This window comes from Pseudomonas sp. Z1-14, from assembly GCF_051132005.1.
Lineage (GTDB): Bacteria > Pseudomonadota > Gammaproteobacteria > Pseudomonadales > Pseudomonadaceae > Aquipseudomonas.
The window spans coordinates 6,205,946-6,262,181 of sequence record NZ_CP071646.1 but is presented as its reverse complement, the minus strand read 5'-3'; the positions used below and the strand labels follow the sequence as shown (position 1 = coordinate 6,262,181).

53 protein-coding genes and 1 pseudogene (1 of these 54 only partly in view) are annotated in these 56,236 nt (G+C 59.4%); 28 read left to right on the top strand and 26 right to left on the bottom strand.

Annotation, left to right across the window (positions count from 1 at the left end):
* Positions 1–351: 351 nt before the first annotated feature.
* The 3 genes from J3P89_RS28605 to J3P89_RS28595 all read right to left on the bottom strand — a co-directional run bounded on the left by J3P89_RS28605 (position 352) and on the right by J3P89_RS28595 (position 1,351).
* A complete protein-coding gene (locus J3P89_RS28605; protein WP_434570764.1) occupies positions 352–816 on the bottom strand; it encodes an inhibitor of vertebrate lysozyme family protein in 465 nt (154 codons plus the stop codon).
* 2 nt (positions 817–818) lie between these two features.
* Entirely contained in the window at positions 819–983 is a 165-nt protein-coding gene (locus J3P89_RS28600) for a DUF1328 domain-containing protein (RefSeq protein ID WP_003177151.1), read from the bottom strand.
* An 80-nt stretch (positions 984–1,063) separates the two neighbouring features.
* Complete coding sequence (locus J3P89_RS28595; protein ID WP_434696364.1) at positions 1,064–1,351, bottom strand: hypothetical protein; 288 nt, start codon at positions 1,349–1,351, stop codon at positions 1,064–1,066.
* A 436-nt stretch (positions 1,352–1,787) separates the two neighbouring features.
* On the opposite strand from J3P89_RS28595, the gene algB reads away from it, so the two are divergent.
* A complete protein-coding gene (gene algB / locus J3P89_RS28590; protein WP_434626944.1) occupies positions 1,788–3,134 on the top strand; it encodes a sigma-54-dependent response regulator transcription factor AlgB in 1,347 nt (448 codons plus the stop codon).
* 10 nt (positions 3,135–3,144) lie between these two features.
* Positions 3,145–4,935, top strand: coding sequence for an ATP-binding protein (locus tag J3P89_RS28585; RefSeq protein WP_434696362.1), 1,791 nt, complete (start codon positions 3,145–3,147; stop codon positions 4,933–4,935).
* A 7-nt stretch (positions 4,936–4,942) separates the two neighbouring features.
* Here the strand turns inward: J3P89_RS28585 and J3P89_RS28580 are convergent, their stop codons facing one another.
* From J3P89_RS28580 to J3P89_RS28550, 7 genes are all read right to left on the bottom strand, one after another.
* Positions 4,943–6,556, bottom strand: coding sequence for an EAL domain-containing protein (locus J3P89_RS28580; protein WP_434698072.1), 1,614 nt, complete (start codon positions 6,554–6,556; stop codon positions 4,943–4,945).
* Between the two features lie 75 nt (positions 6,557–6,631).
* Complete coding sequence (locus J3P89_RS28575; protein WP_434696361.1) at positions 6,632–7,411, bottom strand: N-acetylmuramoyl-L-alanine amidase; 780 nt, start codon at positions 7,409–7,411, stop codon at positions 6,632–6,634.
* Between the two features lie 97 nt (positions 7,412–7,508).
* Positions 7,509–9,563, bottom strand: a complete 2,055-nt coding sequence (locus tag J3P89_RS28570) for a diguanylate cyclase (protein ID WP_434696360.1) — start codon at positions 9,561–9,563, stop codon at positions 7,509–7,511.
* Positions 9,560–10,438 (bottom strand): endonuclease/exonuclease/phosphatase family protein, encoded by an 879-nt coding sequence (locus J3P89_RS28565; RefSeq protein ID WP_434696359.1) that lies wholly within the window; start codon positions 10,436–10,438, stop codon positions 9,560–9,562. Before J3P89_RS28565 ends, J3P89_RS28570 begins: the two co-directional genes overlap by 4 nt.
* Before the next feature lie 14 nt (positions 10,439–10,452).
* The gene (locus tag J3P89_RS28560) at positions 10,453–11,094 is read right to left on the bottom strand and encodes a thiol:disulfide interchange protein DsbA/DsbL (RefSeq protein ID WP_434570751.1); all 642 of its coding nucleotides are present in this window, start codon (positions 11,092–11,094) and stop codon (positions 10,453–10,455) included.
* A gap of 186 nt (positions 11,095–11,280) precedes the next feature.
* Positions 11,281–11,892 (bottom strand): c-type cytochrome, encoded by a 612-nt coding sequence (locus J3P89_RS28555; RefSeq protein WP_305497775.1) that lies wholly within the window; start codon positions 11,890–11,892, stop codon positions 11,281–11,283.
* 45 nt (positions 11,893–11,937) lie between these two features.
* The gene (locus tag J3P89_RS28550) at positions 11,938–12,228 is read right to left on the bottom strand and encodes a c-type cytochrome (protein WP_030138991.1); all 291 of its coding nucleotides are present in this window, start codon (positions 12,226–12,228) and stop codon (positions 11,938–11,940) included.
* A 191-nt stretch (positions 12,229–12,419) separates the two neighbouring features.
* On the opposite strand from J3P89_RS28550, the gene yihA reads away from it, so the two are divergent.
* On the top strand, positions 12,420–13,061 hold the full coding sequence (gene yihA, locus J3P89_RS28545) for a ribosome biogenesis GTP-binding protein YihA/YsxC (RefSeq protein ID WP_025211089.1): 642 nt from the start codon (positions 12,420–12,422) through the stop codon (positions 13,059–13,061).
* Between the two features lie 434 nt (positions 13,062–13,495).
* Here the strand turns inward: yihA and polA are convergent, their stop codons facing one another.
* Positions 13,496–16,264, bottom strand: a complete 2,769-nt coding sequence (gene polA / locus J3P89_RS28540; RefSeq protein ID WP_434696358.1) for a DNA polymerase I — start codon at positions 16,262–16,264, stop codon at positions 13,496–13,498.
* 74 nt (positions 16,265–16,338) lie between these two features.
* On the opposite strand from polA, the gene J3P89_RS28535 reads away from it, so the two are divergent.
* Both J3P89_RS28535 and J3P89_RS28530 read left to right on the top strand, forming a co-directional pair.
* Entirely contained in the window at positions 16,339–16,626 is a 288-nt protein-coding gene (locus J3P89_RS28535) for a DUF2782 domain-containing protein (protein WP_122567709.1), read from the top strand.
* Between the two features lie 59 nt (positions 16,627–16,685).
* Entirely contained in the window at positions 16,686–17,636 is a 951-nt protein-coding gene (locus J3P89_RS28530) for a homoserine kinase (RefSeq protein WP_434626929.1), read from the top strand.
* A 127-nt stretch (positions 17,637–17,763) separates the two neighbouring features.
* On the opposite strand, the gene J3P89_RS28525 is transcribed toward J3P89_RS28530, so the two are convergent.
* A complete protein-coding gene (locus tag J3P89_RS28525; RefSeq protein WP_434696357.1) occupies positions 17,764–18,690 on the bottom strand; it encodes a zinc ABC transporter substrate-binding protein in 927 nt (308 codons plus the stop codon).
* Between the two features lie 66 nt (positions 18,691–18,756).
* On the opposite strand from J3P89_RS28525, the gene zur reads away from it, so the two are divergent.
* From zur to J3P89_RS28505, 4 genes are read left to right on the top strand one after another with little or no spacing between them, the layout of a single operon-like run.
* Positions 18,757–19,239, top strand: a complete 483-nt coding sequence (zur, locus tag J3P89_RS28520) for a zinc uptake transcriptional repressor Zur (RefSeq protein WP_053126886.1) — start codon at positions 18,757–18,759, stop codon at positions 19,237–19,239.
* A complete protein-coding gene (gene znuC / locus J3P89_RS28515) occupies positions 19,239–20,021 on the top strand; it encodes a zinc ABC transporter ATP-binding protein ZnuC (RefSeq protein ID WP_434673165.1) in 783 nt (260 codons plus the stop codon). The genes zur and znuC overlap by 1 nt, the downstream gene beginning before the upstream one ends.
* Entirely contained in the window at positions 20,014–20,802 is a 789-nt protein-coding gene (znuB, locus tag J3P89_RS28510) for a zinc ABC transporter permease subunit ZnuB (RefSeq protein ID WP_249876777.1), read from the top strand. The genes znuC and znuB overlap by 8 nt, the downstream gene beginning before the upstream one ends.
* 37 nt (positions 20,803–20,839) lie before the next feature.
* A complete protein-coding gene (locus tag J3P89_RS28505; protein ID WP_434696356.1) occupies positions 20,840–21,553 on the top strand; it encodes a PA5502 family lipoprotein in 714 nt (237 codons plus the stop codon).
* Positions 21,554–21,657: 104 nt separating this feature from the next.
* Here J3P89_RS28505 and katE read toward each other — a convergent pair whose 3' ends face one another.
* Positions 21,658–23,793, bottom strand: coding sequence for a catalase HPII (gene katE / locus J3P89_RS28500; RefSeq protein ID WP_434696355.1), 2,136 nt, complete (start codon positions 23,791–23,793; stop codon positions 21,658–21,660).
* A gap of 266 nt (positions 23,794–24,059) precedes the next feature.
* Between katE and J3P89_RS28495 the strand changes: the two genes are divergently transcribed.
* The 3 genes from J3P89_RS28495 (at position 24,060) to J3P89_RS28485 (ending at position 26,581) form a co-directional block, all read left to right on the top strand.
* On the top strand, positions 24,060–25,067 hold the full coding sequence (locus tag J3P89_RS28495) for a methionine ABC transporter ATP-binding protein (protein ID WP_434570734.1): 1,008 nt from the start codon (positions 24,060–24,062) through the stop codon (positions 25,065–25,067).
* Positions 25,067–25,729: a methionine ABC transporter permease gene (locus J3P89_RS28490; RefSeq protein ID WP_434654541.1), complete on the top strand. Its 663-nt coding sequence runs from the start codon at positions 25,067–25,069 to the stop codon at positions 25,727–25,729. Before J3P89_RS28495 ends, J3P89_RS28490 begins: the two co-directional genes overlap by 1 nt.
* A gap of 78 nt (positions 25,730–25,807) precedes the next feature.
* The gene (locus J3P89_RS28485; protein ID WP_434696354.1) at positions 25,808–26,581 is read left to right on the top strand and encodes a MetQ/NlpA family ABC transporter substrate-binding protein; all 774 of its coding nucleotides are present in this window, start codon (positions 25,808–25,810) and stop codon (positions 26,579–26,581) included.
* A gap of 105 nt (positions 26,582–26,686) precedes the next feature.
* Here J3P89_RS28485 and J3P89_RS28480 read toward each other — a convergent pair whose 3' ends face one another.
* Together J3P89_RS28480 and J3P89_RS28475 are read right to left on the bottom strand one after the other, a co-directional pair.
* A complete protein-coding gene (locus J3P89_RS28480) occupies positions 26,687–27,070 on the bottom strand; it encodes a hypothetical protein (RefSeq protein WP_434696353.1) in 384 nt (127 codons plus the stop codon).
* A 130-nt stretch (positions 27,071–27,200) separates the two neighbouring features.
* Positions 27,201–27,302 (bottom strand): annotated as a pseudogene (locus J3P89_RS28475) (DUF6124 family protein); the annotation flags it as partial.
* Positions 27,303–27,575: 273 nt separating this feature from the next.
* On the opposite strand from J3P89_RS28475, the gene J3P89_RS28470 reads away from it, so the two are divergent.
* A complete protein-coding gene (locus J3P89_RS28470; RefSeq protein ID WP_305497763.1) occupies positions 27,576–27,950 on the top strand; it encodes a lysozyme inhibitor LprI family protein in 375 nt (124 codons plus the stop codon).
* Positions 27,951–28,085: 135 nt separating this feature from the next.
* On the opposite strand, the gene J3P89_RS28465 is transcribed toward J3P89_RS28470, so the two are convergent.
* Positions 28,086–28,373, bottom strand: coding sequence for a DUF6124 family protein (locus tag J3P89_RS28465; protein ID WP_434696352.1), 288 nt, complete (start codon positions 28,371–28,373; stop codon positions 28,086–28,088).
* Positions 28,374–29,033: 660 nt separating this feature from the next.
* On the opposite strand from J3P89_RS28465, the gene J3P89_RS28460 reads away from it, so the two are divergent.
* Positions 29,034–30,158 (top strand): diguanylate cyclase, encoded by a 1,125-nt coding sequence (locus tag J3P89_RS28460; RefSeq protein WP_434696351.1) that lies wholly within the window; start codon positions 29,034–29,036, stop codon positions 30,156–30,158.
* A 269-nt stretch (positions 30,159–30,427) separates the two neighbouring features.
* Here the strand turns inward: J3P89_RS28460 and J3P89_RS28455 are convergent, their stop codons facing one another.
* Entirely contained in the window at positions 30,428–30,802 is a 375-nt protein-coding gene (locus tag J3P89_RS28455; RefSeq protein ID WP_434696350.1) for a hypothetical protein, read from the bottom strand.
* A gap of 675 nt (positions 30,803–31,477) precedes the next feature.
* On the opposite strand from J3P89_RS28455, the gene J3P89_RS28450 reads away from it, so the two are divergent.
* Both J3P89_RS28450 and J3P89_RS28445 read left to right on the top strand, forming a co-directional pair.
* Positions 31,478–31,897: an organic hydroperoxide resistance protein gene (locus J3P89_RS28450; RefSeq protein ID WP_434559736.1), complete on the top strand. Its 420-nt coding sequence runs from the start codon at positions 31,478–31,480 to the stop codon at positions 31,895–31,897.
* 33 nt (positions 31,898–31,930) lie between these two features.
* The gene (locus J3P89_RS28445) at positions 31,931–32,254 is read left to right on the top strand and encodes a hypothetical protein (RefSeq protein ID WP_434570720.1); all 324 of its coding nucleotides are present in this window, start codon (positions 31,931–31,933) and stop codon (positions 32,252–32,254) included.
* A gap of 191 nt (positions 32,255–32,445) precedes the next feature.
* Here the strand turns inward: J3P89_RS28445 and J3P89_RS28440 are convergent, their stop codons facing one another.
* Positions 32,446–33,234: an SDR family NAD(P)-dependent oxidoreductase gene (locus J3P89_RS28440; protein ID WP_434673174.1), complete on the bottom strand. Its 789-nt coding sequence runs from the start codon at positions 33,232–33,234 to the stop codon at positions 32,446–32,448.
* A 203-nt stretch (positions 33,235–33,437) separates the two neighbouring features.
* Here J3P89_RS28440 and J3P89_RS28435 point away from each other — a divergent pair, with 203 nt between their 5' ends.
* Positions 33,438–34,073 (top strand): hypothetical protein, encoded by a 636-nt coding sequence (locus tag J3P89_RS28435; RefSeq protein WP_434696349.1) that lies wholly within the window; start codon positions 33,438–33,440, stop codon positions 34,071–34,073.
* A gap of 41 nt (positions 34,074–34,114) precedes the next feature.
* On the opposite strand, the gene J3P89_RS28430 is transcribed toward J3P89_RS28435, so the two are convergent.
* The 3 genes from J3P89_RS28430 to J3P89_RS28420 all read right to left on the bottom strand — a co-directional run bounded on the left by J3P89_RS28430 (position 34,115) and on the right by J3P89_RS28420 (position 36,389).
* The gene (locus J3P89_RS28430; protein ID WP_434696348.1) at positions 34,115–34,660 is read right to left on the bottom strand and encodes a hypothetical protein; all 546 of its coding nucleotides are present in this window, start codon (positions 34,658–34,660) and stop codon (positions 34,115–34,117) included.
* Positions 34,661–34,900: 240 nt separating this feature from the next.
* Complete coding sequence (locus tag J3P89_RS28425) at positions 34,901–35,788, bottom strand: lysophospholipid acyltransferase (protein WP_198796133.1); 888 nt, start codon at positions 35,786–35,788, stop codon at positions 34,901–34,903.
* Positions 35,789–35,831: 43 nt separating this feature from the next.
* Entirely contained in the window at positions 35,832–36,389 is a 558-nt protein-coding gene (locus J3P89_RS28420) for a DNA-3-methyladenine glycosylase I (protein WP_434696347.1), read from the bottom strand.
* Positions 36,390–36,470: 81 nt separating this feature from the next.
* Between J3P89_RS28420 and glyQ the strand changes: the two genes are divergently transcribed.
* The 4 genes from glyQ (at position 36,471) to J3P89_RS28400 (ending at position 40,872) form a co-directional block, all read left to right on the top strand.
* On the top strand, positions 36,471–37,424 hold the full coding sequence (glyQ, locus tag J3P89_RS28415) for a glycine--tRNA ligase subunit alpha (protein WP_022641565.1): 954 nt from the start codon (positions 36,471–36,473) through the stop codon (positions 37,422–37,424).
* Complete coding sequence (gene glyS, locus J3P89_RS28410; RefSeq protein WP_434696346.1) at positions 37,421–39,475, top strand: glycine--tRNA ligase subunit beta; 2,055 nt, start codon at positions 37,421–37,423, stop codon at positions 39,473–39,475. Before glyQ ends, glyS begins: the two co-directional genes overlap by 4 nt.
* Positions 39,476–39,478: 3 nt before the next feature.
* Positions 39,479–40,012, top strand: coding sequence for a D-glycero-beta-D-manno-heptose 1,7-bisphosphate 7-phosphatase (gene gmhB / locus J3P89_RS28405; protein WP_434696345.1), 534 nt, complete (start codon positions 39,479–39,481; stop codon positions 40,010–40,012).
* 80 nt (positions 40,013–40,092) lie between these two features.
* Positions 40,093–40,872, top strand: a complete 780-nt coding sequence (locus J3P89_RS28400) for a lysophospholipid acyltransferase family protein (RefSeq protein WP_434696344.1) — start codon at positions 40,093–40,095, stop codon at positions 40,870–40,872.
* 167 nt (positions 40,873–41,039) lie between these two features.
* Here J3P89_RS28400 and J3P89_RS28395 read toward each other — a convergent pair whose 3' ends face one another.
* Positions 41,040–42,557, bottom strand: a complete 1,518-nt coding sequence (locus J3P89_RS28395; RefSeq protein ID WP_434698071.1) for an ATP-binding protein — start codon at positions 42,555–42,557, stop codon at positions 41,040–41,042.
* 233 nt (positions 42,558–42,790) lie between these two features.
* Between J3P89_RS28395 and J3P89_RS28390 the strand changes: the two genes are divergently transcribed.
* Positions 42,791–43,525, top strand: coding sequence for a response regulator transcription factor (locus J3P89_RS28390; RefSeq protein ID WP_434626899.1), 735 nt, complete (start codon positions 42,791–42,793; stop codon positions 43,523–43,525).
* A 59-nt stretch (positions 43,526–43,584) separates the two neighbouring features.
* Here J3P89_RS28390 and gyrB read toward each other — a convergent pair whose 3' ends face one another.
* From gyrB to dnaA, 4 genes are read right to left on the bottom strand one after another with little or no spacing between them, the layout of a single operon-like run.
* Positions 43,585–46,002, bottom strand: a complete 2,418-nt coding sequence (gene gyrB, locus J3P89_RS28385) for a DNA topoisomerase (ATP-hydrolyzing) subunit B (protein ID WP_305497752.1) — start codon at positions 46,000–46,002, stop codon at positions 43,585–43,587.
* A gap of 5 nt (positions 46,003–46,007) precedes the next feature.
* Positions 46,008–47,111, bottom strand: coding sequence for a DNA replication/repair protein RecF (recF, locus tag J3P89_RS28380; RefSeq protein ID WP_305497751.1), 1,104 nt, complete (start codon positions 47,109–47,111; stop codon positions 46,008–46,010).
* Positions 47,112–47,125: 14 nt separating this feature from the next.
* Positions 47,126–48,229, bottom strand: coding sequence for a DNA polymerase III subunit beta (gene dnaN / locus J3P89_RS28375; protein WP_007903001.1), 1,104 nt, complete (start codon positions 48,227–48,229; stop codon positions 47,126–47,128).
* Between the two features lie 39 nt (positions 48,230–48,268).
* Entirely contained in the window at positions 48,269–49,795 is a 1,527-nt protein-coding gene (dnaA, locus tag J3P89_RS28370) for a chromosomal replication initiator protein DnaA (RefSeq protein WP_434696343.1), read from the bottom strand.
* 567 nt (positions 49,796–50,362) lie between these two features.
* Here dnaA and rpmH point away from each other — a divergent pair.
* From rpmH to mnmG, 6 genes are all read left to right on the top strand, one after another.
* Positions 50,363–50,497 carry a 50S ribosomal protein L34 gene (gene rpmH, locus J3P89_RS28365; RefSeq protein WP_003213577.1) on the top strand — a complete coding sequence of 45 codons (135 nt, stop codon included), beginning with the start codon at positions 50,363–50,365 and terminating at the stop codon, positions 50,495–50,497.
* A gap of 16 nt (positions 50,498–50,513) precedes the next feature.
* Positions 50,514–50,915: a ribonuclease P protein component gene (gene rnpA / locus J3P89_RS28360; protein WP_305501422.1), complete on the top strand. Its 402-nt coding sequence runs from the start codon at positions 50,514–50,516 to the stop codon at positions 50,913–50,915.
* A complete protein-coding gene (gene yidD / locus J3P89_RS28355; protein WP_010465488.1) occupies positions 50,908–51,153 on the top strand; it encodes a membrane protein insertion efficiency factor YidD in 246 nt (81 codons plus the stop codon). The genes rnpA and yidD overlap by 8 nt, the downstream gene beginning before the upstream one ends.
* Positions 51,154–51,155: 2 nt before the next feature.
* Positions 51,156–52,838 carry a membrane protein insertase YidC gene (gene yidC, locus J3P89_RS28350; protein ID WP_434602341.1) on the top strand — a complete coding sequence of 561 codons (1,683 nt, stop codon included), beginning with the start codon at positions 51,156–51,158 and terminating at the stop codon, positions 52,836–52,838.
* A gap of 79 nt (positions 52,839–52,917) precedes the next feature.
* Complete coding sequence (gene mnmE / locus J3P89_RS28345; RefSeq protein WP_434696342.1) at positions 52,918–54,288, top strand: tRNA uridine-5-carboxymethylaminomethyl(34) synthesis GTPase MnmE; 1,371 nt, start codon at positions 52,918–52,920, stop codon at positions 54,286–54,288.
* A 533-nt stretch (positions 54,289–54,821) separates the two neighbouring features.
* A protein-coding gene (gene mnmG, locus J3P89_RS28340; RefSeq protein WP_434696341.1) for a tRNA uridine-5-carboxymethylaminomethyl(34) synthesis enzyme MnmG crosses the window boundary here: on the top strand, positions 54,822–56,236 show its 5' portion. 484 nt of this gene lie beyond the right edge of the window; the window shows 1,415 of its 1,899 coding nt (coding positions 1–1,415); its start codon is at positions 54,822–54,824; its stop codon lies beyond the right edge, outside the window.

The window sequence follows — 56,236 nt, the reverse complement described above, 5'->3', positions numbered from 1 at the left end:
TTGATCATGAAAACGCCATGGGCGCTCTCCGATATACGGTCAGGCATCAATGGAGAAAGGAATTTGGCGAGGCAATACGCCGCAACACATGCGACGACTCTAGCGGGAAGGGAGCAACCGCTCTAGCACAACGGTTAGCAGCTCAAGCTCTCCGCAAGTTCGCTAAAGCCAAGATGGCTTTGCGAACTTGCGTCGCAGCTTTTTACCTGACCCGGCCCTTTCGCAGGCACCCCTTGTGCCCGTAGGTCACTCCGACCTTCAATGGTCAGAACGTCCCAGCCCCCTGGTCATGCGACGGCCCTCCTCGGGCCTCGCAGAAAGAAAGACATGGCTGTCTTCCTTGTTTTCAAGTCAGTACCAATTCGGATCTTTCTTGAGCTGTTCCATCAACATTTCCTGCATACCTTCGTCGGGGTTGCCGAGAAAGCGGTAGTCCGCATGGCGGGTTGGCGACTTGTCGGCCGGCAGTCCGGCGGGGACCTCTACCAACAATGCGTAGGCCTCGTCCTTGTCGAAGCTGAAAGCAACGAACAGGCGCTTGCTGCGGCAGGTATCCTGGGTTTCGCACAAGGGGCCGACCAGATATTTATCGCCGTCCTCCTCGACCGCGTTCATCTGCTCGGAAGCACCGGTCAGGTTCATGACCCACTCCGGCAGACGCTCCTCCTTTTTGACCACTTGCTGCCAGGTCTCACGGTACTGCGGATCTGCCTGAAGCACTTGGTTGACCCGCATCTGTCCATCATTGGCAGCCATTGCCATGGCGCTGCCGCCCAGAAGCAGGGCGGCGGCCAGTCCTTTTAATGACCGATTCATGGTCAGCCTCGGCCGCGACGGCCAAAGAAGAACGAAGCGATGAACATGACCAGGAACACGACAAAGAGAATCTTGGCGATGCCCGTGGCGGTGCCCGCGATACCACCGAAGCCCAGTACGGCAGCAATGATGGCAATGATCAGGAAGGTAATTGCCCAGCTCAACATGATGATTCTCCTTACACTTTTTTATTTAGTTAGGGTCTGGCGGTAATGGTTCCGACACAACGGACAGCCGGTTCGGCGGGTCAGAAGACCCAGCGTTCTTCACGGGGCATCTCGTTGGCGGTCTGCGCCTGGTCAACTTCCATCATGCGCATCGAAGCGGCTGCATCGGCGAGGTTGCTGACGGAAGTGAAATGGGTCTGGGGAGCTCGTTGAACCGATACCAGCGGCGCTTCCGGCTGTTGGCTTTCGTGCCAGAGCATTAATTGCTGACCAGCCAAGAGAGTAATCAACAGGGCGACGACAGCCCAAAGGCCCTGCTGGATATGCAGGGGGCTGATGCGAAATTGGGCGGCACATTGACGATTCATCCTGGAATTCCTCCCCACCCTAGCGGTGATCTGGTTGAGGCGCTCAAACGCCACGTTGACTAGGACATTGCAGCCGCCGTGCCAGAAATAAAGTGCGCATTAAAACGTTTAAAATCAACATGTTATGAACAGAATAAAAACTAGCCGGGGCGCATCCTGCACGATGGCCCAGCCAAGTGTCGTGCGTTCTGCACGACTCCCCACAGAAGAGGCGTAAGATTCTTTTTGAATTGAAAGTCGGAAATGGATGTCGGAATGAGCGAGCCGAAACGTATGAAGCCCGGAGGCGGGGGAAAATCGCTTTAAAATCAGTTTGTTGTGAACCGATGGTCCACAGACGTACGCTCGATGGGTAATATTCAGTCAGAATCGACCATGCAACTTGCCCGATTTTTCTGACACTAATCATCATCATTCTTTAAGGAGCGTAGGAAAAATGGAATCCGCCACTGAGCATCAAGGCCGCATTCTGCTGGTAGACGACGAGTCCGCCATCCTGCGTACCTTCCGTTATTGCCTGGAAGACGAAGGCTATACCGTCGCTACCGCCAACAGCGCAGCCCAGGCCGATGCCCTGCTGCAGCGCCAGGTGTTCGACCTGTGTTTTCTGGATCTGCGCCTGGGTGAGGACAATGGCCTCGATGTGTTGGCGCAGATGCGCATCCAGGCGCCATGGATGCGCGTCGTCATCGTTACCGCGCATTCCGCGGTGGACACCGCCGTCGACGCGATTCAGGCCGGTGCCGCCGATTATCTGGTCAAGCCGTGCAGCCCTGACCAACTGCGCCTGGCAACGGCCAAGCAGTTGGAAGTGCGCCAGCTGTCCGCCCGGCTCGAAGCCCTCGAAGGCGAGGTGCGCAAGCCCAAGGATGGGCTTGACTCCCACAGCCCAGCAATGAAAGTGGTGCTGGAAACCGCCCGCCAGGTCGCCAGCACTGACGCCAACATTCTTATTCTTGGCGAGTCCGGCACTGGTAAAGGCGAGTTGGCGCGAGCCATTCATGGCTGGAGCAAACGCGCGAAAAAATCCTGCGTCACCATCAACTGCCCATCGCTGACCACTGAGCTGATGGAGAGCGAACTGTTCGGCCACAGCCGTGGCGCATTTACCGGCGCCAGCGAAAGTACCCTGGGGCGCGTCAACCAGGCCGATGGCGGGACGCTGTTTCTCGACGAGATCGGCGACTTTCCCCTCGCACTGCAGCCCAAGTTGCTGCGCTTCATTCAGGACAAGGAATACGAGCGAGTGGGTGACCCGGTCACTCGCCGTGCCGATGTGCGGATTCTCGCGGCGACCAACCTCAACCTCGAGGACATGGTGCGCGACGGGCGTTTTCGCGAGGACCTGCTGTATCGCCTAAACGTGATTACCCTGCACCTGCCGCCATTGCGCGAGCGGGCCGAAGATATCCTGACCCTTGCCGATCGCTTCCTGGCGCGCTTCGTCAAGGAATACGCACGCCCGGCCCGGGGTTTCAGCGATGAGGCCCGCGAAGCGCTGCTGGGCTATCGCTGGCCCGGCAACATCCGCGAACTGCGCAACGTGGTCGAGCGCGCCAGCATCATCTGCCCACAGGAAAAAGTCGAGATCAGCCATTTGGGCATGGCCGAACAACCGGTCAACAACGCCCCGCGGATCGGCGCGGCGCTGAGCCTCGACGAGTTGGAGAAAGCCCACATAGGCGCAGTGCTGGCCACCGCCGACACGCTGGACCAGGCGGCAAAGACCCTGGGTATCGACGCCTCCACGTTGTATCGCAAACGCAAGCAATACAACTTATGAGCGCCATCTAATGAAACTGGCGATGAAGCTGCGCACACGGCTGTTTCTCAGTATATCGGCACTGATTACCGTGGCGTTGCTGGGGCTGCTGCTCGGCCTGGTCAGCGTCATGCAGATGGCCAATACCCAGGAACAATCGGTGCGTGACAACTTCTTCTTGCTGGACCTGGGCCTCAAGCTGCGCCAGACACTCGGTGATCAATTAATGATCATGCTGGAGGAAAAGCCCGACCTGACAGTGCTGGAACAATCCAAACGGCAGTATTTCGAGTTGTTGGATGAAGGCATTGCCCATGAGGAGCAACTGGCTGAATCGACCACCAGCTTCAGTCGCGCGAAAGCCGACTACCTCAGTTTCCTCGAGGCCTTCGAGGCCTCTCGTCGGCAACCGACACAACTGACTGGCATCCAGGACCTGACGCAAAAATTCAACGTGCTGCGCGGAGGGTTGATCGAAGGCTACCGTCATGCCCTGAACAAGATCAGCGAAACCCAGGACCGCGCCCGCGCCCGGGCGTTGCTGATTTCCGGCCTGCTGGGGTTGGTGGGATTGGCTGTGCTGATCATCGGTTTCATTACCGCCCACGGCATCGCCCGACGTTTCGGTGCGCCGATCGAAGCCCTGGCCGCGGCGGCGGATGATATCGGCCAAGGCAATTTCGAAGTGACCTTGCCGGTTTCCTCGGCGGCTGAACTGAACCTGCTGACGCGTCGCTTCGGCATCATGGCCCAGGCATTACGGGAACATCAGGCCACCAATGTGGACGAATTGCTTGCCGGCCAGCAGCGCCTGCAAGCGGTCCTCGACAGCATCGACGACGGCTTGCTGATGATCGACCGCCAGGGCCGCCTGGAACACCTCAACCCGGTGGCCCAGCGTCAACTGGGCTGGGACGAGGAGCGCCTGGGCCAGGGTTTGGGCGAGGCCCTTGGACGCGTCGAGCTGGATGAAGAGCTGCAACTGGTACTGCGCGGTGGCACCCAGGAGCGCGCACCGGACGACTTGAGCATCGAAGTGGATGGAGAGTCCCGGGTGCTGACTTACAGCCTCACGCCCGTCATCCATACCCAGGGCCAGATTCTCGGCGCGGTGATGATCCTGCACGATGTCACTGAACAACGCGCCTTCGAACGGGTACGCAGCGAGTTTGTCTTGCGTGCGTCCCACGAGTTGCGCACACCGGTGACAGGCATGCACATGGCGTTCGGGCTACTGCAGGAACGCATGCACTTTCCCGAAGATTCACGCGAGGCGGACCTGCTCAACACCGTCAACGAAGAAATGCAGCGGCTGATGCAGCTGATCAACGACCTGCTGAATTTTTCTCGCTACCAGAATGGCCTGCAAAAGCTCACCCTGGCGCCTTGCTCCATCGAAGACCTGCTGGAAACGGCCAGGATGCGCTTTGCCAAGCAGGCGCAAGAGAAGGGCATCGAGCTGCTCGTGGAGATCCAGGGCCCCTTGCCGCGCCTGCACGCCGATGCCGCGCAACTGGACCGGGTCCTGGACAATCTGATCGACAACGCGATGCGCCACACCAACGGCGACGGCCAGATCCGCCTGCAGGCCCGGCGCCACGGCGAGCGGGTGATCATCAGCGTCGAAGATAATGGCGAGGGCATTGCCTACGGCCAGCAAGGACGCATCTTCGAACCCTTCGTCCAGGTCGGGCGCAAAAAGGGCGGCGCCGGCCTCGGTCTGGCGCTGTGCAAGGAAATCGTCCAGCTCCATGGCGGACGCATGGGCGTTTATTCGAGGCCAGGGCAGGGCACTCAGTTCTACATGGCCCTGACCGTCTGAGGAGCCATCAGGCTTCGTCGTCCAGGCGCCGTCCAAGCAGGCGCCGCCCGCGTGTAATCAATTCGATAAGCTGCACCGCGCTGAGCGCATGGGCGAACAACCAGCCCTGGCCGAACTTCACGCCTTCACTGCTCAGGTAGGACGCCTGGGCCTCATGCTCGATGCCTTCGGCGATCACCTTGAGTTCCAGGGCGTGGGCCATGCGGATGATGTGCGGGGCCACGCCACTGCTGGCGGCATCATGACCCAGCGCATCGATGAAGGCCTTGTCGATTTTCAGGCAATCAACCGGCAGCGTTTGCAGATAGGCGAGGCTGCAATAGCCGGTGCCAAAGTCATCGATCAGCACCTGATGCCCGACATCGCGCAGCGATTGCAAATTATCCCTCGCAACCAGTACATCAACCAGCCCGCGCTCGGTCACTTCAAAGGCTATCTGGCGCGCCGACACCCGATGCAGCGCCAACAAGCGGGCAATCACCTCGCCGATGCGCGGCACCATCACGTCACACGCCGCCAGGTTCACCGAGATATACAGGTGCGGGTTGGCCCGCAATAGCTGGCCCAACTGGTCGAACAGCCGCTGCAGGACGAAATCGGTGATCTGGCGTATCTGCCCGGTATTTTCCGCCATCGGGATGAACAGGTCCGGACTGGTCAGCGTGCCGTCCGGCCGCCGCCAGCGCAGCAGCGCTTCGGCACCGACGCAGTTGCGGCTGTGCAGATCGAAGATCGGCTGGTACAAGACCTGCAATTCACCCCGCCGGATAGCCCCGTGCAACTCGGCATCCATGGACTGGCGCTGGCGCACCAGCAGGAAGACCTGGAAGCCGATCCCCAGCCCCAGCATCAGGCTGATGGGCAACATCCACCAGGCATTGGCCGGAATGCGCAGACCGTTGCGCGGTGCAATGAGCACCAATTGGTACTCCGGATTGTCGGTCGGCATCCGATAGATCAGCCGAGTCTGGGTCACTTGCAGAGACTGTTGGCTTTTCAGTGGCCAAGGCTCTGTCGGAGGCCAACGCTGCGCACTGCCCAGCACCGGAATCGCCCGCTCGCCATGGTCCAGGACCACCAGCAGGCTGCTGCCGGGCGGCAGGTCGACCACATCGGTCAGGTGCCCGCGGGACGTGGCGACACGGAAATTGCCGCGCCCCAACATCAACGCCGCGCGATTTTCGTCGGGCTCGGTGGTGGTGTTGAGCCAGTAGCTGTAGGCCGGGCCGCGCAGATCGGGCGGACGAACCAACGACATACCGCTCTGACGCGGTCGATTCGAGCAGACACCGTTGGCATCGAGATAAGCCGCCTCATAGACAAAGCGGTAGCTGAAGCTCACCTGCTGCAACGTGGCGATCATGTCGTCGTTGCAGCCGCGCAGCGGTTGCGCCTGCAAATCGTCGAGACTCTCGCGCAACTGCCCGAAAAGCTGTTCCAGCCGCTGCAGGAAACGCTCGCCCTGGGCATTCATCTGCTCGCTTTCACGCTGCTGGATCTGCTGCATCACTACAAACAGGCTCCCGGCCAACAGCAGCACCGTACTCAGGGCAGCCGCCATCATCGCCAGAAAAATAGGGCGATGGAGCCAACTCTGCAGGGTTTCGCGTGCAGCCGTCATCATCGGTAATCCGAAAGTTACCAATGAGTTATAGCTGCTGTTTTGGATTCGGCCCGATCAGTCGGACGAGCGTCATTATTTTGTCTGGTTAAGCACCTGCAAAATTGCCGCACTTTGGGCGTCCGGCGCGCCGTCGAAACGGCTTGGCCGGTAGCGCATCTGGAAGGCGGCCAATACCTGATGGGTGGCGACGTCCCACTCACCGGTCCGTGGCGTCGGGTAGCCAAGGCGGGCCAGTTCCGCCTGGAACCAGCTGGCGCTGGGCAGTTGTCCCGCATAAGCCGTCTGCTGACGCGCGACAGCCCCTTCGTCCGGCCAGACACCCAGGCCCGCTTGCGCCAGGCGTTTCCAGGGAAACAGCGGCCCGGGATCCAGCTTACGCATGGGGGCAATGTCGCTGTGGCCAATAATATTGACCGGGTTGATCCCGTTACGGCGGGTGATGTCCTTGAGCAGGACAATCAACGATTGCACCTGGGCTTCGCTGTAGGGGTACCAGCGCCGTCCTTCAGGCGTGTCGACATAGCCCTGATTGACGATTTCGATGCCGATGGAGCTGGAGTTGAGCCAGGTGCGGCCCTGCCATTCGCTTTCCCCGGCATGCCAGGCGCGCCGGCTTTCATCCACCAGTTGGTAGATGGTGGCGTCCTTATCGTCGCCGATCAGGTAATGGGCGCTGACTTCGCCATGGGTCAGCAGGGCCAGGGAGCGCTCCAGGGAGGCGGAGGTGTAATGAACCACCACAAACTGGATGCGGCTGTCGTGGTTGACGGAAGGATGGCTGGTATCGAGCCGAGGGCCGCTGGCGCATCCGGCCAGGGCAATCAACGAAAGAATGATCGGGAAAAATTTCATGGCGAGGACATGCCCGAAGAAAATAATGCAACAGTGTAACGTATCGCCCAGTAATGATCCGACCGGTAATTGGATATTACAAAAAGGAAGTTGCGCCTTAGCCCAACTCCACGCGGTTGCGTCCCGCGCTTTTAGCCCGATATAGCGCCTGATCGGCTCTTTTCAACACCAGATCGCTGTGCTCGCCCGGCTTGAACGCCGTCATGCCCATGGATACCGTGACCGTGACCGGCTCGCCCTTGAAGTGGAACGGACAGGCTTCGATGGCGGCGCGCAAGGCCTCGGCCAGCTTGGCGCCTGCGGCCAGCGACGTGTCGGGCACCAGCAGGACAAACTCCTCACCACCAAAACGGGCGATGAAATCACTGCCGCGCACGCGCTTGCGCAGTACCGAGGCAATCAGCTTGAGCACTCGGTCACCGGCCAGATGACCGTAGTTGTCGTTGATCCGCTTGAAATGATCGAGGTCGAGCATGGCGATCAACAGACTGTTGCCGTGCCGCTGCCACTGCTCGACCTCATGTTCGAGACGCTCGGTCCAGGCGGCGCGGTTAGGCAGCCCGGTGAGCGGATCGATGAGCGCTTTTTGCCGTTGCTCTTCCAGATTCTCCCGGACAATCAGGGCGTCCTGTTCCATCAGTGCAACGCGCTCGGCGAGGCTCTTCAGACGGGCTGAAACTTCCTTCTCACGCTGGTCACGCTGCTTCTGATGCTGATCCATCGTGCCGATCAGGCCTTCGAGATGATTCTCCAATACCTGCTTGAGGCCTTCCAGGTCGTCGGCTTGCTGCACGCTGCTCTGCAAGCCATCCACCTGCTCGCGAATCTGGTTGTTCATTTCCCTGGAGGCGGACAGGTTATCGGCGTGGTCCTCACTGGCGGCCTGCAACGTGCTCTGGAAAGATTCCAGTCGATCGTTGAGTCGCTGCAGATACGCTTCGAATTCATGCTGGCCACTGTCAGTGATCGCCAGCATGAGGACCGCCAGATCGTCGAGGATCGGCAGTAACTCGTACCAGTTCAAGCCGTTTCGCAGGCGCTCGCGCATGGCCTCGGCTTGCGGGCGGTGGCGCTCGGGCAGCGTCAGGTCGCCCAGCAGGCCGAGCAAGGTGTCTTCGATATGCCTGGCGACCGAACTGTAGGAAGGTTCCGGGGAGTCGGGCAGGGCGTAGTGGGTCTCATCGGGATCAGCGGATGCCTCAGGCGCCACAGGTTCGGCGGGTTCCGCAGGGGCGATCGGTGCCTCGTCGAGCGGCGGTTCACCCGGCGTCAGTTCGTCGGGATTGTCCAGCGCCGGTACCGGTTCGGCGGGCTCAGGGTCGATCGGTGCCGGCTCGGCGGTCGGCTGGGCAACAGAGGCAACCAATGCTGGCACGGACGCCGGGGCAGGCTCGTCGACCTGAGTATGGGACTCAACCGGCGCTGGCGGCGCATCTGGTGTGGGGGGGTGCTCGACCAGCGGTTCAGGTTCAGGTTCAAGTTCAAGTTCAAGTTCAGGTGCAGGTGCAGGTGCAGGTGCGGCGGAGGGCGCTTCGGCGGTCGGCTCGGTAGGAGCCGAAATAACCGCCTTCGGCTCAGGCGTAGCGCCGGGTTGGGCAGGCTCGGGCGACGGTAGCGGCTCTTCATGGCCATGACCGCCGAACAATCGTTGCAGCAGGCCCGGACGGCTCGGCTCGTCGGGCGCGTCCAGCGCACCCAGCGCCTTGCCCTGCAGGCTGCTCAGCTCGCTGAGCAGCAACGGGATTTCCCGGGCCTGGCCAACCCGGGTCTCCAGTTGCTTGGAAAACTTCTTCAGGGGCCGGCTGACGTCCTTCGGCAGCGGCAGCTTCTGCAGCTGGGCGACCAGGGCGGTCAGCGCGGCGCTCATCTGTTCTACCCGGGTCTCGCGGCGCTGCTCGGAATCGAGTACGGCTTTTTCCAGGCGCGGCAGCAGGGCGGCGAGGGCGGCGTCCATGTCATCGGTGCGCACCACTTCGCGCATCTCTTTCATGCACTGGTCTACCGCGCGATCGGTGCCTTCGGCGGCCAGGGTGCTGCGCACCAGGCCACGACGCAGCAGGTCGAGCCGGGCGTCCCAGCGACGCTCGAGCTTTTCCTGTTGCTCGATGCTCTTGAGGTATTTCTCTCTCCAGCGTTCGGCGTCGTCGCTCATTCATCGGATCCGCGAGGGGCAGGACTCAGCGCGGGAAATGCATCGGCCGTGAGCGAACCCGGCAAACGTATTTCGACCGCGACCGGCAGGTGATCGGAAATGGGCTGGGCCAACACTTCGAACCGTTCGAGGGCCAAGGTAGGGCTCAGCAGGATATGGTCCAGGCAGCGCTGGGGGCGCCAGCTGGGAAAAGTGGCTTCCAGTTGCGGGGCGAGCAGGCCAAGGTCGCGCAGCGGTGAGGTCTGCAACAGGTCATTGGCATGGGTATTCATGTCGCCCATCAGGATCTGATGCTTGTAGCCGCCAATCAACTCACGAATGTAGGCCAGTTGCATGGTTCGGGTCCGAGCCCCGAGAGCCAGGTGCATCATCACCACTACCAGCGCCTCCGGACCTTCGCCGAAACGCGCCAGGATCGCTCCGCGCCCCTTGGGGCCCGGCAACGGGTGATCCTCGATCGTCCAAGGCCGCAGACGACTCAGCACGCCATTGCTGTGCTGGCCGAGACGACCGAGGTTGCGATTGAGTTGCTGGTACCAATAAGGAAACGCGCCCAGTTGGGCGAGGTGTTCGACCTGATTGACGTAGCCGGAGCGCAGGCTGCCGCCGTCGGCTTCCTGCAATGCGACCAGGTCGAAATCCTTCAGCAGGTCGCCGATCTTCTGCAGGTTGCCGGCTCGCCCGGTGTGGGGCAGCAGGTGTTGCCAGCCCCGGGTCAGATAGTGCCGGTAGCGCTCGGTGCTGATGCCCACTTGGATGTTGAAGCTGAGCAACCGCAGGCGATTGTCGGCGGGCAGGCCCGTGGACGTGACGTGATGCTCGTTGACCCGCGGTTCATGCAGGCCAACGATGCGTTCGGTACTCCAGCGGGCCATGGACGTGGCCGCGCTTAGTTGGCAGCAGCCTTGGTGGCCGCCCGCTCTTTGGCGATCAGCTGGTCGGCCAGTTGCAGCGCTTCGTTCGCGCCGCCAGCGGAGCCGATGTCAAAGCGGTATTTGCCGTTGACGACCATGGTCGGTACGCCGGTGATTTCGTATTTTTTTGCCAACTCGCGGGCCTTGGTGATTTGGCCCTTGATGGCGAAGGAATTGAAGGTTGCCAGGAACTTGTCCTTGTCGACGCCTTGGGTGGCGAGGAACTCGGCCATTTCCTCAGGATCGGTCAGGCGCTTCTTTTCTTTCTGGATGGCATTAAACACCGCTGCGTGAACCTGATGCTCAACGCCCATGGATTCGAGCGTCAGGAACATCTGGCCGTGGGCGTCCCATGGGCCGCCAAACATGGCCGGGATGCGCACGAAATTCACGTCCGAAGGAAGCTTTTCAACCCATGGGTTGATGACCGGCTCAAAGGCATAGCAATGCGGGCAACCGTACCAGAACAGCTCCACGACCTCGATCTTGCCAGGCACCGCCACCGGAACGGGGTTGGTCAATTCGACATAAGGGGCAGCGGGCTTTTCAGCCGCTTGGGCAGTCACGCCGAACAGGCTGGCGGCGACGAGCGCGGCGCTGATGATCAGATTACGCATGCTTTACTCCTGGACAATGAGGTGGCCTCGCGGGGCGTGTTTTTCAGACAGGCCGCCACGGGTTCAGTTTCGCTAGTGTAACGGCAGCGGCCACAAAAAAGGGCGGCCAAAGCCACCCTTTTGATGTTTGCACCGACGGATTAATCGGGCGTTAACGTTGCAAGAGGTTTCCCCCTTGCAGCCGCCTCAATGCAGGCCCTGGATGTAGCTCGAGACTGCCGCGATATCTTCGTCGCTCAGCTTGCGGGCGATGGTGCGCATGGTCATCGCGTCGCCGTCGTTGGCACGACCGCCTTCTTCCTTGCGGAAATCGGTCAACTGCTTGGTGATGTACTGGGCGTGCTGGCCACCCAGATGCGGGAAGCCGGCGGCGGCGTTGCCCTTGCCGTCAGGCGAATGGCAGCCCGTGCAGGCTGGCAACCCCTTGGCCAGGTTGCCGCCACGGAACAGCGCCTCCCCCCGTGCCACGAGTTTTGGATCAGCGGCGCCGACGCTGCCTTTCTGGCTGGCGAAGTAGGCCGCGATGTCCGCCAGGTCTTGATCGCTCAGGTTGTTCAGCAGGCCGGTCATTTCCAGCACGACACGCTTGCCGTCCTTGATTTCCTTCAACTGCTTGACCAGGTAACGCTCACCCTGGCCGGCCAGTTTCGGAAAGTTGGGCGCCATGCTGTTGCCATCCGGACCGTGGCAGGCTCCGCACACGGCGGCTTTCGCCTGGCCTGCGGCAGCATCGCCTGCGGCGTGGGCTACACCGGATATCCCCAAGGTCAACAGCAGACTCACGATCAGTTTGTTCATCAGCTAATCCAACTACGGCTAAGGGTTAAGAGTTATGGACCGGGCTTACTCGCTCATCCACTGGATGATGGCTTGGTAATCCTCGGCACTGCAGTCCATGCACAAACCACGCGGCGGCATCGCCTTGAAACCCTGGGTCACGTGTTGCACCAGCGTCCCCATGCCTTTCGCCAACCTCGGCGTCCAGGCTTCGCGGTCACCCTTGCGGGGCGCCGTGGGTAGTTGGCCGGAATGACAGGCACCACAAACACGGTTGTACACAGCTTCCGGATCCTGTGTAGCCTGAGCGCTGTAAAGCGGCATCAAGACACCGGCAGCTAGCAGCCATTTCGTCATAAAACGACCTTTTCAGGGTTGAGAGCGAGCTGCGTTCTAGTGCGCAATTTCGGTCGGTCGCTCCCGTGAACTTCATCCTACGCTGGGACAAAGCGCACACAAAATCTGCGGCATTATATACTGGCGTCACTGAAACGGAAACGACACAGCTTGCCGCGTCCATTCCCGACGCCGCCCACATCGGAAATCCCATGCAACTGAAAAACCCCATCCTTGGCCTGTGCCAACAGTCCACCTTCATGCTCAGCGCCGCCAAAGTCGATCAATGCCCTGACGACGAAGGCTTCGAAGTGGCCTTTGCCGGGCGTTCCAATGCCGGTAAATCCAGCGCGCTGAACACCCTGACCCATGCCAGCCTGGCACGCACCTCGAAAACCCCGGGCCGCACGCAGCTCTTGAACTTCTTCAAGCTAGACGATGAACGCCGTTTGGTCGACCTGCCCGGTTATGGCTACGCAAAAGTGCCGATCCCGCTCAAGCAACATTGGCAGCGTCACCTGGAAGCCTACCTGGGCAGCCGCGAGAGTTTGAAAGGTCTGATCCTGATGATGGACATCCGCCATCCAATGACCGACTTCGACCTGCTGATGCTCGATTGGGCCGTTGCCAGCGGCATGCCGATGCACATCCTGTTGACCAAGGCCGACAAGCTCACCTACGGGGCAGCGAAAAACACCCTGCTCAAAGTGCAGTCGGAAATTCGCAAGGGCTGGGGCGACACGATCACCATCCAGCTGTTCTCCGCGCCCAAGCGCATGGGCCTTGAAGAGGCCTACACGGTGTTGGCGGACTGGATGGAATTGGCGGACAAGGGCAGCGAAGCGGCCGAGTAAGCCAAATCGCAGGCAAAAAAAACCCCGGACTTCGTATGGGGAGGGGGAAGTTCGGGGTCCAAGTTCCGGACCGCTAGGGCGGGGTCCAGATATCTGCCAACACTTAACACAACATAGGAGCATTGAAGGGCTTCACCAGCCATTCAGAATCTCTGAGTAGCAATTCACGGGTTTAGTTCAGATTATTTTTGGTAATAAGCCTAGGAATTTTCAGAGCTAACCCTGCCGTACCTGGAGTTTCGCTCATTCAATGTGGAATGGGTTGGCTGGGCTGACACCGACTCCCCGTGGCGAGGGAGCTTGCTCCCGCTGGCCTGCGCAGCAGGCCCCTGCATTGCTTCGGGCAGACCGAATCGGCCGGTTTGCGGCTGCTGCGCAGCCGAGCGGGAGCAAGCTCCCTCGCCACGAGAGCCCTAAGCCTCAGGACGTGGGAATCAGTGCGCCTCGTCCCAGTTATTGCCCACGCCCACCTCCACCAGCAGCGGCACGTCCAACGTGGCGGCAGCGCTCATGTGCTGGCGGATTTGCGCGCTCACCTGGTCGACCAGGTCCTCACGAACCTCCAGCACCAATTCGTCGTGCACCTGCAGGATGACTTTCGCATCGAGCCCTGACGTCGCCAGCCAGCCATCGACGGCCACCATGGCTTTCTTGATGATGTCGGCGGCCGTACCCTGCATCGGCGCGTTGATCGCGGTGCGCTCGGCGCCTTTGCGCAGGGCAGGGTTTTTCGCATTGATGTCCGGCAGGTACAATCGGCGCCCAAAAATGGTCTCGACGAAGCCTTGCTCGGCGGCCTGGGCGCGGGTGCGCTCCATGTATTCCAGTACCCCCGGGTAACGCGCGAAGTAGCGGTCGATGTAAGCCTGGGACTGCTTGCGATCGACGCCGATCTGCTTGGCGAGGCCGAACGCGCTCATGCCATAGATCAAGCCGAAGTTGATCGCCTTGGCGCTACGGCGCTGGTCATGGCTGACGGCGTCCAGCTCGACCCCGAAGACCTCCGCTGCGGTGGCGCGGTGCACGTCCAGGTCGTTGCGAAACGCATGGAGCAGCCCTGCGTCCTTGGCCAGGTGGGCCATGATCCGCAGTTCGATCTGCGAGTAGTCCGCCGCCAGCAGCTTGTAGCCTTTCGGCGCGACGAATGCCTGGCGAATCCGCCGCCCTTCGGCGGTACGGATCGGGATGTTCTGCAGGTTCGGGTCAATGGACGAAAGACGTCCGGTGGCGGCCACAGCCTGTTGATAAGACGTATGAATGCGCCCGGTGCGGCTGTTGATCTGCTCCGGCAGGCGATCGGTGTAAGTGCTCTTGAGCTTGCTCAGCGAGCGGTACTGCATCAGCACCTTGGGCAGCGGATAATCCTGCTCGGCCAGTTCGGCGAGCACCGCTTCGGCAGTCGACGCCTGGCCCTTGGCGGTTTTGCTGAGCACCGGCAAACCGAGTTTTTCGTAAAGGATCACGCCCAGTTGCTTCGGTGAGCCGAGGTTGAATTCCTCACCGGCGATGGCAAATGCCTCACGCTCCAGTGCCACCAGCTTCTCGCCCAGCTCGACACTCTGGACGCCCAGCAGGTTGGCATCGACCAACGCCCCCTGGCGCTCGATACGCGCCAGGACCGGCATCAACGGCATTTCGATCTCGTTGAGCACCTTGCCCAGGCTTGGCGTGACGGCGAGTTTTTCCTGCAAGGCCTGGTGCAGGCGGAACGTCACGTCAGCATCCTCAGCGGCGTATGGGCCGGCAAGTTCGAGGGAGATCTGATCGAAACTCAGCTGCTTGACGCCTTTGCCGGCAATGTCCTGGATATCGGTCTTGCTTTGCCCAAGGTATTTCAGCGCCAGGCTGTCCATGTCGTGACGAGTCGCCGTGGAATCGAGCACATAGGATTCAAGCATGGTGTCGAAAGCGATGCCCTGCACCAGGATGCCGTTGTTCTGATCACCATCGATAGCGCAATTGGCCAGGATGTTGATTTCAAATTTGGCATGCTGGCCGACCTTGAGCTTGTCCGGGTTTTCCAGCAATGGCTTGAGCGCCTTGAGCACGGTGTCGCGGTCCAGTTGCTCCGGCACGCCCATGTAGGAATGCGTCAGCGGCAGGTAAGCCGCTTCAAACGGCGCAACCGCGAAGGACAACCCCACCAGTTGCGAGTGTTGGGCGTCGCCACCGTTGGTTTGCGTGACCAGGGAAAACAGCGGCGCCTTTTCAAGCTTGGCCAGCCAGGCGTCGAAGCTCGCCTGGTCGAGGATAAGGTCATACCGCTTCTCGACGCCCGCCGCCGGCTCATCAGCGATTTCAACGATTTCCTGCCCGGCACGTTTGGCGTCGCGCTGGTTTTCTTCGAACCAGCTCTTGAATTCCAGCAGGGTGTACAGCTCGGCGAGCTTCTCATGATCCGGCTCGCCCATCTGCAGGTCGTCAAGACCGATATCCAGGGGAACGTCGGTCTTGATGGTCGCCAACTCGTAGGAAAGAAACGCCATTTCCTTATGTTCTTCCAGCTTGGCGGCCAAGGTCTTGGCACCGCGAATCGGCAGCGTGGCAACGATGTCCAGTTGCGCATAGAGCTCGGTCAGGCCACCGTTGACGCCCACCAGCAGGCCGGATGCGGTCTTCGGCCCGATGCCCGGGACGCCGGGGATGTTGTCGGACGAATCGCCCATCAACGCCAGATAATCGATGATCTGCTCCGGAGCGACGCCAAACTTCTCCTTCACGCCAGCCACGTCCAGTGAGCTACCGGTCATCGTGTTGACCAAGGTAATGTGCCCATCGACCAGCTGCGCCATGTCCTTGTCGCCGGTGGAAATCACCACCGGGCGGTCGGCCGCGGCGCTGCTGCGGGCCAGGGTGCCGATCACGTCGTCGGCTTCGACGTTGTCCACGCACAACAAGGGGAAGCCCAGGGCCTTTACGCTGGCGTGCAGCGGCTCGATCTGCACGCGCATGTCGTCGGGCATGCTCGGGCGATTGGCCTTGTATTCGGCGTACAACGCATCGCGAAACGTCCCACCCTTCGCGTCGAAGACCACCGCGAACGGGCTGTCCGGATACTGCTTGCGCAGGCTCTTGAGCATGTTCAGCACGCCCTTTACCGCACCGGTCGGCAGGCCTTTGGACGTGGTCAGCGGTGGCAGCGCGTGAAAGGCGCGGTACAGATAAGAAGAACCGTCCACCAGGACGAGGGGGGCTTGGCTCATGAGCAGGATCAACCTTTTCGGCGGGTCCGGGGCTAGAATAGCGGGACCGTTGACGACAAAGGGACAAGGTTATCATGCGTACACTAAATCGCCTGTTACTGGCTGGCTTGTTTGCATTCACACCGTTGGCCGTCATGGCGGCGGATGACGCTCCTTCGGCGGACCCGGATGTCACCATCCGCACCGAAGGCGACAGAACCATTCAGGAATATCGGCAAAACGGCTTCCTGTACGCGATCAAGGTCACGCCCAAGAACGGCAAGCCTTATTTCCTGGTACGCGCCGACGGCACTGATGCAAATTTCATTCGTTCGGACCAGCCGGATATGCTGATCCCTTCGTGGAAAATTTTTGAGTGGTGATACCGCTCGCGACTTCAACCGGCGCCCGCTGAAGGGCGCCCGTACTGGCAGTTCTAACCATGTCTGTGTTCACGCCCCTGGCTCGGCCCGAGCTGGAAACCTTTCTCGCCCCTTACGGGCTCGGCCGCCTGCTTGATTTCCAGGGGATCGCCGCCGGCAGCGAAAACACCAATTTTTTCATCAGCCTGGAACAGGGCGAGTTCGTCCTGACGCTGGTCGAGCGCGGCCCGGTGCAGGAGATGCCGTTCTTCATCGAACTGCTGGACGTGCTGCACGGCGCCAATTTACCGGTGCCTTACGCCTTGCGCACCACCGAGGGGGTCGCACTGAGGGAACTGGCCGGCAAACCGGCGCTGCTGCAACCGCGCCTGGCCGGCAAGCACGTCAAGCAGGCCAACGCCCAGCATTGCGCCCAGGTCGGTGAATTGCTTGCGCACCTGCACCTGGCGACCCGCGACAACATGATCAAGCGCAAGACCGACCGTGGCCTGGACTGGATGCAGGAGGAGGGCGCCACGCTGTTGTCACACCTCGACGCCGATGCCCGTCAGTTGCTGGAGGCGGCACTGGACGAAATCACCGTGCAGAAAATCGGCATCCTCGCGCTGCCCCGCGCCAACATCCATGCCGACCTGTTCCGCGACAACGCGATGTTCGAAGGCACCCACCTGACCGGGTTGATCGACTTCTACAACGCCTGTTCCGGGCCGATGCTGTATGACGTCGCCATTGCACTGAATGACTGGTGTTCGGATGACGAAGGCATGCTCGATGGCCCGCGGGCGCGAGCGTTGCTTGGCGCTTATGCGGCGCTGCGGCCGTTCACATCCGCCGAGGCGCAACTATGGCCGACCATGCTGCGCGTGGCGTGCGTGCGGTTCTGGCTGTCGCGGCTGATTGCCGCCGAATCGTTCGCCGGGCAGGATGTGTTGATTCATGATCCGAAGGAATTTCAGCGGCGGCTGGCGCAGCGGCAGAAGGTCAGCACGCTGTTGCCGTTCGCCCTTTAGCAACCAGCGGACCTGAATGCCTTTGTGGCGAGGGAGCTTGCTCCCGCTGGGCTGCGCAGCAGGCCCAAGATTTGCGGTTGCTGCGCAACCGAGCGGGAGCAAGCTCCCTCGCCACGAGAGCGGGGTGTTACAACGACTCCAGGCACCCCGCCAGATCATTCCCCAACTTTTCCAGCAATTGCTCATACCCTTGTGCCGTTGCCGGGGTGTAGCCGCCCAGCGCATCCAGTTCGGCCAGCTTCACCGGCAGCCCGGCCACCAGCGTCTCGGCCAGGCGCGGACGCAGCGGCGGTTCGCTGAAGACGCAGGTCTTGCCCACCGCCTGCAAGCGCGTGCGCATCGCCGCCACGTGCTGGGCACCGGGCTGGACCTCGGCGGCCACGGCGAAAACCCCGGCATGCTTGAGGCCGTAGTTGTCCTCGAAATAGTCGAACGCTTCGTGGAACACAAAATACGGCTTGCCTGCGACCCCGGCCAGACGCGCCTTGAGGCGTACGTCCAATGCATCGAGGCGCTGGTTGAAAGCCTTGAGGTTGCTTTCATAGCGGCCCGCGTTCGCCGGATCCGCCGCGCTCAGGTCGGCAGCCATTCTGGCGGCGATCACCCGGGCGTTCAGCGGCGACAGCCACAAGTGGGCATCCACGGTGCCGGGACGATGGTCGTGGTCATGTTCGTCGGCAGGCTCCTCGTCCTCGTGGGACGCGCTGTCCTGGGCGAAATGACGCAACTTGAGCCCCGGCAGATCCTGCACGGCGACGGAAGGCTGCGTACGACCATTCAACACACGCGGCAGGAAACCTTCCATGTCTGGGCCGATCCAGTAAAGCAGGTCCACCGATTGCACCTTCCGTACGTCGGATGGACGCAGCGCATAGTGGTGAGGCGAGGCACCAGGGGGCAACAGCACTTCCGGAACGGCCACGCCGTCCTGCACCGCGGCGGCAATCAGTTGCAGCGGCTTGATGCTGGTTAGCACCTTGACGTCGGCCCGGGCCGGGCCAATCAGCAGAAATGTTGCGACAAAAGCGACAAAGAGCGAAAAAATTCGGGACACGATGACCACTCGAAGAGGCGAGAACGGGTAACATAATAACGTCTCTCACTAAACTCGTCGCTGCCCATGCCCATTACCCCCCTTGCCAGTCGTCCCCATGATCACTCCCATTGCGTGCACAGCGCGCTGTCCGAGGCCGATGCCATTTGCGCGCGCCAGGGCCTGCGGCTGACCGCCTTGCGTCGGCGAGTGCTGGAGCTGGTCTGGCAAAGCCACAAGCCGCTGGGTGCCTACGACATCCTCGCGGTACTCAGCGAGCAGGACGGCCGCCGCGCCGCGCCGCCGACAGTCTACCGGGCGCTGGATTTCCTGCTGGAAAACGGCTTGGTACATCGCATTTCTTCGCTGAACGCCTTCGTTGGCTGCAACCATCCGGAGCACGCCCACCAAGGCCAGTTCCTGATCTGCCGCGAATGTCATGCGGCCATCGAGCTGGAACAGAAGTCCATCAGCGACGCGATCGTCGCCAGCGCCAAGGACGTCGGCTTCGTGGTCGACACCCAGACCGTCGAAGTGGTCGGCCTGTGCTCCGGTTGCCAGGGGGCCTGATGAGCAACGCGTTGATCCGCCTCGAACAGGTGGCCGTGACGTTCGCCGGGCAGAGCGTGCTGGATAACATTCACCTGAGCGTCGAACCGGGGCAGATCGTCACCTTGATCGGCCCCAACGGCGCCGGCAAGACCACCCTCGTGCGCGCCGTGCTGGGCCTGCTCAAGCCGGACAGCGGCAGCGTCTGGCGCAAGCCCCGGCTGCGTGTCGGCTACATGCCGCAGAAACTCCACGTCGACCCGACCTTGCCGCTGTCCGTGCTGCGCTTTCTGCGCCTGGTGCCGGGCGTCGACCGCGAGCGAGCCTTGGCGGCGCTGAAGGAAGTCGGCGCCGAGCAAGTGATCGACAGCCCGGTGCAGAGTGTGTCCGGCGGCGAGATGCAGCGTGTATTGCTGGCTCGCGCCCTGTTGCGCGAGCCCGAGCTGCTGGTGCTCGACGAGCCCGTGCAAGGCGTCGATGTGGCGGGACAGGCCGAGCTTTACAGCTTGATCACCCGCCTGCGCGACCGCCACGGCTGTGGTGTGTTGATGGTGTCGCACGACCTTCACCTGGTGATGAGCACTACCGACCAGGTGGTCTGCCTCAACCGTCACGTCTGCTGCTCCGGGCATCCCGAGCAAGTCAGTGGCGATCCGGCCTTTGTCGAATTGTTCGGAAAAAACGCACAAAGCCTGGCGATTTATCACCACCATCATGACCATTCCCATGACCTGCACGGTTCGGTGGTCAGCGCTCCTTCTGCTTCCAATCATGTTCATGGAGACGGCTGCAAGCATGGCTGATTTTCTGTTGTACGCCCTGCTTGCAGGCCTGGCCCTCGCCCTGGTCGCCGGCCCCTTGGGCTCGTTCGTGGTCTGGCGGCGCATGGCCTATTTCGGCGACACCTTGTCCCACGCGGCGCTGCTCGGCGTGGCCATGGGGTTTTTGCTGGACGTCAGCCCCGCCATCGCGGTGACCGTGGGTTGCCTGCTGCTCGCAGTGGTTCTGGTGACCTTGCAACAGCGCCAGCCGCTGGCGTCCGACACCCTGCTGGGCATCCTGGCTCCCAGCACGCTGTCCCTCGGGCTGGTGGTGCTCAGCTTCATGCGCGACGTGCGGATCGACCTGATGGCCTATCTGTTCGGCGATCTCCTGGCGATCAGTCCGATGGACCTGGCCTGGATCCTCGGCGGCAGCGCGGCGGTATTGCTGTTGCTCGTGGCGCTGTGGCGTCCGTTGCTGGCGGTTACCGTCCATGAGGAACTGGCGCGGGTCGAGGGCCTGCCCGTGGTGGGCCTGCGATTGGCGCTGATGCTGTTGATCGCAGTGGTGATTGCCGTGGCGATGAAGATCGTCGGTGTATTGCTGATTACTTCATTGCTGATCATTCCGGCGGCTGCGGCACAGCGTCACGCCCGCTCACCGGAGCAGATGGCCTTGGGCGCAAGCCTGCTGGGCATGCTCGCGGTGTGTGGCGGGCTGGCGTTGTCGTGGTTCAAGGACACTCCGGCCGGACCATCGATCGTGGTCAGCGCGGCGGCGTTGTTTCTGCTGAGTTTTGTCCTGCCCCGTCGAGGGGTGTAGACTTGCTCGCTTTTTGCGCAATTAGAGAGTCGCAGGAATGAAGCCGTTCGCCTCCCGTTATCTGCTCCTTGTCGCGTTTTCCCTGCTGCTGGGCGCCTGCCAGAGCACGCCGCCGACCGTCGAAACCCCGGATACCCGGGGCCCGGCCATCGCGCAGCTCGAACAGAGCCTGGCCAGCAATGAACTGGCCACCGCAGAAGGTCAGTTGGCCGCGTTGCAAGCCCAGACGCCTGAAGATCCGTCGCTGGAGCCTTACCAGCGGCAACTGGCCGAGGCGTACTTGCGCCGCAGCCAGATCGACCTGCAAAAAGGCGATGTAAACGCCGCCGCCACCGCCCTGAGCCGGGCTCGCGCGCTGATGCCAAAAGCGCCGGCACTTACCGGCGAAGTGAACAGTGCGATCGCCCAGGCCCGCAAGGCCGAGCTGGAAAAAGCCGAAGCCGCCCTCCAGGCCGCCGAAGCCAAGCCGGTTGCAAGGGTGATCGACCCGAGTGCGGAGGCCACCACGGTTGCGCTGAATATCGGCGATATCCAGAAAATGCGTCATCAATTGGACGCCATCGCCGCCGATGTTGTGAATTATCAGTGCGACGTAAGCATCCAGGCCCCGCGCACCGATGATTACCCGTGGTTGGCGACATTGCTGACCAAGCGGGTGAAGAAACTCGATCCCGGGTTTGATTTGAAACTGCAGAAGCAGATCTTGCGTAGCGTGCCGGCGCAAGTGGTTCTGACTCCGCGTAAGCACTGAAAGCTTCGCGAGCAGGCTCGCTCCCACATGGGTGTTGTGATCGACACATATCCCTGTGGGAGCGAGCCTGCTCGCGAAGGCGTCCTACCAAACAACAAATCTCTTCAGGCTGGAATAGCCTTGGCCTTAGGCTCCCGCGCCCAAACCCGATGCTGGGCAATCGCGTCAAAAAACGCCTGGAACTTGCCCGCATCAGCGTCCGGAATCAGCCCCGCATCCGCCTCCAGCTTCAACAACACCAGCAACTGTCGCGCTTCGCCATGCAGCGCGATGGCCTTCAGGTGCTTGTAGGCCTCCAACAGGTAATGCAACGCCACGCCATCGGCGCTCAGCGCCTTGATCGACTCCACCCCGCCCGGCACGAACACCGCGTCAAAGGCAATCGACGGCAAGCCTTCCATGGACGCATCCACCGGCAGCGTTTGCCCAGCAGCGGTGGTCACCGGCGCGGAGGTTGGGCCGAGGATTTTCGCGTGGGCCCCTTCGGCTTCCAGTGCCTGCTTGAGCGCATCGATGATTGTCCCCTCGACGCCATTGGCCACCAACACCGCGACCTTGCGGGTCTTGATGTCGCCGGACAGCAGATTGGCCTGGCTCAACGCCGGGGACTGCTCCAGGGAAGGCGTCGGAACATCGACCGTACCGGCAGTGGGAGCCGGCAAGCCGAGGTTCTTCGCAACTCGCCCGGCCAGTTCCAGATCGATGTTGGCGAGGATCTCGTTCACCTGCCGCGCCCTGATGAACTCGCGTTCCACTTTGCCCAGTTCGAAGCTGTACGCCGCGATGATGTGCTCTTGCTCGTGGGGGCTCATGCTCTTGTAGAACAACCGCGCCTGGGAGAAATGATCGCCGAACGAATCGCTGCGCTGGCGGATCTTGTGGGCGTCGATGCGCTCCGGATAACTTTCGAAACCACCATCCTGCGGACCAGGCGGGGTTTCCTTCGGCCAGCCGCCATCGATGGAGTTCGGCTCGTAGGACGCGCGCCCCTTGTCGATAGTAGTGCGGTGCATGGCATCACGCTGGCCGTTGTGCACCGGGGTGATGGCGCGGTTGATCGGCAACTCGTGAAAATTCGGCCCACCAAGTCGGCTGATCTGCGTATCGGTGTAGGAAAACAGCCGGCCTTGCAGCAATGGGTCGTTACTGAAATCAATGCCCGGCACGATATGTCCGGGGCAGAACGCAACCTGCTCGACTTCGGCAAAGAAGTTGTCCGGGTTGCGGTTCAGCACCATCTTGCCCAGCGGCGTAATGGGTACCAGCTCTTCGGGGATGATCTTGGTCGGGTCGAGCAGGTCGAAGTCGAACTTGTGCTCGTCTTCCTCGGCGACGATCTGTACGCCAAATTCCCACTCGGGGTAGTCGCCCATCTCGATCGACTCCCAGAGATCGCGACGGTGGTAATCAGTGTCCTTGCCCGCGAGCTTCTGGGCTTCGTCCCATACCAGGGAACAGGTCCCGGCTTTGGGCCGCCAGTGGAACTTGACGAAGCTGCTGCGGCCTTCAGCGTTGATCATGCGAAAGGTGTGCACGCCGAAACCCTGCATGGAACGCAGGCTTTTCGGGATTGCCCGGTCGGACATCGCCCAGATCACCATATGAGCCGACTCCGGTACCAGCGAGACAAAGTCCCAGAAGGTGTCGTGGGCCGATCCGCCGGTGGGGATTTCGTTATGGGGCTCGGGTTTCACCGCATGGACGAAATCAGGAAACTTCACCGCATCCTGGATGAAGAACACCGGCATGTTGTTGCCCACCAGATCGAAGTTGCCTTCGTCGGTGAAGAATTTCACTGCAAAGCCGCGCACGTCCCGCACCGTGTCACCGGAACCCCGTGGGCCCTGCACGGTGGAAAAACGTACAAACACTGGCGTCTTTTTACCTGGGTCTTGCAGGAAACCGGCCTTGGTCAAGGCCGCATGCGATTCGTAGGCCTGAAAGTAGCCATGGGCACCGGTCCCTCGGGCGTGAACGATGCGCTCGGGAATACGTTCATGGTCAAAATGCGTGATTTTCTCACGCATGATGAAGTCTTCCAGCAACGACGGCCCACGCGGCCCGACGCGGAGGGTGTTCTGGTTATCGGCGATCTTCACGCCCTGGTTGGTGCGCAAGGCCTGTTCGGTGGCATCGGAGCGAAACTGTTCGAGGCTCTCCAGCTTGGCGTTGGTATTGCTGCGATCCAGCGTGTCGGTCCCGGCCATCTGGCTGGGGGCGGCAGGTTTTTTAGTGCTCATCAGGCATGACTCCTCGTTGCGATCCCCGCCGTGGCCAGGACCCGTGAGTTCGATGCGCCAGGCACGGTACCTGGGCATATGTGGAGGTGCCTAATGAGTGACCGATACCGTTTCGCTGTGTTCCTTTTTTATGCCCTTTGATCGCCTTATTGCCAAATCGCTGGTTCAATCTCAAATAAATGCTAAGAACCTCTATACGGACAGGCTAAAATGCGCGCCCGGCTTACCGCTGATCCTTTTCCACCGCGCCCCACAAGGTTCGCTACGTGATCGAGTTTCAAAACGTCCATAAAACCTACCGGGTTGCCGGTAGGGATATCCCCGCGCTGCACCCGACCAGTCTGACCATCCAGAACGGTCAGGTCTTCGGCCTGATCGGTCATTCCGGTGCGGGAAAAAGTACCCTGCTGCGCCTGATCAATCGCCTGGAAGATTCCAGCGGCGGCAAGATCATCGTCGACGGCGAAGAAGTCACCGCCCTGGACGCCAACGGCCTGCGCCGTTTTCGCCAACAGGTCGGGATGATTTTCCAGCACTTCAATCTGCTGGCGTCCAAGACCGTGGCCGACAACGTGGCCATGCCACTGACGCTGGCGGGTGAATTGTCCCGCAGCGATATCGACCGCCGCGTCGCCGAATTGCTGGCGCGGGTAGGGCTGTCCGACCACGCCCGCAAATACCCGGCGCAGCTGTCCGGCGGCCAGAAGCAGCGCGTCGGCATCGCCCGCGCCCTGGCAACCAAGCCGAAGATCCTGTTGTGCGACGAAGCCACCAGCGCGCTCGACCCACAGACCACCGCCTCGGTGCTGCAACTGCTGGCGGAGATCAACCGTGAGTTGAAGCTGACCATCGTACTGATTACCCATGAGATGGACGTGATCCGGCGTGTCTGCGATGAAGTCGCGGTGATGGACGCCGGCGTGATCGTCGAGCAAGGCCCGGTGGCCGAGGTGTTCCTGCACCCCAAGCATCCGACCACCAAGCGTTTCGTCCAGGAAGACGAGCAGATCGACGAAAGCGAACAGCGCGACGACTTTGCTCACGTCCCGGGGCGCATCGTGCGTCTGACATTCCAGGGCGAAGCGACCTACGCGCCGTTACTTGGAACCGTCGCTCGCGAAACCGGCGTGGACTACAGCATCCTGGCCGGTCGTATCGACCGCATCAAAGACACCCCCTACGGGCAACTGACCCTCGCCATCACCGGCGGTGACATGGAAGCGGCCTTCGCCCGCTTCACCGCGGCCGATGTCCACATGGAGGTGCTGCGCTAATGGAATTTTTTGCAAACATCGACTGGCTGGAAATCTGGCTGGCAACCGGCGACACCTTCCTGATGCTGTTCGGTTCGCTGCTGTTCACCGTACTGCTCGGCCTGCCGCTGGGCGTGTTGCTGTTTCTCTGCAGCCCGCGCCAATTGCTTGAAGCCCGGGGACTCTACGCGCTGCTGTCGCTGATGGTGAACATCCTGCGTTCGCTGCCATTCATCATCCTGTTGATCGTGATGATCCCGTTCACGGTGTTGATCACCGGCACGTCGTTGGGCGTGGCCGGCGCGATCCCGCCACTGGTGGTCGGCGCAACGCCATTCTTCGCCCGCCTGGTGGAAACCGCCCTGCGCGAAGTCGATCGCGGCATCATCGAAGCGACCCAGGCCATGGGCGCTACCACGCGACAGATCATCGTCAACGCATTGCTGCCGGAAGCCCGTCCGGGCATTTTCGCAGCGATTACGGTGACAGCGATTACTCTGGTGTCCTACACGGCCATGGCCGGTGTGGTCGGCGCTGGTGGCCTGGGCGACCTGGCGATCCGCTTCGGCTACCAGCGTTTCCAGACCGACGTGATGGTGGTCACGGTGGTATTGCTGCTGGTGCTGGTCCAGGTCCTGCAAACCGTGGGCGACAAACTGGTTGTGCATTTCTCTAGAAAATAAGGCCTCGCGCCAATAAACCATGAGCCGGCCATTCGCTGGCAGGCGCCAAGAGCAGGCGCCTCAAAAGGAGTTAGCTGAATGAAAAAACTACTGGTTGCCTTCGCTGCCGCCGCAGCGTTCTCCGCCCACGCCGCCGACACCCTGACCGTCGCGGCCACGCCGGTTCCTCATGCGGAAATTCTCGAGTTCGTCAAACCGGCATTGGCGAAGGAAGGCGTGGACCTCAAGGTCAAAATCTTCACCGACTACGTCCAGCCCAACGTACAAGTCGCCGAAAAGCGCCTGGACGCCAACTTCTTCCAGCACCAGCCGTACCTGGATGAGTTCAACAAGGCCAAGGGCACGAATCTGGTGAGCGTAACCGGTGTGCACCTGGAACCCCTGGGCGCGTACTCCAGCAAGTACAAGGCACTTACAGAACTGCCAGGCGGCGCCAATGTCGTGATCCCGAACGATGCTACCAATGGTGGCCGTGCGCTGTTGTTGCTGGCCAAAGCCGGGCTGATCAAGCTCAAGGACTCGAACAACATCCTGTCGACTACCAAAGACATCACCGAGAATTCGAAGGATCTGAAGTTCCGTGAGCTGGAAGCGGCAACCATTCCGCGCGTGCTGACTCAAGTGGATCTGGCATTGATCAATACCAACTATGCGTTGGAGGCCAAGCTTGACCCTTCCAAGGATGCGCTGGTGATCGAAGGCAACGACTCGCCTTATGTGAATATTCTGGTAGCCCGTCCGGACGACAAGGACAGCGAGGCCATGAAGAAGCTGGTTGCAGCGCTGCATACTCCGGAAGTGAAGGCGTTTATTCTCGAGAAGTACAAAGGCGCGGTTTTACCGGCGTTTTGAGCTGATCGAGCAATAAGAAAAGCGGGGCTGCATTTACACGCAGCCCCGCTTTTTTATGCTTGAGTTGGCTTATAAATATTCCTCGCAAATACTTTAACCTAGAATTTATTTCGCACGGAAATAACGGATGGCGAAGCTTAATTTTCTGACTGCATAGATAATCAACACAGATAAAATCACTACAGAGACTGTAACTCCAGCGATATTGATACCTATCATAAATTGGGCGTAGATCGACAGAAGAACCGAAAGAGCAATGTAACTTGCCATCGTTTTATTTCTAGTGACTAATAACAGCGGAATCGCGGTAATGATGAGTGCATGGCTAAGGACAACGAACAGTATCTCCGCACTTAGCTGATAGGGAATGCCTCCAGACCTTGCCTCCTCGATTATGATCATGGCTTCGTGCAGAAGAAGCTGTAGGGCTCCAACGACGGCAACGCTGATTCCCATAAGCGATAAGGAATGAATTTTTTTGACGTTCATTGTGCTTTCCAAGCGACGGATGTCAGGCAGGATATCGCTTGGCACTGGATAAAGGGAGCGCTTGCAGCCCTCAACGCATGCCTCAACGAAAACCCAACGCGTAGCGTCGGGTTTTCGTTGAGAGCTGTCGCTATTGGGGATCGACGTTATCCAACACCCGATTCGCCAGCAATGAACTCAGCTCAATCAACTGCTGGATGCCAAGGAGGATGTGACGGCGGGGGCCTTCCAAGGATTTATGCGGTTTGTCTGTAGGAATGTGTCGGCCTTTTGGGGCTGCTGTGCAGCCCAGCGGGAGCAAGCTCCCTCGCCACGAGTGTTTGACCGGCTTGGGGATGAGTGGGGATACCCCTCGCTCGATACGGTAGCTACTTGTTTTTCGTTCCGAAAGGAGGGCGAAGGGCGGAGGGTCGAACCATAGATCCGCTTCATTGTTCTACGACCCTCATGATAAATTCCCCGCCGCGACCTCTAATCAATAGAGGGCATTCAGGGAGAGAAGTGAGTGATCAAGTCTTTGTTGGTTGGGGCATTGCTGGCAATGGCATCAGCATCGGCGTCTGCGATGAGTTGCGATAACCCTAGAAACGCCTATGACAGAACCTATTGCGCGTCGCTGAAAATGGTTCAGTCGGACCAGGAAATCAACGAGCAATACAAGAAGACGATGAGTGCCCTGAACCCGGATCAAAAGAAGAAGGTGAAAGCCGCTCAGATCCAGTGGATCAAGATTCGTGACAACGCCTGTTCCAACGATGGCCTGCTCTACCTGGACTGTGCCAATGAGAAGACCGAAGCGCGTATCGTCATACTCAAGGCTGTCGAGCGCGAGTGCCGCGCTGCCGGTTGCGACGACGCCAAGCTGTCGCAAGTCGAGTAACCCGCACACAAAAACCCGACGTAAAGCGTCGGGTTTTGGCGGGGTTCGCTCGCTATCGCGGCTCAGCGTTATCCAATGGGCTGCTTCGCAGCCAGCGGGAGCAAGCTCCCTCGCCACGGGGTTGCAGTGTGACGTTTATCTTGGATCAACGTTGTCCAGAACTCGGTTCGCCAGTAATGAGCTCAGCTCGATCAGTTGCTGGACGCCGAGGGCGATGTGGCGGTGCGAGCCTTGCAGATCGAACGCGAGGTTGCTGACCATGGCGTCGGCTGAAGCCAGGGTTTCGCTGAGGTTGGCGAGCAGGCATTCGTTGTCGGTGTCTTGTACGACGGTGAAGAGTTGAGCCGATTGGAGAGCATCTTTCGGTTCTGTTGGCGAGGAGGTGCGGTCCGCCTCAGGCGGATTCGTTGTAGATTTCGACATGAGCTGATACTCCAAGGTTAAGCCACAACCTCTTCCCTACTAAAAGAAGGGTGGCAGCTGTACGCAGGTTAGTAGACCGGGGAGATCAGCATTGCCGGCGCGCCGAAGCGCCCTGCGCACAGCTACCATCAAGTGCAAGGTAGGAATCTACCTTGATGGAGAACTCGTGCATCTTACTGACACAACCTCGAGCTACTAAACCCGACCACTGATGGGCAGTGGCAGGACGACAATAGAACCCGAGGGCAAGGCGCACAAGCCGGTGGATTCTGGCGTAGTTGTAGGTAATGGCGCAAGGATGTGTAGCTTGATGGAAAGATGGCAGAGCGGGAATAAACAGCGCTTCGTTTTCAGCTCCGATCCCTGTGGCGAGGGAGCTTGCTCCCGCTCGGCCGCGCAGCGGTCGCAACCGATCATGCGGTTTGTCTGTAGGAATGCGTTGGCTTGTCTTGGGGCTGCTTTGCAGCCCAGCGGGAGCAAGCTCCCTCGCCACGGGGACGGTTTTAGTCTGGGAAATGGTGGCTTGCTGCGCAACCCCGCGAGGATGAATTCCCTTGCCACGATGCAAAGCTCGTGGGTGCAGGTGTAATTCGGTTGTTTGCGTTGCTGGCAGGGTGCCACAATCGCGTTTTCTAGCGGCTTCACGATCAGGTGGATCACATGGATGGCCCGAGATCTCGCAATGGCATGGATTTTTGCATAGCCGGACAAGTGCGCACTGACCGACTGCAGCAACTGTTTCGCCAATCCGTTTCCGCGGTGTTTGGTAGTTACCTCGCGGCCATCATGTTGTGTTGGCTGTGTTGGGATCGCTTTGAGCACAGCACGGTTGTGTGGTGGCTGGCCATATTAAGCGGATCGACGCTGCTGCGGATCGCGATGTTCGTTGCCTATTTTCGCAGCGACGAGGTTCAGCGCACGCCTCAACGCTGGGAGCGAAGATACTGGGTCTCGCTGGTGTTGTCCGCGAGCATCTGGGGCGGTGGCGCGCTTGTTTTGATGCCGCAAGATGATCTCCTCTCGCAAGCTCTCGTCATGCTTTTTACCGTGGGGATGACTGTCAGCGCGGTCTCCTGTTACTCCGCCTACCGGGACATGACACTGGTCTCCATTGGCCTGGTGCTGTTTCCGTGCACGGTCTGGCTGCTGTTCCAACCGTCGCCGATTCAAGTCGGCATGGCGCTTTCGATCCTGGTGTTCGCGGCATTTGCTGCCCGCGCCACGCACAAAATGTCCCAGGCACTGGAAACCGCTTTTCGACTCACCCGCGAGATGGAACAGGCGAACAGCATTTCAACCCGCGCCGCACAAACCGATGAACTGACCGGCCTGAAAAGTCGACGGGCTTTTTTCGAGCATGCCCAGCAGCTTTACGACGAATGCAGAACCAACCGGTTGGGGTTGTGCGCGGTCATGTTGGACATGGATCACTTCAAACACATCAATGACACCTACGGCCATCAGGTTGGGGATCAGGTCCTACGTCAGATGGGCGTGGTCATCAGCTCGTCGTTTCGGGCCACGGATATCCACGGTCGGCTCGGCGGCGAAGAGTTCGCCATTCTGCTTCCAGACACTTCCATCGAAGTCGCCACTCAGATTGCAAAACAGCTCATCGATACGATCGCTGGCTTGATGATTGAGCCTGTTCACTGCATATCAGCCAGTCTCGGCGTCGCATCGACGGGGGCTTGCAATAAGGATCTGCACAGCCTGATGAACGATGCGGATAAAGCCCTGTATCGAGCGAAGGCGCTGGGGCGTAATCAAGTGGCCGTTGCTTAGCCGGGTTGGCTTTGCCCAGAGAAAAAAAACCGCCAATCAGGCGGTCTTTTTTATCAATACCAGCAGAAATCAGATTCTGGCGCCGGCCATTCGGCCGACCGGTTCATGCTCCCTACCCTTGGCGAGGCTAGCCGACAAGAATTGGCGCTCAATACTGGTCGCGTAGCCAACCAGACGGCGAGCTTCCGCTTCGTATTGAGCTGCAAGCAATGGTTTTGGAGTTCGCTTGGAAGCCTTCATGGAAAACTCACAATAAATTTGGGTTCATGTTATGCCTGGTTCACCGCTATAACAAGGCGCCGCTGGTCGTCGAAATCGAAGCCTAGGTACAGATACCATGGGACGGCTCCAGGGTCGGGCTCAAAAATCTCTATCTCGCGGAGCTTCAGCATTCGCGCGTATCGGCTGATCGCAATCAAGACCAAACCGGCAACTTCACCTTTTAAAGGGTGATTGGCGTCCGGCTTGCCCTCCAAGAGGACAACCTTGATCGACAAGGTGCTTGATTTGGGCGTGGCAAAACAAAGCCCACATAACTCCTGGTCATACCATAGAGAAAGGTCAAACGCCTTCCCGTCGCGAATTTTCCAGCCAGGAATATCCTCCCATGGATAAAGTTGGGCCTCAGGGCCCATAGATAGCATTGGTCACGTGCCTCTCGGGTAATCGGCTCGTATCTTATCCGCTCAACGTCGATACCTTTCTCCGCTAGCGCCCCAGGATCATCCCCCAAAAACTCTTTAGCGAGTTGCATTGCGGTAGAGCGGAATATTTGATGTTTGAAGTTGCTGATGCAGGGTCGTTTCATGGGGTGAACACGATGACGGGCAGAGCAAAAAGACGATAGAGCCCAGGAGCAAGACATACAAGCAGGCTGGTTCCGATGTGGTTGTAGGCAAAGGCTCATATATATGTGGTCCGGTAAGGGCGTATTTGGTCGGCGGGTCCTTCCCACGCTCAGCGTCAGAAGCGGAACGCGGAGCTTCCCCTGGCAGCATTCCCACGTGGGGCGTGGATACGATCAAGAAACAATCGTTGTGCTTGTGAATTCCATCTCTCCGAAGGCTGCCATTGCGCTGGCTCTGCCAGCCCTCGCCACTTCCTTTCCTGGCTCCCTCCGCTCATGCGGGTTGGCACCGTTAATTCTAAAAAATAAATTTCTTTTGAAATCAATAAATTAAATAAAAACGGGAATATTCTTGAAAATTTATCTTGCGCACTAAATATTTGGGCGTTAACTTTAGCGCCACTGGTTAGCGCACAAACATTTAGCGAAAGCCAAACTCAATCAGACCCATCAGGAAAAAAGGAAACCCCACATGAACGTTCTCTACACCGCAGTCGCAACCTCCACCGGTGGCCGTGATGGCCGTGCTGTTTCCAGCGACAAGATCCTCGACGTGAAACTGGCCACGCCAAAAGCCTTGGGCGGTGCCGGTGGTGAAGCCACCAATCCTGAGCAGTTGTTCGCAGCCGGCTACTCCGCCTGCTTCATCGGCGCGTTGAAATTTGTCGCCAGCCAAAGCAAACGCAGCATTCCGGCTGACGCCTCGATCACGGCACACGTCGGCATCGGCCAGATCCCTGGCGGTTTCGGTCTGGACATCGACCTGCACATCAGCCTGCCAGGTCTGGATCAAGCCGATGCTCAAGCGCTGGTCGACGCGGCTCACCAGGTTTGCCCGTACTCCAACGCGACCCGCGGCAACGTCGACGTCCGTTTGCACGTCGCCGTCTAACTCACTCATCTACGAATAAATAAGGATCAGGACATGAACACTTTCAGCAAAACACTCGTTGGCTCGCTTCTGGCACTGTCGCTCGGCAATGCGTTCGCGACTTCTTTTGTTCAACCTACATTCGCTGAGGGCGGTTCGGATCGCCTGATCGAAAAACGAATAGCCGAAGGTGGCTCCGATCGGCTGATCGAGAAACGCATAGCCGAAGGCGGCTCGGATCGCCTGATCGAAAACCGGGTAGCAGAAGGCGGCTCCGATCGTCTCATCGAGAAACGCGTAGCCGAAGGTGGTTCCGACCGTCTGATCGAGTTACGGGTAGCCGAAGTTGGCTCGGATCGCCTGGGCGAGAACGGCTAGCTGAAGGGGCTCGGATCGCCTGCAAAGAGGCGGGCTGAACAATCCTTTCAACGCTACGAAAGTTGGTCAAATCAACCAATGTTGCTTCCAAAAGAAAAAACGCCGCTTCTCTCGGATGAGGAAGCGGCGTTTTTTTGCATGGCGTCATGGCAACCGGAGCAAGGACACTTGCCATGCTCTTGGCAACGCAGCTAAACGATGCTGTCCACCACACCGCCGTCAACTCGCAGCGCCGCTCCGGTGGTGGCCGAGGCCTGTTCCGAGCTGGCATAGATAATCATGTTGGCGACTTCCTCTACCCGTGCCGCGCGCTGGATGATCGAGGTGCTGCGGTGCTCGTTGACGAAATCTGCCGCGACCTTCTCCAGGCTTTCCCCGCTGCGCTCGACGTCCGCCTGGAGCATCTTGGCAACGCCTTCGGACAGTGTCGGCCCGGGCAACACCGAGTTCACCGTCACGCCCGTGCCCGCGAGGCGTTTGGCCAGGCCGCGAGCGATTGAAAGCTGGGCGGTCTTGGTGAAGCCGTAGTGGATCATGTCGGCCGGAATGTTCACGCCCGACTCCGACGAGACAAACACGATCCGCCCCCAACCACGCTCGACCATGCCCTGCGCGTAGGCCCTGGAAACACGCACGCCCGACATCACGTTGGTTTCGAAGAAACGCTGCCATTCGCTGTCCGGCGTCTCGAAGAAGTCTTCCTGCTTGAAAATGCCCAGGTTGTTGATGACGATATCGAAACTTGGATGCTTGGCGATCAACGCCTGGCAGCCAGGTTCGTTGCTGAGATCGCCAACAAAGCCTGTCGCCCTGGAAGCCAGATTGCCCAGGCGCTGCAACGCGTCCTCCACGCTGCTTTCGCTGCGCCCGTTGATGACGACCTGGGCACCGGCTTCCAGAAAACCTTTGGCGGTCGCAAAACCGATGCCGCTGGTGGAACCGGTGACCAATACGTTACGTCCGGTGAAATCGATGTTCATGGGAGTGACTCCTTGATGGGTGAATCAGGGGGTGCGGTACTACTGGTTGGACGATTTTAATGACAAATAAATCTGTCCCCTATACGTCCCCTCACACCCTGCCTAGCCCACCCAAATGATGGCCTTTTGATTTCACGCGAATCTCGCTAGAATTCGTGCCCTCTCCGTGAGCGGCATGTAGAAATTTACGCAAGGAAGTCGATATGCAATTTGCAAAAATCATAGGCCTCACCTTGGCCTTGAGCCTCAGTGGATGCGCCAGTTTCACCAAAGATGAAGTAGCACCTGTCGATATGCCTTCGATGGCGGGTTACTCGAACAAGCCAAACGTCTATGTCGACTTCGATTTCTATCAGGGCGACCCCGACAATGCCAAGGCCACTGAGGTCCCGCAAGCTCGCGACATGCTCAAGCCCGAGCTGAAACGCACTTTCGATGAATCAGGGCTTTTCGGACGCGTGGTTTTCGACGAGTTCCAGAAGCAACCAGGCGACTACAGTCTGCGTTTGAAGGTCTATAACCACGCGCCAGGTGGTGGGCAGATGGTCTTGGCGTTCATCAGTGGCTTTACGTTCACGGTCATTCCTGCGCTGGCAACCGACCAGTACACCATGAGCCTGGAAACGCTGGACGATCATGGCCAACCGTTGGGCAAGGCCAGCAATCACGATGCGGTCAATACGTGGATGGGCATCTGGTTCCTGCCGCTGGCAGGTAATACGCCTAAGGCTGCCGTCACCGACACTTTCAATCGGCAAGTCAATGCGCTGTTGAAGAACTGGGTCGACAATAACCGCATGAAATATTCAGCTGTCGGTACCCAAACTCCCCGGGGCTGACAACGATAAAAAAGAGCCGCAATTGCGGCTCTTTTTTATGCTCACTTCAATGCTTGGGTGAACTGTGGATCGCTGTATAGGCTCTTGAGCAAGTCCTGCAACATCGGGTTGTAGTTGTTCGCGGCAGCCGGAATGGCGATCGGACCGAAGAAACTGCTGTCCCAGTCACGCTGCACATCTTTAGTGGTTTCGTACAAGACTTGATCACCTTTACGCAACGTGAAACGTGCAGCCAGTTCGCCGTGGCCGCTACCCACGCCTGCGGTGAGCTGACTCTTGATCAACTGAACCTGGAGCTGCCGGTCAGCACGGGGGTCAAGCAGGCCAGCTTGACGGAGTTCATCGTTGATCGCTGCCTGGATGTGCAGGGGAACGCTGCCCTCGGGCGAGGAAATCGGGTTCAAGCGCACCATCAAAGAGCCCTGGCCCGAATCGGCATTCACCTGTGCTTCGCGCAGAGGCTGCATGGGTTCATTCTTCTTGAGCTGCTGAACGTTCTGAAAATTGGGTTCATAGCGGGTCATGGTCACGCCGCAACCTTGGAGCAGTAGCGCGCAGAGTGGGAGAGCCAGGTAGAGCTTCTTCACAGCAAATCCTTATGTGCTTTTTTGAAGGGGCATTATCCGGTGATGTCTTTTAGCCATCAACCGGTATATAGCTGGGCGGGGTGTTTGGAGAAGTTATTGGGGCCGCTGCGCAGCCCAGCGGGAGCAAGCTCCCTCGCCACGGGGAGGTGGGGTCAGTCAGTTATGTGGCGACTGTCAGGGCGCTTTCGCGAGCAGGCTCGCTCCCACAGGGTTTCGTGGTGCGCCGTCCAGAGCAGGTCTTCAGTACCACCGCGCCTCACCCGGGGGGCGCTTCTTGAAGCGTTTCATGCTCCACATGTACTGGCTCGGATAGGCCCGTACATAACGCTCGACCACTTTGCTCATGGCGGCGCAGGCGGTTTCGGTGTCGGTGCTGTACATCTCGTCCGGGGCGGCTTCGAGGATGACTTTGTAGCCGGAGCCGTCCGGCAGGCGCAGGGCGTGGAGGAAGACGCCGACCGCCTTGCCGCCGGCGAGCATGTTCGGCACGAACTTGCTGGTCAGGGCCTGGGTGGCGAAGAAGGGCACGAAGATGCCGGCGGATTCGGACGGCTCCGGATCGGCGGGGATGCCCACCTGGCCGCCCTTGCGCACTTCCTTGATGACGCTGAGGATGCCTTCCTTGGTAGACGCCGCGACCTTGTTGCCCAGTTGCACGCGTTGCTTCTGCAGCAACTCATCCACCGCCTTGAGCTTGGGCGGGCGGTAGAAAATGATCGGTTTGCACTGGCTGCAATAGAAGTGGTTGAGGACTTCCCAATTGCCCAGGTGGCTGGTGATGCCGACCACGCCTTTGCCCGAGGCCAGCGCTTCTTTCAACACCTCCAGGCCTTCGACTTCGCGCACCAGTTCGATGGAGCGCTGGGCCGGCCAGATCCAGGCACAGGCACTTTCGGTCAGGGATTTGCCGATGTCCTTGAGACTCTGGCCCACCAGGCGCTCGCGCTCGGCCGGGTCCATCTCGGGGAAACACTTGGCGAGGTTGATCCGCACCACGTCGCGGGAACGGTTGGGTAATTTCCACATGAGCCAGCCAATGGCCGAGCCCACCGCCTGCACCGCTCGCCAAGGGAGCAGCGCAAACAACCGCAGAGCGCCGACCAGCAAGGCGCCTTTCAACTTATCCACAGGTCACTCCTGAATTCATGGGCCGTGTTGCGAGCCGGCTATTCTAACCGCCGTTTACCAACTCGGCGTAGCGGTCGCAGTCCTGGGTGTGGTCCATGACCATGCCCGAGGCCTGCATCAAGGCGTAGCAGATGGTCGGGCCGACGAAGGTGAACCCGGCTTTTTTCAGGCCTTTGCTCATCGCCAGTGCCTCGGGGGTGATGGCCGGCACTTCGGTGCGATCCTTGAAATGGTTGATGATCGGTTGGTTGCCTATGAACGACCAGAGGAATGCCACCGGGTCTTCCAGCGCCAGCCAGGCCTGGGCGTTGCGCCGCGCCGCCTTGAGCTTGAGGCGGTTGCGGATAATGCCGGGGTCGAGCATCAGTTCATCGATTTCAGCGTCGCTCATCTGCGCCACCCGCTGTACATCGAAGCCGTAGAGCACTTCCCGATAACGTTCGCGTTTGCGCAAAACGGTGATCCAGGACAGACCGGCCTGGAACCCTTCGAGCAGAAGCAACTCGAACAAACCCTGCGCATCGCGCAGCGGCGTCCCCCACTCCTGATCGTGATAAGCCATGTACAACGGATCTTCGGAACACCAAAAGCAGCGTGGCATAAGGCTCCAGGGGGCGTGCGCACGAACGAATCGGGTATACTCCCGCTCTTTAAATCGCAGCCCAAGAAACAGGTGAATTTCGTGAGCCAGCCTACGCCAGCCGTGCGTACCTTCCAAGACTTGATCCTCGCCCTCCAGCAATACTGGGCCGAGCAAGGTTGCGTGGTACTTCAGCCCTACGATATGGAAGTAGGCGCCGGCACTTTCCACACTGCCACGTTTCTGCGTGCCATCGGCCCGGAAACCTGGAACGCCGCTTATGTGCAGCCAAGCCGCCGCCCGACTGACGGCCGCTACGGCGAAAACCCGAACCGCCTGCAGCATTACTATCAATTTCAGGTCGTGCTGAAGCCGAACCCGGAAAACTTCCAGGAGCTGTACCTGGGTTCCCTCAAACACGTGGGCCTCGACCCGCTGGTGCACGACATTCGTTTCGTCGAAGACAACTGGGAATCGCCGACCCTGGGCGCCTGGGGCCTGGGCTGGGAAGTCTGGCTCAACGGCATGGAAGTGACCCAATTCACCTACTTCCAGCAAGCGGGCGGCATCGAATGCTACCCGGTGACCGGTGAGATCACCTACGGCCTGGAACGCCTGGCCATGTACCTGCAAGGCGTGGATTCGGTCTACGACCTGGTATGGGCCGACGGTCCGTTCGGCAAAGTGACGTATGGCGACGTGTTCCATCAGAACGAAGTGGAGCAATCGACCTACAACTTCGAACACGCCAACGTCGACAAGCTGTTCGAGTTGTTCGATTTCTATGAAAGCGAAGCCAAGCGTCTGATCGAACTGGACCAGCCGCTGCCGCTGCCGAGTTATGAAATGGTCTTGAAGGCATCTCATACCTTCAATCTGCTGGATGCACGCCGGGCGATTTCCGTGACCGCGCGCCAGCAATACATCCTGCGTGTGCGCACCCTGGCGCGTTCCGTCGCGCAAGCCTACCTGCTGGCCCGTGCCAAGCTGGGCTTCCCGATGGCGACCCCGGACCTGCGTGATGAAGTGTTGGCTAAGCTGGAGGCTGCACAATGAGTGCTCAAGATTTTCTGGTTGAACTGGGCACCGAAGAACTGCCACCCAAAGCCCTGAACACCCTGGCCGATGCATTCCTGGCCGGCATCGAGAAAGGCCTGCAAGCCGCTGGCCTGAACTTCGAAACCAAGCATGTCTACGCCGCGCCGCGCCGCCTGGCCGTGCTGATCACCGCCCTGGCGACGCAACAGCCGGACCGCAGCATCAACCTCGACGGCCCGCCCATGCAGGCCGCGTTCGATGCCGACGGCAACCCGACCCAGGCCGCCCTGGGCTTCGCCAAGAAATGCGGCGTCGATCTGAGCGAAATCGACCAGAGCGGCCCGAAGCTGCGCTACAGCCAGAGCATCAAGGGCAAGCCGACCGCCAGCCTGTTGCCGACCATCGTCGAAGACTCCCTCAATGACTTGCCGATTCCCAAGCGCATGCGTTGGGCTGCGCGCAAGGAAGAGTTCGTGCGTCCGACCCAATGGCTGGTAATGCTGCTCGGTGACCAGGTCATCGATTGCACGATCCTCGCCCAGAAGGCCGGTCGTGATTCTCGCGGTCACCGTTTCCATCATCCGCAGAGCGTGCGTATCACGTCGCCGGCCAATTACCTGGCCGACCTGCGCGCTGCCTATGTATTGGCCGATTCCAACGAGCGCCGCGAGCTGATCAGCAAACGCACCGAAGAACTGGCGACCGCCCAGGAAGGCACGGCTATCGTGCCGGCCAACCTGCTGGACGAAGTGACTGCGCTGGTGGAATGGCCGGTGCCACTGGTGTGCTCGTTCGAGGAACGCTTCCTTGAAGTGCCCCAGGAAGCGCTGATCACCACCATGCAGGACAACCAGAAATACTTCTGCCTGCTGGACGCCGAAGGCAAGTTGCTGCCGCGCTTCATCACGGTGGCCAACATCGAAAGCAAGGACCCGCAGCAGATCATCGCTGGTAACGAAAAAGTCGTGCGCCCGCGTTTGACCGATGCCGAGTTCTTCTTCAAGCAAGACAAGAAGCAGCCCCTGGAAAGCTTCAACGAGCGCCTGCGCAACGTGGTGTTCCAGGAAAAACTCGGCAGCGTCTACGACAAGGCCGAGCGCGTATCGAAACTGGCAGCCTTCATCGCTCCACGCATCGGCGGCGATGCCCAGCGCGCGGCACGTGCCGGCATCCTGTCCAAGTGCGACCTGTCCACCGAGATGGTCGGTGAGTTCCCGGAGATGCAAGGTATCGCCGGTTACTACTACGCCCTCAACGACGGCGAGCCGCAGGATGTTGCTCTGGCGCTGAACGAACAGTACATGCCGCGTGGCGCCGGCGCTGAATTGCCGACCACCCTGACCGGTGCGGCCGTGGCGATCGCGGACAAGCTCGACACCCTGGTCGGCATCTTCGGTATCGGCATGCTGCCCACCGGCAGCAAGGACCCGTACGCACTGCGTCGCGCAGCGCTGGGCGTGCTGCGCATCCTCATCGACAAGCAGCTGGACCTGGACCTGAACGACGCCGTGGCCTTCGCCGTGAATGCGTTCGGCAGCAAGGTCAAGGCTGCCGGCCTGGCCGACGCGGTGCTGGAATTCATTTTCGACCGCCTGCGTGCGCGTTATGAAGACGAAGGTGTCGACGTCGCGACCTACCTGTCGGTGCGAGCCCTGAAACCGGGCTCTGCCCTGGACTTCGACCAACGCGTACAGGCAGTGCAGGCGTTCCGCAAACTGCCGGAAGCGGCAGCGCTGGCGGCGGTGAACAAGCGCGTGTCGAACCTGCTGAGCAAGGCCGAAGGCAACATTGCGGCCGTCGTTGAAGCCAAGTACTTCGACAACGCCAATGAGTTCTCCCTGTACTCGGCGATCCAGCAGGCGGACCAGGCAGTCCAGCCGATGGCAGCGGCGCGTCAGTACAGCGAAACCCTGGCGCGCCTGGCGGCATTGCGTGAACCGGTGGATGCGTTTTTCGAAGCGGTGATGGTCAATGCCGAAGACGCCAATGTGCGAGCCAACCGCTATGCGCTGCTGGCGCGTCTGCGTGGGTTGTTCCTCGGTGTTGCCGATATTTCGCTGTTGGGGTAAGTCTTGAAACTGCTGATTCTCGATCGGGACGGAGTAATCAATCACGACTCCGACGCTTACATCAAGTCGGTGGAGGAGTGGTTGCCGATCCCCGGTTCCATCGAGGCCATCGCGCAGTTGAGCAAGGCCGGCTGGACGGTGGCGGTCGCCACCAACCAGTCGGGCATTGCGCGCGGTTACTACGAACTCGCCGTCCTCGACGCCATGCATGAACGCTTGCGTGAGCTGGTGGCCGGGCAGGGCGGTGACATCGGGCTGATCGTTTATTGCCCACATAGGCCGGACGAAGGCTGCGATTGCCGCAAGCCCAAGCCCGGCATGCTGAAAACCATCGCCGCTCACTATGACGTTGCGCTGTCGGGCGTGTGGTTTGTCGGCGACAGCCTCGGTGACCTGGAGGCGGCGAAGGCCGTCGATTGTCAGCCAGTTTTGGTCAAGACCGGAAAAGGCGAAAAGACTCTGGGCAAGACCCTACCGGTGGGCACCTTGATTTTTGACGACCTGGCGGCGGTTGCCGCTGAACTTATCCACAATTAGAGCTCCCAAGACATCCTGATCAAGGATTGTTCGGGAAGCGCTTGAACAGGCGGGCATTGCCCGCAATGGTAAACGCCGCTATGTCGATATTGCAGGCCATCAGAAGCTTCCTCTTTTACCTGCTGCTGGGCACCAGTTCCTTGTTGTGGTGCACGTTGAGTTTTTTTGTCGCGCCGTTCATGTCGTTCAGGACGCGCTACCGCTTCATCAATGTTTACTGGTGCCGTTGCGCACTCTGGCTGAGCAAGGTGTTTCTGGGCATCCGCTACGAAGTGAAAGGTGCCGAGAATGTGCCTGAGCGCCCTTGCGTCATCCAGTCCAACCACCAGAGCACCTGGGAGACCTTCTTTCTCTCGGCTTATTTCGAACCGTTGAGCCAGGTGCTCAAGCGCGAGCTGCTGTTTGTACCGTTCTTCGGCTGGGCCATGGCGATGCTGCGCCCGATTGCCATCGACCGTGACAACCCGAAGGTTGCCCTTAAGCAGGTAGCGCAAAAAGGCGATGTGCTGCTCAAGGACAACGTTTGGGTACTGATCTTTCCCGAGGGCACCCGCGTACCTTACGGGACGATCGGCAAGTTTTCCCGCAGTGGCTCCGCACTGGCGGTAAACGCCGGCCTGCCGGTGCTGCCGATTGCACACAATGCGGGCAAATTCTGGCCCAAGGCCGGCTGGGTCAGAACACCAGGCGTTATCACCGTGGTCATCGGCGCCCCCATGTATGCAGAGGGCAGTGGGCCGCGCGCGATTGCCGAGCTGAACGACCGTGTACAGGCTTGGAATGAACAGACGCAACGGGAATTGGGCTCGCTTCCTCCGGCCCCTGCTGCGCCGGCCGCGGCGGACAAGTTGGCTGTATGAGAATTGTGGATAACCTGTGTACCGTTTTTTCGGATTTCGTCAGTTTTAACGTTTAACTCACTGTTTTTAATACATATTTCTTAAACACCTAAAACCTTGTACGAGGTGCATAAGTTTTTATAGCGCACTGAAAAAGGTCGCTGCCTTACCAAGGCCGCGATCTTTTTTTATTCCTCCAACAACGGAAAGCGCAGGCTGAACGTAGTGCCTTCGTTTACCACGCTACGGCAATCGATTTGCCCACCATGACGGTCCACGACCGCCTTGACCATCGACAGCCCCAAACCGATGCCATCCACGCCATGGGCCGAGGAAAACCGTCGGTACTGGACGAACAGATCCGGCAGTTCCTGCGCGCCGATGCCCTTGCCCTGATCAACGACGTCACACGTCAACCAGCCCTGAGCACAACGGACCTGCAACGCTATACACGTGTCGGGCGCACTGTACTTGATGGCGTTCTCCAACAAGTTGAACAGGGCGCGGGTCAGCAGGGATTGATCAGCGCTGATCAGCGCTTCTTCTTCGTCCAGTTGGTGCTCCAACCGAATATTTTTGGCTTGGGCAACAGGCAATGCCTGGTCGATCACGTCCAGCACCAGCATGGCGAACAGGCTCGGTTGGAACTGGTAGGCCTCGGACTCGGCCTTGGCCAACTGCACAAACCCATCGGTCAGCTCCAAGGCGCGGCGCACCTGGCGCTCGATCTGGTCGAATAGCGGCTTGTCGGCACCGGCCTGATGCCGCTGCACATCGAGCAGCGCCAGGATCGCCGAATGGGGCGCGCGCAAATCGTGGGAGAGAAAACGAAGCATGACGCTGCGCTGCTCTTCGGCTTCCCGTTCAGCGCTCAGATCAGTCAGGCTGAGCAGCCAGCCAATGGGCACATCACCGTCCACCGGCAACAGCGCGGCACGTTCCAGTCGCAAGCTGCGCTCGCGGGTATCGCGAAATTCAACCAGTGGCAACGTCGACAAGCGATGTGCAGGGGAGTGGACCAATGCCGGATAACCCAACCGCGCCAATTCCTCCAGCACATCACTGCCCACCAAAGCGTGACCGAACAACTCGCGAGCCTTGCGATTACCCAGCAACAGGTTGCCCTGTGGATCGCTGATCATCGTTGCTACCGGCAGGTACTCCAGGCCGTCGGCAATAAATCGGCGCGTGTCCCGGGTTCGGCTCATGGCTTGTTCCAAGGCCATGATCTGACCCTGCAGGCGATCACTGCCGGTGTAGGAAGCGCGCCGGCGCTCCGGGAAGACCTTGGGTTCCGCATCCAGGCGCGCCAGCTCCCAGCCGAAATAAGCCAACACCACGCTCAGGCGCCGCCAGTTCCAGACCAGATAACCCAGCAGCATGCCCAACAGGCTGGCCACCGGCGACCACGCCCAACCCTGTGCACCCAGCAATGCGCTGAGTAGCAGGGCCAGGCCCATTCCGCCCAACGTCGCGCTCAATGCGAAGTGCGGGCGCAACAGCAGCAAACCCAATACACAGCCAACCAGACACACCGACAGCAATGCAGCGCCCGGCCCGTTGCGTGCCGATTGCAGACTGAACGAAACCAGCGCGGTCATCGGTAGTAACAACAGACTTATCCACAATCCTTCACGCATCAATTGTCGGAACAATCGCTGCACCTGGGTCGGTTCACGGCTTTCACGGCGACGCGGAGGGTTCATAAGTACCTTGGCGGAAGATCGGGACGGTTTGTACATGCAGGCAGCCTCCAGCTCACAGCTGCGGCCAAGACTATAACGGACTTGATGATGGCAATGCGGCTGCCTTTCACTTCGCATCGCGAGCCGGTATTGTCGCAGCCAGTGACAGCTCAACGACGACGAACCAGCCACCGGCTGCTTTTGATTGCCAGCTGAGAACGTCCGTTATTCTTGGAACCAAGGAATCGCATTCCATGCGTGTCGCCATATTGGACGATGAACCGGCGGAGTTGCGCCGGGTGGAACAGACACTGCAGCAAATTCCCGGCAGGGGAGAGCCCGCCTGGACACTGCACAGTTTCGAACGGGGTGAAGACCTGCTGCGACAACTGCGCAGGGAAACGTTTGACCTGTTGATCCTGGACTGGCAATTACCTGACATCAGTGGCTTGTCCTTGCTGCGCTGGACACGTGAGCACATGGACTCGCCACCCGCGGCCATCATGCTCACCAGCCGCGACGGCGAGCATGACATCGTCCAGGCCCTCAACGCCGGTGCCGATGACTACGTCAGTAAACCTTTCCGTCCCAACGAACTCAAGGCCCGGGTCACCGCGGTGCTAAGGCGTCACAACCTGCAACGCACCCCGACCACTGAAGTGCTGGTGTTCAATGACCTCGAATTCGACGATGCCGAATTGACCGTTACCCGCGCCGGTATCCCGATCAGCCTGACTGAACGGGAGTACCGCCTGGCCCGCTGCCTGTTCGCCAACCTGGGCCGGCCGCTGTCACGGGAATATTTTTATGAGCGCTTCTGGACCCATGAAGAAATGACGTCGTCGCGCCCGCTCGACACCCACATCTATCGCCTGCGCAACAAGCTCGGGCTAACCGCTGATCGCGGCTGGCAGTTGTTGACGATCTACGGTTACGGATATCGGTTGGAGAGTGTGGCGGCAGGCAGTGAGGCTTCGGTAGCCAGTTAGCATAAAAAAAGGCCAACGCATGAGCGTTGGCCTTTTTCGTTGGGGCAGGGCAAGCCGGATCAGAAATCCAGGTTGGACACCGCCAACGCGTTGCTCTCGATGAAGTCACGACGGGGCTCGACCGCATCACCCATCAGGGTGTTGAAGATCTGGTCCGCGCCAATGGCGTCTTCGATGGTCACTTTCAGCATGCGGCGCGAGCCCGGGTCCATGGTGGTTTCCCACAGCTGATCCGGGTTCATCTCACCCAACCCTTTGTATCGCTGGATGGTATGGCGCTTGGTGCTTTCGGCCATCAGCCATTCAAGGGCTTCCTTGAACTCGGTCACGGCTTTCTTGCGCTCACCACGTTGGATGTATGCACCTTCGTCCAGCAGCGTGCTCAGTTGCGCGCCGAGGGATACGACGGTCTTGTAGTCGTTGCTGCCGAAGAAATCGCGGTTGAAGGTGACGTAGTTCGACAGACCGTGGGAGATCAGTTCAACCTCCGGCAGCCAGACGTTACGCTCACGGTCTTCACGCAGGCTGGCTTTGTAGACCAGGCCGGATTTTTCCACGGTACGCAGGCGTACTTCGTACTGGGCCAGCCAGTCCTGCATCGCTGCGTGGTCGGACAGTTGCTCGAGGCTGACGGCCGGCAGGTAAATGAAGTGCTCGGTCAGTTCCTGCGGGTACAGGCGTGACAGGCGCTTGAGGGTCTTCATCACCAGGCGGAAGTCATTCACCAGGCGCTCAAGGGCTTCACCGGAAATGCCTGGGGCATCTTCGTTCAGGTGCAGGCTCGCGTCTTCCAGGGCCGACTGCGTCATGTACTCTTCCATGGCGTCGTCGTCTTTGATGTATTGCTCTTGCTTGCCTTTCTTGACCTTGTACAAAGGCGGCTGGGCGATATAGATGTAGCCGCGCTCGATCAGCTCCGGCAACTGACGGAAGAAGAACGTCAGCAGCAAGGTGCGGATGTGCGAACCGTCGACGTCGGCGTCGGTCATGATGATGATGTTGTGATAGCGCAGCTTGTCGATGTTGTACTCTTCGCGGCCGATGCCACAGCCCAGCGCGGTGATCAGCGTACCGACCTCCTGGGACGAGATCATCTTGTCGAAGCGCGCCTTCTCGACGTTGAGGATCTTGCCCTTGAGCGGCAGGATCGCCTGGGTACGACGGTTGCGGCCCTGCTTGGCGGAACCGCCAGCAGAGTCACCTTCCACCAGGTACAGCTCGGACAGGGCAGGGTCCTTCTCCTGGCAGTCGGCCAGTTTGCCTGGCAGGCCGGCGATGTCCAGCGCGCCTTTGCGGCGAGTCATCTCACGGGCCTTGCGCGCCGCTTCACGGGCACGGGCGGCGTCGATCATCTTCCCGACCACCAGCTTGGCTTCGTTCGGGTTCTCCAGCAGGAAGTCGGAGAAGTACTTGCCCATCTCCTGTTCGACGGCGGTCTTCACTTCGGAAGACACCAGCTTGTCCTTGGTCTGGGAACTGAACTTCGGATCCGGCACCTTCACCGAAATGATCGCGGTCAGACCTTCGCGGGCGTCGTCACCGGTGGTGGCGACTTTGTGCTTCTTCGCCAGCCCTTCCTGTTCGATGTAGTTGTTCAGGTTACGCGTCAGCGCTGAACGGAAGCCCACCAGGTGAGTACCACCATCGCGCTGCGGAATGTTGTTGGTAAAGCACAACAGGTTCTCGTTGAAGCTGTCGTTCCACTGCAGGGCGATTTCCACGCCGATGCCGTCTTCACGCTGGACGTTGAAGTGGAACACCTGGTTGACCGGGGTCTTGTTGGTGTTCAGGTACTCGACGAATGCCCGCAGGCCGCCTTCGTACTTGAACAGCTCTTCCTTGCCGCTGCGCTCGTCCTTGAGGACGATGCCGACACCGGAGTTCAGGAAGGACAGCTCACGAATCCGCTTGGCCAGGATATCCCAGCTGAAGTGGATGTTCTTGAAGGTTTCGCTGGAGGCCTTGAAGTGAATCTGGGTCCCCGTGGACTCACTGTCGCCAACGATTGCCATCGGCGCCTGAGGCACGCCGTGGACGTAGGTCTGTTCCCAGATCTTGCCGCTGCGGCGAACAGTGAGAACAAGCTTCTCGGACAGCGCGTTTACAACCGACACACCTACACCGTGCAGACCGCCGGAGACTTTGTAGGAGTTGTCGTCGAACTTACCGCCGGCGTGCAATACGGTCATGATGACCTCAGCCGCGGAAACGCCTTCTTCTTTGTGTACGTCTACCGGGATGCCACGGCCGTTGTCGCGAACGGTGATGGACTCATCCGGGTGGATAATGATGCTGATGTCGTCGCAATGACCGGCAAGGGCTTCGTCGATGGAGTTGTCGACCACCTCGAACACCATGTGGTGCAGACCGCTGCCATCGTCGGTGTCACCAATGTACATACCGGGACGTTTGCGTACGGCATCCAGGCCTTTAAGCACTTTAATGCTCGTTGAGTCGTACGTGTTTTCTTCGCTCAATGCCTTCACTCCCGATGGTCGTGGGTCTGGGTGATACGGCCCTGTTCCACGTGGAACAGAGCGACTGGCGTTTCCGTCTGCCAGCCTTCCCTCAATAATTCGTGGTCTACACAGGTGATGAATACCTGGCAGCGTAAGTCTTCCAGCAAGCGGCAAAGCGCACGGCGGTGGGTCTCGTCCAGTTCGGACGGCAAGTCATCCACCAGATAAATACACTGACCGCGACGGGCCTGGCTGACCAAGTGCCCTTGGGCGATACGCAAGGCGCACACCACTAACTTCTGCTGACCGCGGGACAATATGTCCGCGGCATTGTGTGCGCCCAGTCTGAGACGCAAGTCAGCACGTTGTGGTCCGGCCTGGGTATGTCCCATCTGCTGATCACGCTGCAGTGACCCAGCCAGCACGGCGCTCAACTCCCGGTCCTTGTCCCAGCCTCGGTAATAGCTGAGCGTCAGTCCCTCAAGCTCAACCAGTTCGCTCAAGGTCTGTTCGAAGACCGGTTTCAAGGCTTTTATATAAGCGCGGCGGTATTCATCGATTTCGGCGCTGGCTTGGCACAGCTCTCTGTCCCAAACCGCCTGCGAAACGGCGTCAAGTGTACCATGTCGCAGCCAAGAGTTTCGCTGGCGCAGCGCCTTCTGCAAGCGCTGCCACGTGGCCATGAAACGTGGTTCCACGTGGAACACACCCCAGTCGAGAAACTGCCGACGAATCTTCGGCGCCCCTTCCAACAACCGAAAACTGTCCGGATTGATCAGCTGCAACGGGAGGATTTCCGCCAGTTGTGCTGCGCTACGGGCATTTTGCCCATCGATGCGAATCTGGAATTCGCCCTGCCGGTCCCGTGAAATCCCCAATGCGCTGTGACCACCTTCAGCCAGTTCAACCTGCCCAAACACCGTACATGCAAGTTGGTCGTACTGAATGACCGGCAATAGGCGGGTGCTGCGAAACGAACGGGCAAGCCCAAGCAGATGCACAGCTTCCAAGACGCTGGTCTTGCCGCTGCCGTTGGCGCCGTAAAGGATATTGATGCGGGGGGAGGGGGAGAAGGTCACCGGGTGCAAATTGCGCACCGCGGTGACCGAGACGCGACTTAAGGACATCTAGCTGATTCTGATTACAGACGCATCGGCATGACAACGTAAGCCGAATCGTCGTTGTCGGATTCCTGCACCAGCGCACTGCTGTTGGAGTCGGACAGGATCAGACGTACCTGCTCGGTGGTCATCACGCCCAATACGTCCAGCAGATAGCTGACGTTGAAGCCGATTTCCAGGGAGCCACCGTTGTACTCCACGCCTACTTCTTCTTCCGCTTCTTCCTGCTCCGGGTTGTTCGCCTGGATCTTCAGCTGACCGTTGGCCAGTTGCAGACGAATGCCGCGGTACTTCTCGTTGGACAGGATCGCGGTGCGGCTGAAGGCTTCGCGCAGCGCCTGACGATCGCCAAGTACCAGCTTGTCGCCACCTTTGGGCAGGACGCGCTCGTAGTCAGGGAATTTGCCGTCCACCAGTTTCGAAGTGAAGGTGAACTCGCCGGTGGTCGCGCGGATGTGATGCTGGCCCAGGACGATGCTGACGTTGCCATCCGGCTCGGTCAGCAGGCGCGCCAGCTCCAGGATGCCTTTGCGCGGCACGATGACCTGGTGACGATCCGGCTGGCCGATATCGGCTTGCATGGAGCACATCGCCAGGCGGTGACCGTCAGTCGCCACGGCGCGGATGATGCCGGCCGAGACCTCCAGCAGCATGCCGTTGAGGTAATAACGCACGTCCTGCTGGGCCATGGCGAAACTGGTCCGCTCGATCAGGCGACGCAGCTTGCTTTGTTCCAGGCTGCAGGTCAGCGAGCCCGGGCCTTCTTCCACCGTCGGGAAATCGTTGGCTGGCAGGGTCGACAAGGTGAAGCGACTACGACCGGCCTTGACCACGAGCTTCTGCTCATCGACCTTGATGTCGATCAGCGCGTCGTTTGGCAGGCTCTTGCAGATGTCCATCAGCTTGCGCGCCGGCACGGTGATGGAACCCGGATCGGCCGGCTCTTCAAGTTGGACACGACCGACCAGCTCGACTTCCAGGTCGGTACCGGTCAGCGACAATTGCTGGCCTTCGACAACCAGCAGCACGTTGGAAAGTACCGGCAAGGTCTGGCGGCGTTCGACGACGCCCGCGACCAGTTGCAGGGGTTTCAACAGGGCTTCGCGTTGAATGGTGAAATGCATGGTCTAGTCCCTTGCCTTAATAAGCTGCGCTGGTGGTCATCAAGTGGTCAGTGTACGCAGCAGGTTCTTGTAGTCCTCGCGGATGTCCGCGTCGGATTCCTTAAGTTCGTTGATCTTGCGGCAGGCGTGCAACACGGTGGTGTGGTCGCGTCCGCCAAACACATCGCCGATTTCCGGCAGGCTGTGGTTGGTCAGCTCCTTGGACAAGGCCATGGCCACCTGGCGCGGTCGTGCCACCGAACGCGAGCGGCGTTTGGAAAGCAGATCGGAAATCTTGATTTTGTAGTATTCAGCAACGGTACGCTGAATGTTATCCACAGAGACAAGCTTGTCCTGCAGCGCCAGCAGGTCCTTCAAGGATTCGCGGATCAGCTCGATGGTGATATCGCGACCCATGAAGTGAGAGTGGGCAATCACCCGCTTCAATGCACCTTCCAGCTCACGCACGTTCGAGCGAATACGCTGGGCAATGAAGAACGCTGCATCGTGAGGCAGCTCGACCTTGGCCTGGTCGGCCTTCTTCATCAGGATCGCGACGCGGGTTTCCAGTTCCGGCGGCTCTACGGCCACCGTCAGGCCCCAACCGAAACGTGACTTGAGGCGTTCTTCGAGGCCTTCGATCTCTTTCGGGTAGCGGTCGCTGGTAAGAATGACCTGCTGCCCACCTTCAAGCAATGCGTTGAAGGTGTGGAAAAACTCTTCCTGAGACCGTTCCTTGCGAGCGAAAAATTGGATGTCGTCGATCAGCAAGGCGTCCACCGAACGGTAGAAACGCTTGAACTCGTTGATGGCGTTCAGTTGCAACGCCTTGACCATGTCAGCCACGAAACGCTCGGAATGCAGGTAGACGACCTTGGCATTCGGATTCTTCTTTAATAGATGGTTGCCCACCGCGTGCATCAGGTGGGTCTTACCCAGGCCGACGCCGCCATAAAGGAAAAGCGGGTTGTAGCCGTGCTTGGGATTGTCCGCCACCTGCCAGGCTGCAGCCCGGGCCAGTTGGTTGGACTTGCCTTCGACGAAGTTCTCGAAGGTAAAGGTCCGGTTCAGGTAGCTGGTGTGCTTGAGCGCACCTTCGACCTGGACCGTCCGTTGTTCAGCGCGTACCGGTGCCTGCTGGGAGCTCGCACCGGCCATTGGGTCGAAGCTGTCCCGGGAGGGCTCCTCGCTGATTTCGGCGACCTTCTGAGTGTTGCGTTTGCCCGGGGCAGGCGCGGGCGTCGGTGCGGCATGGTTGTTGGTCGGTGGCGTAGTGGCCTGTTGCGCCTGTGACGCAGCAGCGGCCAGCGGCGCATTGGGTGCCGCGCGCGGTGCCGAGCTGCGCTTGCTGCCTATTAACAGGGACAGCGCAGGCGCCATGCCATTGCCATGCTCATCGAGCAGTTCCATGACCCGGCCAAGGTACTTTTCGTTGACCCAGTCGAGAACGAAACGGTTCGGCGCATAGACGCGCAACTCGTCGCCTTCGGCTTCGACCTGTAGTGGACGGATCCAAGTGTTGAATTGTTGGGCAGGCAACTCATCGCGCAAAAGCTCAACGCACTGCTGCCAAAGTTCCACTGACACGGATATCCCCTGAGTTGAAAGCCGGTGAGGCAAAAACAAGCGGCCATTGTAGCGATCAGCCGCTCACTTATCCACATGCAGGTTGCGCATCGCCCATGATTTATCAATGCCTTAACGGAACGAAAGACGACGGACGGTCGGTGGATAAGCCCTGTGGATAACCAACCCTGAGCTCGTTGTACAACTGGGGGGCAAACTCAGTGGATAACCTGTCTGTGGATAACTACCCGTTCCACCCACAGCTTATCCGACAGCGCAGCACAGGGTTGTCACCGCTTTCCACTGTAGTTGTCATTCTCTGTACACAGCGGTTTGTAAGGCCTTGATATGGTTATCCACAGGGAGGTGGCTTGCCAGCTTTTATAAGCTTTACAGAAAAGCCTTAAATAATTCCCTTCTTTATTTCTATATCTAGCGGTCTGCGTCGAATCCGCAAAGGAGGGCTGGATATCTATTTAAAGGAAACGCTGGTTGGAAATTGACCTAGAGGCTTGCTTTCTCTAGAATCCCCGGTCTCTTAAAACGGGGGCCATTCCGGCCCGTTGTGGACGAACCAGGTAACACGACATGAAACGTACTTTCCAACCAAGCACTATCAAACGCGCTCGTACCCACGGTTTCCGTGCTCGCATGGCTACCAAGAACGGTCGTGCCGTCCTGTCGCGTCGTCGCGCCAAAGGTCGTGCGCGTCTGGCAGTTTGATAATCCGGCACTGGAGGTGAGTCAGGACTTCAGTCGGGAAAAGCGTCTGCTTACACCCCGGCATTTCAAGGCAGTCTTTGACTCCCCTACCGGCAAGGTTCCGGGGAAAAATCTCCTGCTCCTTGCGCGCAGCAACGATCTCGATCACCCCCGCCTAGGGCTGGTTATCGGGAAAAAGAGCGTCAAGCTCTCTGTTCAGCGCAATCGCCTCAAACGTCTGATGCGCGAATCGTTTCGCCTGAACCAGGATTCACTGGTCGGCTGGGACATTGTTATCGTCGCGCGCAAAGGTTTGGGTGACGTAGAAAACCCCGAATTGATTCAGCATTTCGGCAAGCTCTGGAAACGCCTGGCTCGTAACAAGCCAGCACCGGTAGCCAACACCGAGACTGTAGGGGTAGACAGCACCGATGCGTAAACTGGCACTCGTTCCGATCCAGTTTTATCGCTATGCCATTAGTCCCCTGATGGCCAGCCACTGTCGTTTCTACCCCAGTTGTTCCTGCTACGCGTATGAAGCCATAGAAAATCATGGTCTTCTGCGCGGTGGCTGGCTGACCTTTCGTCGTTTAGGTCGCTGTCATCCGTGGAATCCCGGCGGTTATGACCCGGTTCCGCCTATCCCTACCTCCCGTTCTTCTTCGATGGCCGAGTAATCATGGATATCAAACGCACGATCCTGATCGTCGCCCTGGCAATCGTGTCCTACGTCATGGTCCTTAAATGGAACCAGGACTATGGCCAGGCTGCCCTGCCGACTCAGAATGTTGCAGCCAGCAATACCGCACCGAGTCTGCCGGATACAACAACTGGCAATAACACCGCCAGCAATGACGATGTCCCGCGCGCGGCAAGCGACACCAGCGCCCCTGCCGAAGCCCCTGTGGCGGCCAGCAAGGACCTGATTCAGATCAAGACGGATGTGCTCGAGCTGGCAATCGATCCACAAGGTGGTGATGTCGCTCAATTGAAGCTGCCGCTGTATCCGCGTCGCCAGGATCACCCGGAAATCCCGTTCCAGTTGTTCGACAACGGTAACGAGCGGACCTATCTGGCTCAAAGTGGCCTGATTGGTGCCAATGGCCCGGATGCCAATCCGGCCGGTCGTCCGGTTTATTCCGCCGAGAAGAAGGTCTATCAGCTGGCTGACGGCCAGGACCAACTGGTCGTCGACCTGAAGTTCAGCAAGGACGGCGTCAATTACATCAAGCGTTTCACCCTGAAACGCGGCCTGTATGACGTGACTGTTTCCTATCTGGTAGACAACCAGAGCGCTCAGCCCTGGTCGGGTGCGATGTTCGCGCAGTTGAAGCGCGACGCCAGTGACGATCCTTCGTCCAGCACCGCCACCGGTACCGCGACTTACCTGGGCGCTGCCCTGTGGACAAGTTCGGAGCCGTACAAAAAAGTGTCCATGAAGGACATGGACAAGGCTCAGCTGAAAGAAACCGTTCAGGGTGGCTGGGTTGCCTGGTTGCAGCACTACTTCGTAACGGCATGGATTCCGCAGAAGGGCGAAAACAATGTCGTCCAGACGCGCAAGGACAGTAAAGGCAACTACATCGTCGGCTATACCGGCCCTGCATTGACTGCAGCGCCAGGTGCAAAAGTCGAGACCAGCGCCATTTTGTATGCCGGTCCGAAAAGCCAAGCCGTGCTGAAGCAGTTGTCCCCTGGCCTGGAATTGACCGTCGACTACGGTTTCCTGTGGTTCATTGCCCAGCCAATCTTCTGGTTGCTGCAACATATCCACAGCATCGTCGGCAACTGGGGCTGGTCGATCATCTTCCTCACCATGCTGATCAAGGGTATTTTCTTCCCATTGTCGGCGGCCAGCTACAAATCCATGGCGCGCATGCGTGCAGTGGCACCGAAACTGGCTGCCCTGAAAGAACAGCATGGCGATGACCGGCAGAAAATGTCCCAGGCCATGATGGAGCTGTACAAGAAAGAGAAGATCAACCCGCTGGGTGGTTGCTTGCCGATTCTTGTACAGATGCCGGTGTTCCTCGCGCTTTACTGGGTTCTGCTGGAAAGCGTGGAGATGCGCCAGGCACCGTTCATGCTGTGGATCACCGACCTGTCGATCAAGGATCCGTTCTTCATCCTGCCGATCATCATGGGCGCCACCATGTTCATCCAGCAGCAGCTGAACCCGACACCTCCGGACCCGATGCAGGCGAAGGTCATGAAAATGATGCCGATCATCTTCACCTTCTTCTTCCTGTGGTTCCCGGCCGGTCTTGTGCTGTACTGGGTTGTGAACAACGTGTTGTCCATCACTCAGCAGTGGTACATCACGCGTAAGATCGAAGCGGCCACGAAAAAAGCCGAGGCGTAACTTGCCCTGTGGATAACCACACAAAACGCCCCCTAGTGGGGCGTTTTGCTATCTGCCATTTTTGTCTGGATACCGGTTTATGAGCGCACCGCGTGAAACCATCGCCGCCGTCGCCACCGCCCAAGGTCGCGGCGGGGTCGGCATCGTCCGTATTTCGGGGCCTTTGGCTGGCGTTGCGGCCAAGGCTATCAGCGGCCGCGACCTGAAACCGCGCTTCGCTCACTACGGACCTTTTCTAGACGCTGACAAACATGTCCTCGATGAAGGCCTGGCCTTGTATTTCCCTGGGCCGAACTCATTCACCGGCGAGGATGTGCTGGAACTGCAGGGGCATGGCGGCCCCATCGTCCTGGACATGCTGCTCCAGCGTTGCCTCGAGTTGGGTTGCCGCCTGGCCCGGCCGGGTGAGTTCAGCGAGCGGGCCTTTCTCAATGACAAACTCGACCTGGCCCAGGCCGAGGCGATCGCCGATCTGATCGAAGCCAGTTCTGCGCAGGCTGCACGCAATGCGTTACGGTCATTACAGGGAGCGTTTTCACAGCGTGTGCATAACCTTACCGAGCAACTGATCGGTCTGCGGATCTACGTCGAGGCGGCCATCGATTTCCCCGAGGAGGAAATCGATTTTCTCGCCGACGGCCACGTGTTGAGCATGCTCGACAAGGTGCGCGATGAATTATCCACAGTCTTGAGAGAGGCCGGGCAGGGGGCTTTGTTGCGCGACGGTATGACAGTGGTGATTGCCGGCCGCCCCAACGCCGGTAAGTCCAGCCTCTTGAACGCCCTGGCCGGGCGCGAAGCTGCCATCGTCACCGAGATTGCCGGCACCACCCGGGACATCCTGCGTGAACATATCCACATTGACGGCATGCCGCTGCACGTCGTGGACACCGCGGGCTTGCGCGATACCGACGACCAGGTCGAGAAAATCGGCGTGGAGCGGGCCCTCAAGGCTATTGGCGAGGCTGATCGCATATTGTTGGTGGTGGATGCCACTGCGCCGGAAGCAGGCGATCCTTTCGCTCTGTGGCCTGAATTCCTGGAGGTTCGTCCGGATCCGGCAAAAGTCACCTTGATTCGCAACAAGGCAGACCTGACGGGCGAAGCGATAGCCCTCGAAGTGAGCGACGATGGCCACGTCACTATCAGCCTGAGCGCGAAGGCGGCCGGTGAAGGCCTGGAGCTACTGCGCGATCATCTCAAGGCCTGCATGGGCTATGAGCAGACATCGGAAAGCAGCTTCAGCGCTCGCCGCCGGCATCTTGAAGCGTTGCGTCACGCCAGCGCTGCCCTGGAGCACGGTCGTGCGCAGCTGACCCTGGCAGGCGCCGGTGAGTTGCTGGCCGAAGATCTGCGCCAAGCGCAGCATTCCCTGGGTCAAATTACCGGAGCCTTCAGTTCCGATGACTTGCTGGGGCGGATCTTCTCCAGCTTCTGCATCGGCAAATAACGCCAATCCCGTCCAACCGGGCTGCTGCTGACAGCCAATCAAGCCCGGTTCCCCTCTTCCTTCTCAATACGATTGCCCCTGCGGCGGCTTGGCCGTGAGCGATCGCCTGTGGATTAAGCCCTGTGAATAACTGCCACTGAGGTCGGTTGATAAGCAGCCTTGAAAACTGGATATAACTGCCTCTGTGGATAACCAACTCATTCATCCACAGGCTTACACCGGTTATCCAACGGCCTCATGGCCAGATGAGCACAGGGTTTTGATTCTCTGTACAGCTTGAATATAAAGGCTTACAGGACCTTATCCACAGAACTGTTGCTCAGTAAGAATAAACATAAAAACAAAGATTCTATAAATTTCTTTCTTTTTTATTTTTTTAACCGCGAGTTCTCCACAGCTGGTTAAATTTTGTGCAAAGGGTTCTTTAGAAAGGACGAAGTCCCTATACTTGCCGACCTGGCTCGAAAAACGCCCAGGGCCAGACTCAAAACCTATTTCCGAATTACCTGAATTAAGCAGGCACGAGGTGCGTGGTGGATTTCCCTTCCCGTTTTGAAGTGATCGTCATCGGCGGCGGTCATGCCGGTACCGAGGCAGCACTTGCATCAGCACGCATGGGGGCAAAAACCCTGTTGCTGACGCATAACGTGGAAACCCTCGGCGCCATGAGCTGCAACCCGGCCATTGGTGGCATCGGCAAAAGCCACCTGGTCAAGGAAATCGATGCCCTCGGCGGCGCGATGGCCATGGCCACTGACAAAGGTGGTATCCAGTTTCGCGTGTTGAACAGCCGCAAAGGTCCAGCGGTGCGTGCCACTCGCGCCCAGGCAGACCGAATCCTGTACAAGGCTGCTGTCCGTGAAATCCTGGAAAACCAGCCGAACCTGTGGATATTTCAGCAAGCGGCTGACGATCTGATTGTCGAGCAGGGCCAGGTACGCGGTGTCATCACGCAAATGGGCCTGCGGTTCTTCGCCGATTCCGTGGTACTGACCACCGGGACCTTCCTCGGCGGACTTATCCACATCGGTTTGCAGAACTTTTCCGGCGGTCGCGCTGGTGACCCGCCCTCAATCGCCCTGGCTCAACGCCTGCGTGAATTGCCGCTGCGCGTTGGTCGGCTGAAAACCGGTACGCCACCGCGTATCGACGGCAAGTCCGTGGACTTCTCGGTCATGACCGAGCAGCCTGGCGATACGCCGATCCCGGTGATGTCGTTCATGGGCAACAAGGAACAGCATCCACGGCAAGTCAGTTGCTGGATCACCCACACCAATGCCCGCACCCACGAAATCATTGCAGCGAACCTCGATCGTTCGCCGATGTATTCCGCTGCCGGTGAAATCGAAGGTGTCGGCCCGCGCTATTGCCCGTCCATCGAAGACAAGATCCATCGCTTTGCCGACAAGGAAAGCCATCAGGTCTTCATCGAGCCCGAAGGCCTGACGACCCATGAGCTGTATCCGAACGGGATCTCCACCTCGCTGCCGTTCGATGTGCAGTTGCAGATCGTCCAGTCGATCCGTGGCATGGAGAACGCTCACATCGTGCGTCCGGGTTATGCGATCGAGTACGACTACTTCGATCCGCGCGATCTGAAGTACAGCCTGGAAACCAAGGTTATCGGCGGTCTGTTCTTCGCCGGGCAGATCAACGGCACCACCGGTTACGAAGAGGCGGGTGCCCAAGGATTGTTGGCCGGAGCCAACGCGGCATTGCGCGCCCAGGGCAAAGACAGCTGGCGCCCGCGTCGCGATGAGGCGTATATCGGTGTGCTGGTGGACGACCTGATTACGCTGGGTACCCAGGAACCGTATCGGATGTTCACGTCCCGCGCCGAATATCGCCTGATCCTGCGTGAGGACAACGCCGACCTGCGCCTGACCGAGAAAGGTCGCGAGCTGGGGCTGGTGGATGACGTGCGTTGGGCTGCGTTCTGCAAGAAACG

What these genes read in the sequence shown, in the direction of transcription:
- J3P89_RS28605 (WP_434570764.1), bottom strand. Translation starts at nt 816, where the DNA reads ATGAATCGGTCATTAAAAGGACTGGCCGCCGCCCTGCTTCTGGGCGGC.
- J3P89_RS28600 (WP_003177151.1), bottom strand. Translation starts at nt 983, where the DNA reads ATGTTGAGCTGGGCAATTACCTTCCTGATCATTGCCATCATTGCTGCC.
- J3P89_RS28595 (WP_434696364.1), bottom strand. Translation starts at nt 1,351, where the DNA reads ATGAATCGTCAATGTGCCGCCCAATTTCGCATCAGCCCCCTGCATATC.
- algB (WP_434626944.1), top strand. Translation starts at nt 1,788, where the DNA reads ATGGAATCCGCCACTGAGCATCAAGGCCGCATTCTGCTGGTAGACGAC.
- J3P89_RS28585 (WP_434696362.1), top strand. Translation starts at nt 3,145, where the DNA reads ATGAAACTGGCGATGAAGCTGCGCACACGGCTGTTTCTCAGTATATCG.
- J3P89_RS28580 (WP_434698072.1), bottom strand. Translation starts at nt 6,556, where the DNA reads ATGACGGCTGCACGCGAAACCCTGCAGAGTTGGCTCCATCGCCCTATT.
- J3P89_RS28575 (WP_434696361.1), bottom strand. Translation starts at nt 7,411, where the DNA reads ATGAAATTTTTCCCGATCATTCTTTCGTTGATTGCCCTGGCCGGATGC.
- J3P89_RS28570 (WP_434696360.1), bottom strand. Translation starts at nt 9,563, where the DNA reads ATGAGCGACGACGCCGAACGCTGGAGAGAGAAATACCTCAAGAGCATC.
- J3P89_RS28565 (WP_434696359.1), bottom strand. Translation starts at nt 10,438, where the DNA reads ATGGCCCGCTGGAGTACCGAACGCATCGTTGGCCTGCATGAACCGCGG.
- J3P89_RS28560 (WP_434570751.1), bottom strand. Translation starts at nt 11,094, where the DNA reads ATGCGTAATCTGATCATCAGCGCCGCGCTCGTCGCCGCCAGCCTGTTC.
- J3P89_RS28555 (WP_305497775.1), bottom strand. Translation starts at nt 11,892, where the DNA reads ATGAACAAACTGATCGTGAGTCTGCTGTTGACCTTGGGGATATCCGGT.
- J3P89_RS28550 (WP_030138991.1), bottom strand. Translation starts at nt 12,228, where the DNA reads ATGACGAAATGGCTGCTAGCTGCCGGTGTCTTGATGCCGCTTTACAGC.
- yihA (WP_025211089.1), top strand. Translation starts at nt 12,420, where the DNA reads ATGCAACTGAAAAACCCCATCCTTGGCCTGTGCCAACAGTCCACCTTC.
- polA (WP_434696358.1), bottom strand. Translation starts at nt 16,264, where the DNA reads ATGAGCCAAGCCCCCCTCGTCCTGGTGGACGGTTCTTCTTATCTGTAC.
- J3P89_RS28535 (WP_122567709.1), top strand. Translation starts at nt 16,339, where the DNA reads ATGCGTACACTAAATCGCCTGTTACTGGCTGGCTTGTTTGCATTCACA.
- J3P89_RS28530 (WP_434626929.1), top strand. Translation starts at nt 16,686, where the DNA reads ATGTCTGTGTTCACGCCCCTGGCTCGGCCCGAGCTGGAAACCTTTCTC.
- zur (WP_053126886.1), top strand. Translation starts at nt 18,757, where the DNA reads ATGCCCATTACCCCCCTTGCCAGTCGTCCCCATGATCACTCCCATTGC.
- znuC (WP_434673165.1), top strand. Translation starts at nt 19,239, where the DNA reads ATGAGCAACGCGTTGATCCGCCTCGAACAGGTGGCCGTGACGTTCGCC.
- znuB (WP_249876777.1), top strand. Translation starts at nt 20,014, where the DNA reads ATGGCTGATTTTCTGTTGTACGCCCTGCTTGCAGGCCTGGCCCTCGCC.
- J3P89_RS28505 (WP_434696356.1), top strand. Translation starts at nt 20,840, where the DNA reads ATGAAGCCGTTCGCCTCCCGTTATCTGCTCCTTGTCGCGTTTTCCCTG.
- katE (WP_434696355.1), bottom strand. Translation starts at nt 23,793, where the DNA reads ATGAGCACTAAAAAACCTGCCGCCCCCAGCCAGATGGCCGGGACCGAC.
- J3P89_RS28490 (WP_434654541.1), top strand. Translation starts at nt 25,067, where the DNA reads ATGGAATTTTTTGCAAACATCGACTGGCTGGAAATCTGGCTGGCAACC.
- J3P89_RS28485 (WP_434696354.1), top strand. Translation starts at nt 25,808, where the DNA reads ATGAAAAAACTACTGGTTGCCTTCGCTGCCGCCGCAGCGTTCTCCGCC.
- J3P89_RS28480 (WP_434696353.1), bottom strand. Translation starts at nt 27,070, where the DNA reads ATGAACGTCAAAAAAATTCATTCCTTATCGCTTATGGGAATCAGCGTT.
- J3P89_RS28465 (WP_434696352.1), bottom strand. Translation starts at nt 28,373, where the DNA reads ATGTCGAAATCTACAACGAATCCGCCTGAGGCGGACCGCACCTCCTCG.
- J3P89_RS28460 (WP_434696351.1), top strand. Translation starts at nt 29,034, where the DNA reads ATGGATGGCCCGAGATCTCGCAATGGCATGGATTTTTGCATAGCCGGA.
- J3P89_RS28455 (WP_434696350.1), bottom strand. Translation starts at nt 30,802, where the DNA reads ATGCTATCTATGGGCCCTGAGGCCCAACTTTATCCATGGGAGGATATT.
- J3P89_RS28450 (WP_434559736.1), top strand. Translation starts at nt 31,478, where the DNA reads ATGAACGTTCTCTACACCGCAGTCGCAACCTCCACCGGTGGCCGTGAT.
- J3P89_RS28445 (WP_434570720.1), top strand. Translation starts at nt 31,931, where the DNA reads ATGAACACTTTCAGCAAAACACTCGTTGGCTCGCTTCTGGCACTGTCG.
- J3P89_RS28440 (WP_434673174.1), bottom strand. Translation starts at nt 33,234, where the DNA reads ATGAACATCGATTTCACCGGACGTAACGTATTGGTCACCGGTTCCACC.
- J3P89_RS28435 (WP_434696349.1), top strand. Translation starts at nt 33,438, where the DNA reads ATGCAATTTGCAAAAATCATAGGCCTCACCTTGGCCTTGAGCCTCAGT.
- J3P89_RS28420 (WP_434696347.1), bottom strand. Translation starts at nt 36,389, where the DNA reads ATGCCACGCTGCTTTTGGTGTTCCGAAGATCCGTTGTACATGGCTTAT.
- glyS (WP_434696346.1), top strand. Translation starts at nt 37,421, where the DNA reads ATGAGTGCTCAAGATTTTCTGGTTGAACTGGGCACCGAAGAACTGCCA.
- J3P89_RS28400 (WP_434696344.1), top strand. Translation starts at nt 40,093, where the DNA reads ATGTCGATATTGCAGGCCATCAGAAGCTTCCTCTTTTACCTGCTGCTG.
- J3P89_RS28395 (WP_434698071.1), bottom strand. Translation starts at nt 42,557, where the DNA reads ATGAACCCTCCGCGTCGCCGTGAAAGCCGTGAACCGACCCAGGTGCAG.
- J3P89_RS28390 (WP_434626899.1), top strand. Translation starts at nt 42,791, where the DNA reads ATGCGTGTCGCCATATTGGACGATGAACCGGCGGAGTTGCGCCGGGTG.
- recF (WP_305497751.1), bottom strand. Translation starts at nt 47,111, where the DNA reads ATGTCCTTAAGTCGCGTCTCGGTCACCGCGGTGCGCAATTTGCACCCG.
- dnaN (WP_007903001.1), bottom strand. Translation starts at nt 48,229, where the DNA reads ATGCATTTCACCATTCAACGCGAAGCCCTGTTGAAACCCCTGCAACTG.
- rpmH (WP_003213577.1), top strand. Translation starts at nt 50,363, where the DNA reads ATGAAACGTACTTTCCAACCAAGCACTATCAAACGCGCTCGTACCCAC.
- yidD (WP_010465488.1), top strand. Translation starts at nt 50,908, where the DNA reads ATGCGTAAACTGGCACTCGTTCCGATCCAGTTTTATCGCTATGCCATT.
- yidC (WP_434602341.1), top strand. Translation starts at nt 51,156, where the DNA reads ATGGATATCAAACGCACGATCCTGATCGTCGCCCTGGCAATCGTGTCC.
- mnmE (WP_434696342.1), top strand. Translation starts at nt 52,918, where the DNA reads ATGAGCGCACCGCGTGAAACCATCGCCGCCGTCGCCACCGCCCAAGGT.